A 56,997-nucleotide genomic window follows, 5' to 3' on the forward strand; every position below is an offset into this window, starting at 1 on the left:
GGTCGGTACCTGCGAGCGCTCTGGTTTAGCGCTTCGGCTTTGGCAGCACCATCCTGCCCTGCGAAGCAATGCCACCCCACTTGGCGGACCAGGCGACTTCCGAGGCTGAGGGTTGCTCGGTGTCTTGCGGACCTCGAGCACCCTGCAGCGCAAACAGTGCGCCTTGGGGATCGGCACATCGCGCGATCCAGCAACCATCCGGCAATTCGGTCGGACCCTGGAGGATCCGGCCTCCGCCATCATTGACGCGCCTGGCGGCCGTGCCGATGTCGTCGACATTGAAGTAATAGAGCCAACACGGCTGCGACACGCTCGGAAGCTTGGTGAGCATGCCACCGATTGTCTGCCCGGCCGCCGAAAACAACTGATAGAGGTCTGCCGCATCGGTTTCACCGTCGGCCTTCTGCCAGCCAAAAAGCTCGCCGTAAAAATCAAAGATCTTGTTCCGGTCTTCAGCCAGCAACTCGTGCCAGCCCACGCGTCCCAGCTCGTCCAGCCCGCTGGGTTGCCGTTGGCCGTACGTCAGTCCGCTGACCAGCGCAAAAGTAGCCTTCTGCGGGTCGGCGACCACTGAAACCCGGCCGATATTGCTCTCTGTTGGTGGCAGCAGGACAGCGCCTCCACGACGCCTGATCTGTGTGGCCGTCGCATCCATGTCATCGACTGCGACGTAGCCAACCCACCTCGGAGTTGCCCCCAATCGCCGCCCTTCTTCCGGTAGATCCATCAGTCCGCCTACCGGAACTTCGCTGGCAGTAAGCACCGTGTAGGCCAGTTCCGGAGTCGACGCATCTTTCCCGACCCAGCCGACGACCTTGCCATAAAAGGCGCTTGCTGCCGCGACATCCGTGGTCAGGAGCTCATACCAGGCGAAGCGTCCGAGTTGATTGACCAAGTCAATTTCTCCGTTCAAGCCTGGAGACAATTGCGCACTGCACCAAGTCGCACTCGTTGCAATCTGCACTGCGGGCGCGGACCGTCGTTGCAATGAACGAAAATGCGGCGACAGCCTTCATGAAGTTGAATGCAATCTGAACGAGCGTCATTACGTTTTCGTGTGCGCATGAATCTTGCCTGCCTTATTTGGTCGGCGTAGGATTGCGTCACGGATATCCTTCTTGCAACATTGGAGGATGCGACCATGCCGCGGGTGAAGCAAGCTTCGAAAAAGAAGCGAGTAACCAGAACCGCAATACCGGCGCTGGGAGCCGCCGGATTAACTTTTTCGCTAGCAGGAGGCGCATCGGCATCGGCCGTACCGACCGGTGACGTTCAGCAGGGGCGGAATTTCGCTCCTGGTATGATGATCACGCTCGGTGAAGAGGAAATTGCCGACGTCAGCCTTGCTACCTTCAATCTCTTCGACGACGAAGAAAATGTACTTAGCGGCGTGCTGCTAGCCCAGCGCGGATGCGGTGGCTGCCGCGGATGTGGTGGCGCCCGGGGCTGCGGTGGCTTCCGCGGATGCGGTGGTTGTCGCGGCTGCGGAGGCTGTGGATGCAGAGCCTGCCGATGCGGCGTCGGCTGTGGAGGCTGTGGTGGTTGCGGCGTTGGTTGGATAGGGCTGGGCGTGCCAGGCATAGGCATAGGCATAGGATGTGCAGGTTGCTGTGCATCTTGGGGCCGGTGCCGCTGGTGCTAGGCAACGACGCTTGCTGATTGTGTATCGACAAGCCACAATTTCATTGGCCGGACTCGCGATCGACCCGGCCAATTTCTTGTTTTCGTTGCACCGTTCGCCTGCCATCGGGGGCAGCTTGCCGATGACAAGCGAGTGTGTTCCAACTCAATCAAACAATTTCAGTCGACGTCGGTACATGAGTCCGATGGAACGACGGTTCGCGGTGCGCTGGCGATCTGAAATGACAGGCAAAAAAATCCGCGTGCTGCCCCGATGACAGCCAATCGCAAGAGCCGCGTTTCGAGGCAGACCAAGGACATCTTGCGATTCTCGCCGAACTTCACCGCCTATGTACTCCCTCCCGATGTGGTCTGCCTCTATTCCGAGAACCGAAAGTTCTTCCTGCACGGCGAGCTGTATTGTGCAGCTGCCAGGGCGATCGGAAAAAATGGAAAGTCTGCGCCAGAGATCGTTCGCCAGCTTTCGAAGAGCTTTCCGATCGACAATATCGAGGAAGCGATCAAGCGGCTGTTGGAGCGCCGATACGTCGTCGTTGCAGGAACATCGCATGCATTCGACGGCGCCGTCGCTGGATATTGGGCGAGCCTCGGCCTGCCTCCCGAGGTCGCGGAGCAGAATCTCCGCAATTGCCCCGTGCAGGTGGAATCGATCGATGTCAAAGGTGCCAAAGAACTTGCCGCGGCCTTGAGCAAACTCGGCGTTCAGATCGCCAAGCGTTCGCCCAAGCTCACGATCACGCTGGTGAACGACTATCTCGACCAGCGGCTGGCCGAGATGAACCTGCAACGCGTGGCCGCCAAGACGCCTTGGCTGCTGGTGCAGCCGTCCGGCGTGTTTCCGCTGGTGGGGCCTGTGTTCAAACCGGGCGAGAGCGCCTGCTGGAACTGTCTGTTCGATCGCATGATACGCAACCGGGAGATCAAGGGATTTCTCGACCGCGGACCCGCGCAGGCGGTCGCCGTATCGCCCCTGGTCAACGACAGCGTTGGACACACTGCATTTCACTTCGCTGCCGTCGAAATCACGAAAGCGATCGCCTCGGGCTTTCGCACCGATCTGCGCGATCACATTGCGAGCCTCGACCTGACTGGTGCGGTCATAGCCAAGCACTTTGTCGCGCGGCGCCCGCAATGTCAGACCTGCGGGAGCAAAAAACTGCAGAGTCCACGCCGGGCGGCGACGCCAATCGAAATCGCCGAAGGCAGCAAGCTCATCATGACCAGCGGTGGATATCGCACCGTAACCTCCCGGGCCACCGTAGCGCGCTTCCGCAAGCATGTAAGCCCGCTGACCGGCGTGGTTTCGCGGCTCGAGCGGATCGAGGTCGACCTGCCGATGAACACCAATTTTTTTGCCTACCACAATTTCTCTGCGCCGGCCCAAAGCGTCGATCAGCTCAGGTCCGGACTGAGCGGCGGCAGCTTCGGCAAGGGCTCCACGGCCGAGCAGGGCGAGGCCAGCGCGCTGATGGAGGCGATCGAGCGCTATTCGGGGATTTTCCAGGGTGACGAGATCAGGACGGCGCGCCGCTTCACCGATTTCGCTCCAGGCGACGCCCTTCACCCCAATGACATCCAACTTTTCAGCGAAACGCAGTTTCAAAACAGGCATGCCCAGCAGCCAGACGACTCACATCCGGTTCCTGAGCCGCTCGCCCCCTCGATGCGGACCGAGTGGTCGCCGGTCTGGTCGTTGCGCGACAAGTGTTTCAAATATCTTCCGACCGGTCTGCTCTACTTCTTTTATGGCGGCTTCCATACGGATTCCAACGGCTGCGCGGCCGGCAACACCCGCGAGGAAGCCATCGTTCAGGGCTTCCTCGAACTGATCGAGCGCGATGCCTACGCCATCTGGTGGTACAACCGGCTGCAGCGTGCCGAGCTCGACCTCAAGCAATTCGAGGATTCCTATGTCCGGGATCTGCAAGCCCAGTTTGCCGACGCCGGGCGCCGGCTGTGGGTGCTCGATGTCACCAGCGATCTCGGCGTTCCCACATATGTGGCGATCATGCACTGGATGCAGAACGGCCACGAGAATATCGAGTTCGGTTCCGGCGCGCATTTCGATCGCCGCATAGCCCTGCTGCGTTCGCTCACCGAGCTGACCCAGTTCATGTCGATTGGCATGATGGGCGGCGGCAGCGGCGAGAAGCCGACGCTTGACGGTGTCACGCCGCTGCGGCTGGAAGATTATCCGTTCCTGATCCCGGGCGACAAACCGATCGTACCGCCGGCTCCCGACTTAAAGGTTCACGACAATACGCGCGATCAGGTGAATGCATGTGTCGAGATCGCCACCCAGGCAGGTTACGATTTCCTCGTGCTCGACCAGACGCGGCCCGACGTTGAGGTCCCCGTCGTTCGCGTGCTTGTTCCGGGCCTGCGGCATTTCTATCGCCGCTTCGCACCGGGCCGGCTTTACGATGTTCCCGTGAGGCTTGGATTGTTGGATCGCCCGCGGCAGGAAAGCGAACTCACGCCGTTCCTGCCGCACACCTGAAAAGGGTCATCTGTGCGCGCTCCCCGGAAAAAGCCGACCAGGAAGATTGCGCCAGTCATCACCGCCCGATTGAACGGTCATTTCTCCCTGCAGATGCAGGCGGACGGAAGCATCGCCGCCTTCGTGGACGGCTATTCCGTCAATCTGGGACAATTGAGCACGGCCGCGATGGACCGCGCGCGGAGTCTGACTGACGGCCTGCCGCTCGCGTCTCTTGCCGGCAAGAGCGCCATCGCGAGGGAAGTTGATGTCCTGGTGCATCGGCTGGCGCGGCACGGGCTGCTCGAATATCGCCTGTCCTTTCCGCATGCCGGGCAGGATCTCGTGGTTATCGAGCCCCAGGTCCCCGAATACTGGCCGCAACGCGCAAAGCTAGGCGAGAGTGACACCGTCGTGCTGTCGCGCTTTGCTTATCTGCGCCGTCGCGGCAACGAGACGGTGCTGGAATCGCCGCGCGCCGGCGCGCTGTTTCGAATCGGCGATCCCGCCATTGCCGCCACCCTCGTTGCGCTGTCGCAGCCTCAGAAGATCAGCGGGCTTCGCCGCCACGTGGCGGCCTTCAACCTCGATCTGCTCGAACTGCTGCTGGATAGCCAGTTCCTGCTCAAGCTCAATGCGGAAAGCGGCGACGGCCTCCGGGTGAACGAAGGCGACGGCAATCTCGTTCTCTGGGATTTCCACGATCTCGTGTTTCACACGCGGAGTACCGAGGGCCGACAGGCCAATCCGGTTGGCAGCACCTTCGCCTATGCAAGCGTAGTTTCACCGCCGCCTGCGGTGCGTCCGCCTTGGCCCGGCAAGGAGATCGACCTGCGGAAATTGCCTACCTCGGATCCGATCTCGCCCTTCGCAAAGCTGTTGCGCGAACGCCATTCAGTCCGAGATTTCGATGACGAGAATCCGGTCACGCTCGCAGAACTCGCGCGCTTTCTCGACACCACAGCCCGCGTCCTGTCGGAATGGAAGAGCGACGCGAATTTCGAAGGCAGTCCTGAGATCACCTACAGCACAAGACCCTATCCGTCGGCCGGCAGTGCGTACGAACTGGAATTGTATCTGGCGGTCTCGAATTGCGAAGGGCTTGCACGCGGACTTTACCACTACGACGCGGGCGGCCACGCGCTGGTAGCGATCGGGGTCTCCGCACAGCAACTCCAGGCGCTTTCGGCGGCAGCCGAGTTTGCCATGGACGCACCTGGTCCGCCGCAGGTCCTGATCACGATCGCGGCGCGTTTTGGGCGGATCTCCTGGAAATACAGCTCAATCGCGTACTCGCTGATCCTTAAGGATGTCGGCAGCATGATCCAGACGTTCTACCTCGCGGCGACCGATATGGGCCTTGGTGGCTGCGCCATCGGCACCAGCAACATCGATCTGTTTGCAAAAATGACCGGGCTCGAATTCCATGTAGAGGGCCCGGTCGGTCAATTCGCGCTCGGACGCGGCAGGAAGCCGGAGGCCCCACGCTAGCGCATAAAAAACAGCGGGCCGGCTGGCCCGCTGCGCGTCATTTCGGATGATTTGTTACTGCTTGCTGGCCGGTGCGTTATCGGCCGGTGGCGTGGTCGACTTGTTCATGTCCGTGCTCGACTCAGGTGGAGCCGTCGGGCGGTTGGGCGCCGCGCCCGTGGTCGTGCCCGGCTGGTTGTTGCTGCGCGGTGTTACGTCACGCATGCCCGGAGGCGCCGTAGGGCTGGCCGGCTGCGTCTGCTGCGCTGTCTGGTTGGGCGGCGAGGTGCCTGCCTGGTTTACGGTCGTATTATTGAGACCATAGAACAGCGCTCCCAGCACGACTGCGATGGCAACGGCGAACATGGCGACCTTGGCGCCGCTCGGAGGGCCTTCGCCGAGTGCGGGATCGGCTTGCAAGTCATTATCGAGACTGTTGAGCCGGGCCTGATGGCGGATTTCTTCCTCGCTCAGGCCGGCGCGGTAGGGATCGTTCGGATTGGGTTGGTGTGCCATGAATGGGTTCCTCCGTTAGCATCCCAGAGTTAAGAATTGGCGCGATCAGATGTTCCGCGCCAAAGTTGCAACTCCGTAATGTTGGAACCGCTGATTCCCTCCGGTTCCGAATGAGAAACGCCGAAATTCGTCTTTACCCGCGATCGGCAAATTCACGCGCAATATACCAATCCTCATCTGAGGAGCCGCCAACGGGTCGCGCGAACGCGCGCCCGATGACGGGCTCCGCGGCGTCTCGAAGTATGCAGGTCAGTCTGTGGCCTCATGGTTCGCCCGGCGATGCGCAGCATCGTCCGGAGACGCGCGTTTCGCGCTCCTCGCCATGAGGGTTGCTACTTCGCTTGCCGCGCCTTCGCGACCTGCTCCGCCGTCACCAGCGGCGCCGCATTGCCCCAGGAATTGCGGATATAGTTCGTCACATCGGCAATCTGCTGGTCGGTCATCTTCGCGGCATAGCCCGGCATCGATCCCTTGTTGGGCGCGCGCGGCGTCGTCACGGTCTCGGCGCCGTCGAGAATGACGCGCAGCATGCTCAAGGCGTCAGCGGATTGCAGGTTGGCATTGCCAGGCAGTGGCGGATAGATCCGCGGCGCACCTGAGCCGTCGGCTTCGTGGCAGGCGATGCACGCGCCATTATAGAGCTTTTCGCCTTCCGCCATTTGCGCCGGCGAGGGTGGCGTGACCTTCGGCTCCGGCGCGCCCACAGGCAGGTCTTTCAGGTAAACCGCGATGGCGCGGACATCCGCATCGCTCATCTTCGAGGTCGAATTGACCACGACCTCCGACATCAGTTCGCCGGCATGGCTCCTGGCGTTGCGGCCGCTCTGCAGATACTCAGTGATGTCTTCCACGCTCCAGGATTTCAGGCCGCTGCGCTCGGCGCTGTCCAGCCGCGGCGCGAACATGCCCGCGACCCGCCCGCCGCCATAGGCCTGGCCGCGCTTGTCCGCGCCGAACATATTCTTCGGCGTATGGCAGGCGCCGCAATGGGCGACGCCCTCAACGAGATAACGGCCGCGATTCCACTCCGCGCTCTTCTGCTGGTCCGGCATCAGAATGCCGGGCTTGAAAAACAGCCAGTTCCAGCCGCGCATGACGACGCGATAGTTGAACGGCCAGCGCAGCTCGGGCGCACGCGCTGCATTGCTCACCGGCGCCAGCGTCGCCAGATAGGCGCGGATGGCGAGAATGTCCTGGCGCGTCAGCTTGGTGAAATTCGGATAGGGGAAGGCCGGGTAATAGCGCGATCCGTCGCGCGCCACCCCGAAGCGCAAGGCGCGGTAGAACTCGTCATCGCTCCAGGCGCCCAAGCCCGTCTCGCGGTCCGGCGTTAGATTGGGCGCATAGATACTGCCAAAGAGGGTGTCGATCCGCTTGCCCCCGGCGAACGGCTTGGCGGGATCGGCGGTGTGGCAGCTCGCGCAGTCGCCGGCGTCGGTCAGCGCCTTGCCGCGCGCGATATCCTCAGCGGTCGGCTCGGCCTCGGACTGGCCATGGGCTTCGCCGACTGCGAGCGCAGTGCACAAGAGCAAGCCGGCGAGAATCGTCCGCATCGTTCGACGTCGTCCCTGCACCAATTGGCCTCTTGGAACATTATAGCGCGAAAGCAAGCAGAGCGGGGGGGGCGTCATGCCATTTCGCGCCGGGGCTTGCCGACGACACAAACCGAAACGCTGCCCCGTTGCTGCCGGCACGAAGTTGCGATCTTTGGAAGCCCGGCTTTTGGGCCGAGATTTGTGGTGCGTCGGCTGGAAAATCCGACATAGACTGGTTCTAACAAGTTCAGGTGCCTACATAAAAAGCATCGCCGATCAATGCTCACGCCGGTGACAAAGAGGGCTTAAATGGGAATCAACCAGGGTCCGATCAGCCTCGATCAGAAATACACCCAAGGTACAGGCCACATTTTCCTGACCGGCATCCAGGCGCTGGTTCGCCTGCCGATGGCGCAGATCCGCCGCGACCGCGCCGCGGGGCTTAATACCGCAGGTTTCATCTCCGGCTATCGCGGCTCGCCGCTCGGCGGCTACGACCAGCAGCTTTTTGCCGCCCGCAAGCACCTCGAACAATACAACATCAAGTTCCAGCCCGGCGTGAACGAAGACCTCGCGGCCACCGCGATCTGGGGCTCGCAGCAGCTCAACCTTTCGCCCGGCGCCAAATATGATGGCGTGGTCGGCATCTGGTACGGCAAGGGGCCCGGCGTCGACCGCTGCGGCGACGTCTTCCGGCACGGCAATACGGCCGGTTCGGCGAAGAACGGCGGCGTGCTCGTGCTTGCCGGCGACGACCACGGCGCAAAATCCTCGACCGTCCCGCATCAGTCGGACCATGCCTTCATCTCCGCACTGATGCCGTATCTCTATCCCTCCAGCATCCATGAAATGATCGAGATGGGCCTGCTGGGTATCGCGATGTCGCGCTACTCCGGCTGCTGGGTCGGCATGAAAGTGATCACCGAGACGGTCGAGACAACCGCCGAGATCGATCTCACCGACGAGATGACGCCGTTCGCGATCCCGACAGATTTCGAGATGCCGCCGGGCGGCCTCAATCTGCGCTGGCCGGACGACCGCTACGCACAGGACCTGCGCCTGCAGGACTACAAGGGCTATGCCGCGATCGCCTTTGCCCGCGCCAACAAGATCAACCGCGTCACCATGGATTCGCCGAATGCCCGCTACGGCATCATGGCGTCAGGCAAGAGCTACGAGGACATCCGTCAGGCGCTGCGCGAGCTGGGGATTACCGAGGAAGTCGCCGCCAAGATTGGCCTCAGGCTTTACAAGATCGGCATGCCCTGGCCACTGGAGCCGGAAGGCGTGCGGCAGTTCGCCGTCGGCCTCGAGGAAATCTTCATCGTCGAGGAGCGCCGCGAGATCGTCGAGAACCAGGTCAAGCAGGAGCTGTTCAATTGGCGTGACGACGTCCGCCCGCGCATCGTCGGCAAGATGGACGATCATGACAAACGCTTCCTGACCTTTGCCGCGGAGCTTTCCGTCGCCTCGCTTGCGAGCTCGCTGACGGAACGATTGCTTCGACTTAATCTCAATCCCGAAATCGCCGCGATGCTTCGCGCCAAGGCCGACTGGTTCAACGGCCGGCAGGCGACCCAGATGCAGGCTGTCGCACCCGTCACCCGCACGCCGTATTTCTGCTCGGGCTGCCCGCACAACACCTCGACCAAGGTGCCGGAAGGCAGCCGCGCCTTTGCCGGCATCGGCTGTCATTTCATGGCGCTGTGGATGGACCGCAACACCGAAACCTACACCCACATGGGAGGCGAGGGCGTGCCGTGGGTCGGCGTCGCACCCTTCACCAAGGAAGAGCACGTGTTCGCCAATCTCGGCGACGGCACCTACTTCCACTCCGGCAGCCTGGCGATCCGGCAGGCGATCGCCTCCGGCGCCAACATCACCTACAAGATCCTCTACAACGATGCGACCGCGATGACCGGCGGCCAGCATGTCGACGGCGAATTGTCGCCGCAGCAGATCACCTTCCAGCTTCACGCCGAAGGCATCCGCAACATCTATCTCGTCTCGGAAAACCCCGACGCCTATCCGGCGTCCGAGATCGCGCCCGGCGTCAAGACCGCGCATCGCGACGAGCTGCAGGACGTCATGTTGACCTGCCGGACGCTCAAGGGCACCTCGGCGATCGTCTTCGTGCAGACCTGCGCGGCCGAAAAGCGCCGCCGCCGCAAGCGCGGCCTGATGGAGGACCCGGCGCGCCGCGTCATGATCAATCCGGCGGTGTGCGAAGGCTGCGGAGACTGCTCCGTGCAGTCGAACTGCATTTCGGTCGAGCCTTTGGAAACCGAGATGGGCCGCAAGCGCACCATCAACCAGTCGACATGCAACAAGGACTATTCGTGTCTGAAGGGCTTTTGCCCGTCCTTCGTCACTATCGACGGCGGCAAGCCGCGCCGCCGCGCGCCGGCAAGCCTTGATGGTACAGGTCTCGGCGACATCGGCGATCTGCCGGAACCGGCCTCGTTCCCGTCGCTGGAACGGCCCTACAACATCGCGGTCGGCGGCGTCGGCGGCACCGGTGTGCTGACGATCGGCGCGCTGCTCGGCATGGCCGCGCATATCGAGGGCAAGGCCAGCATGATCCTCGACATGTCCGGCCTCGCGCAAAAAGGTGGTGCGGTGCTCAGCCACGTCCGGCTCTCGGAGCATACCGCTGACGTCACCTGTTCGCGCATCGTCACCGGCACCGCCGATCTCGTGATGGCCGCCGACGAGGTGGTCGCCGCCGCCAAGGACACCATCACGCTCTGCGAAGCCAGCCGTACCGTCGGCGTCATCAACACCCACGTCATTCCGACCGCCGACTTCATCCTCAACCGCGACTTCAACTTCCAGAGCCGCAAGGTCAACCACGTGCTGGAGACCGAGCTGCGCAAGGATTCCTCGTTCTACGATTTCACCAAGCCGGCCGAAGCGCTGCTTGGCGATTCCATCGCCACCAACATCATGATGCTGGGCTACGCCTATCAGAAGGGCCTGCTGCCGCTTTCGGCAAAGGCAATTTTGCAGGCGATCGAGGTCAATGGCGTCTCGATCAAGATGAACACGCAAGCCTTCCAGCTCGGCCGTCTCGCCGCGGCCGATCCGGCGCGGCTTGAAGCCATGATGAAGGGGCAGGACGAGACCGTCGCGCCCAAGACGCTGGATGCGATGACGCTCGACGAGATCATCGCGCATCGCAGCGCATTCCTGACCGATTATCAAAATGCCGCGCTCGCCGAGCGCTATCGCAGCCTCGTGAAGCGGGTCCGCGACGCCGCCGCCGACGGCGGCTATGGCGACGCGCTGCCACGGGCTGTTGCGATCAATTACGCAAAACTGCTCGCTTACAAGGACGAGTACGAAGTCGCGCGGCTGTTCACCGACGGCAAATTCGAAAAACAGCTTCGCGACCAGTTCGAAGGCGACTTTAAATTCAACTTCAACCTGGCGCCGCCGATCCTCGGCGGCGGCCTCGATGCGCTCGGCCGCCCGAAGAAGCGCGCGTTCGGCGCGTGGATGATGCCGGTGTTCCGGACGCTGGCAAAACTGCGCGGCCTGCGCGGCACGCCGTTCGACATTTTTGGTTACAGCCCCGACCGCAAGCTCGAGCGCGACCTGATCGCAGGCTATGAGAAGGACGTCGCCACCGTGCTCGGCCTCTTGTCACCGATCACGCACGATACCGCGGTCGAAATTCTCTCGCTGCCCGATCGCATCCGCGGCTATGGCCCGGTCAAGGAGAAGGCGGTAGCGGACGCGAAAGCGCGCTACGCGCAACTCGCCTCCGACCTCGTCAACCCGCCACCCGCGCCACGCCAGATCGCAGCGGAGTAGGCGGCCGTAGGGTGGACAAAGACGCGAAGCGTCGTGCCCACCATCGCTCAACGATCGCGGTGCCAAATGGTGGGCACGCTTCGCTTTGCCCACCCTACGGGGTTGTCTCCAGAGCTTGGATGGAGTGTAGTCGTCATCAGCTTGTCACTGCGTTGACGCATTGCCTGCTTCACACCAGCAACGGGTTAGCGGATGGACCAGGCCCTCGCCGATATCGGCATCATCTCCGCCTATCGCTTCGCGGGCGACGGCTCCGCGACGAAGCTCGACGTCGCCAACCTCGATGCGGAACTCGCCGATCCGCACGGCTGGCTGTGGCTGCATTTCAATCTGTCCAATCGTCGCTGCCACGACTGGCTCGCCGGGAGTGCGCGGCTGTCCGATGTCGCGCGCGAGACCCTGATTGATGCCGATGAGCATATCCGGCTCGATATCTTCGACGAGGAGATCGCCGGCGTTTTGCCCGATCTGCATCAGGAGTTCATGCAGGAGGGCGACGATCTCCTGCGGGTGCACTTTGCGATTTCGTCGAAGCTGATGATCACCGCCCGGCGCAAGCCGCTGCGCGCGATCGAGCTGACACGGCGTGCGATCGATAGCGGCCGCAAGTTTCCTACCCCGGTGTCGCTGTTCGATGCGATCGTCGACCAGTTCGCCGATGTGATCGGACGCTATTCGGCGGGCCTCGGCGACGAGCTCGACATCGTCGAGGATCATGTCCTGCACGACGAGATCGACGAAGAGCGATTGCGGCTCGGCCGCGTGCGCCTGCAGGCGATCCGCACGCGGCGGCAGCTCTCGCAGATCCGGGCGCTGTTTCACCGCCTGGAGACGCGCGAGGACGTCGAATCCGAAACCCTGCTGTCGGCGATGCGCAAGCTTGCGCAGAAGTTCGACGCGCTCGACTACGAGTTCAGCGCGATCTATGAGCGCGCGCGGCTGCTGCAGGACGAGATCGCCGGCCGCATGACGGCGATCACCAACCGCCGCCTGTTCACGCTGTCGGTCCTGACCGCGTGCATGCTGCCCTCGACGCTGGTCACCGGCTTCTTCGGCATGAACACCAAGGACATGCCGTTCCAGGACGGCGACGGCGGCACCTGGTATGCGCTTCTGATGGTGATCGCCGCGGGAGCACTGACCTGGTGGCTGCTCAGGCGGACCAAGGCGTTGTAGCTGCGCAGGGTGGGCAAAGGCGCAAAGCGCCGTGCCCACCATTCATCAACATTGGCGGTGCTTGATGGTGGGCACGCGGAGCCTGTCATCGGGCGCGCATTCGCGCGACCCGATGGCTTGCTCACCATACGCGCTGGACCTGTATGCTCGTGTGCACACTTCCTTGTGCACATTGCACACGAGACCGCGGGTGCAGCGCGCACCCGGTCTTCCCTGCGCCCTCTCGTCATGGAGGGGGGTGATGATGAGCAGAACTCGGACAAAACATGTCGCGAGAATGAGAACGCGTAGCTGCTGAGCGAAAATGTCGAACCCTCACCCTGAGGAGGCCGCAACGCGGCCGTCTCGAAGGGCGAGGGCCACCAGCGGGGCCTTCATCCTTCGAGACGCGCGTTCCGCGCTCCTCCGTTTCGCATGGGAATCTCTCTTCCGCATAGCTGTCTCAGCCTATGGATGCGCCGGCGTTTGTCCGGCTTATTCCGAGCGCCAGAATGCGGTGCAAGAGGCGCGGGTAATCAAGTCCGTCATGCCGGGCCGCTGTAGCGAACTCCTGGCTCTTCGCGATTTCGGGATTGGGGTTCGCTTCAATGAAATACAGGGTACCGTCGGCAGAGAGGCGAAAGTCGATGCGCGCGTATCCATCGAGCCCCAGTGTTCGGTAGATGCGTTTCGCTGTTCGCTGAATGCGAGCGCGTACCTCCGGCGCAAGGTTCTTGGCCGGCCCATCTGCAATTCCCACGCGCTCCTGATAACCGGGATCGTGTTTGACCTTCTCGGTGGCTATGGCCTGGCCGCCCATGGTGCCGAATTTCAATTCCCAAACCGGCAACACTCGCAACCGATTGTTGCCGAGCACGCCGACATAGAGCTCACGTCCCTCGATATATTGCTCGGCGATCGCGGCGGTTCCGATCCGCTTGTGGACGAAGGCGACGCGCTCTGTGAGCTTCTCGTCCGTATCGACGACGGATGCCTGCGAGATACCCCGGGAGCTATCCTCGTTCAGGCTCTTGACGATCAACGGCAGCGCAAGACGCGCAGGGCGTTTGACCTTTCGGCGCATCGGGAATACGGCGAAGGCCGGCACCGCGATCCGGCGATGGTGCACCAATGTCTTGGACAGATCCTTGCCGCGCGCCAAGATCAGACCACGCGGGTTACACCCGGTATACGGGATCTGCATCAGTTCAAGATAGCTTGCGACGTGCTGGTCATACGTTGGCTCGTTGTGAAACTGCTCCAGCAACGTGAATACCACGTGCGGCTTGAAACTTTCGATCGCCTCGCGCACCGGCTTGATTTCTTCCTGCGCACCGAGCGGGCGAACATCATGGCCGGCCGCACGCAAGGTGCTCACGACGTCGTATTCTGTTTTCCATTCGTTGATTTGCCGCGCAGTGTATCCGCCGGTGGAATCCGGGGGCACGAAGTCCGGATGCATGAGCACCAGAACGCGCAGGCGTCTCATAGCGCGATCCATTTTCGCCGCGAAGGACCGAACAGCGCGTGCATGGTCTTGGCGGTCAACAGGACGGTGAAGTCAGTAACAAGCTTCCGATCGGAGCCGACAGCGCGCAGATTGAGCTCTCGGCAGCGGGAGATCATGTCGTCAAGTACAGCATCAAGCGTAAGCTGGTTCTCGCCCGTCCACCGCGCGACCAGCCGCCTGAAGTGGGCGCGGTGCCGCCTGATGAATGCAGAAGCCGGCTGCCCCCGGCGATGCCGCGGATCGGCGGAAAAGAGCCGGGAGAGGTCGCGGTCGTAAGTCTTCGGTGGCCTGAAGGCGTAGAACGCCTGCTTCTTTTTATAGTGGTCGCCGAGTGTCTGGCTGAGCTCATGCAGCGGATCGACACGCTCCCGCGTCGTGACCAGCGGCCGCTTCCCGGCGATTTCCTCCATCAGTTCGTCGACATATTCGAGCTTCTTCAGCGCTGGCCAGCCGGCATAGCGCGTCCGCCAGTTCGAACGCGGCCGCAGCCACACCGCGAAGGTTTCAGCGAAATCCTCGTCCGGATGGCTCTGCGCGTACCAAAGCCGCAGATGCTGGACATATTGCCGGCTGGCTGGATTGGGCCGGTAGTAGCGCGGGTAGTGTTTTGAGGACCGGCCGAACAGCTGCTGCCAACGCCGGCGGCGCTGCAGCTGATAGCCGTGCTGGATGGCATGGCCTGCCTCATGGCGGAGGATGGCCATGCATTCGGACCAGGTGCCGCCCTCGACGTCGAGCATCATTTTCTTCTCGAGCCTCATCAGGCGGGGATGGCTGAGATAGAATGGGATGGCAATGCCGGGCACATCTGCCGGACTAAACCATTCGCTCGACATCCATGTATGTGGCCGCAGCCGGATCCCCCGCTCTTCGAGCTCTCCATAAAGAGTGCTGATACAATCCTCGAGCCAAGTGCCTTCGACCGCAACCCTCAGACTACTGAGGCGTTGCTGGAGCAACTGCTCATCCGATAGCTTTTCCCAAGCATATTTCCGGCGGGGCATAGGCATCTAGAAGTCATAACAACTCGGTACTCAGATGGTGTCATAGGATGCTGCTGACAACAACCGCCGAGTCTCCGCGGCGCGCCGTTGTGCGACCCACGTCGGCTTTGCGCGTCGGTTTGACCGTACACCGACCACTTCCGCTCGACCCCCGCCGGCAAGTCTCAAAGGTGCACAAGAGCGTACACGTCCTGAATGGACGACTTTGTACGCCCCATGGATCATGTTACTAATTTTGAGTGGATATGAATTTTAGAATAAGACGAGCTTCTCAAGATGATGCCGGTGAGGTTGCCCGGATTCATATCGAAGCCACTTGCGCAGCCTACCGGGATATCTACACAGTTGAGTACCTCAACGGCCTTTCAGTTGAAGACCGTGCTTACCGGTGGATTGAAAAGGATAAGGGGCATCTGGCTATTGGTAGGCCGTTCGGTGTGTTCGCTGCATTTGACGACGACGTGATGATTGGTTTTGCGGATGTCAGACCAACTAGTGAGAATGGTGTCGCGGAACTTTACGCGATTTACCTAGATCCCGATTATATCGGGAAAGGCGCAGGCAGAGCTCTCTTGGAGGCGTGCATCGACTACGCCACTAGCAATGGTTTTAGAGCCATGAGAGCAACCGTATTAAGCAGAAATTCTGTAGCACGCGCATTTTATGAGCGCACAGGTGCGCGAGCGGTAACGGAGACCGAAAGATTGATAGAAACAGGCGGGACTAAGGAAAAGGTCATTTCTTATCTTTGGGCAAGTTTGAGCTAAGGGACAGGCCGGGTGCGCGACAGCGCGACCCGCTAATCCAAACCCATGAAACCCGCTGCGCGCAAAAACGAATTTCACCAGCCGATTCAACGCGATTTGGGCTGTCCAGATGGCGCGGCAAAAACATATCGCTTCTCATTTCCCCCAAATCAGCTCCATCTTTGCGCCATCCCGCCTCATCGAAGAGGGACGTACGCGTCGTCACGATACGTGGAGTGCGGGTTGCGGTGGACGCGATGGCGTTGCGCGCGCGAGGCGTTGCAGGGCGACCTCAAGCTTTGTCTTGTGGCTGTGAGCGATTGATCCGCGCAGGACGAGCGACGTTGTTGCGTACGGCAAAACCGTGTGGTCCTGGCACCCGTGGCTGGTGTCAAGCTGTCGGAGGCTTTTCGAATCCAACCGGGTTCGATGGGCCGTCAATCCGGCAGCGACGGAGGCAAGAGGAATTCGTCTCCGGGGAGAGCACGGCATAAGCCGTCAAACCATTGCACAGGGAAGGCCGGATGCTCTCCGCTGGACCTGTATGCTCGTGTGCGCACTTCCTTGTGCACATTGCACACGAGACCGCGGGTGCAGCGCGCACCCGGTCTTCCCTGCGCCCTCTCATCCCTGAGGGGGCAAGCGATCAGGCACAACTCGGGCGCGTCGCGTCGCGAGACGCACTGGCATATTCGGGCTTACGACCTGATACGATTTCCGCCGATAATCATCCCGACTTGAGTCCAGTCGCTACTGTCTCGCTCTGCGGAATATTTCGGCGCTTGCCAAGGGGGCGGCGACAGGCCAGAAAAAACCTGGAAGAAGAAACGCCAACGGAGAACGATTTGACCATCAAAGGCAAAGCCTACATTGCCGGGATCTACGAGCATCCCACCCGGCACGCACCCGACAAATCAACTGCGCAACTCCATGCCGAGGTCGCCAAGGGTGCGATCGAGGATGCCGGCCTCACCAAAGCCGATATCGACGGCTATTTCTGCGCCGGCGACGCCCCGGGCGGCCTTTGGCCGATGGTCGATTACCTCGGATTGAAGGTGCGCCACGTCGATTCCACCGAGACCGGCGGCTGTTCCTATTTGATCCATCTCGGCCACGCCGCAGAGGCGATCGCGGCGGGCAAATGCTCGATCGTGCTGGTGACGCTGGCCGGCAAGCCGCGCACCGGACCGATGCCGCCGCGCGCCGCCGGGCCGGAAGCCGATTTCGAGGTAGCCTATGGGGCGACCACCCACAATGCCTACGGCATGTGTGCCATGCGCCATATGCACGACTATGGCACCACCAGCGAACAGCTCGCCTGGATCAAGGTCGCGGCTTCCCATCACGCCCAACACAACCCGCACGCGATGCTGAGGGAAGTCGTCACGGTCGAGGACGTCATCAACTCGCCGATGATCTCGGACCCGCTGCACCGGATGGATTGCTGCGTCGTCACCGACGGCGGCGGCGCGATGATCGTGACCACGCCGGAGATCGCGAAAAGCCTGAAGAAGCCGCTGGTGCGGCTGATCGGTCATGGCGAGGCGATGAAGGGCCCGCGCGGCGGCAAGGATCTCGATCTCACATATTCCGCCGGCGTCTGGTCCGGCCCGCGCGCCTTCGAGGAGGCGGGCGTCACGCCAAAGGACATCAAGTACGCCTCGATCTATGACAGCTTCACCATCACCGTGCTGATGCAGCTCGAAGACCTCGGCTTCTGCAAGAAGGGCGAGGGCGGCAAGTTCGTATCCGACGGCAATTTGATTTCCGGCGTCGGCAAGCTGCCGTTCAACACCGATGGCGGCGGCCTCTGCAGCAATCACCCGGTCAACCGCGGCGGCATGACGAAAATTCTCGAGGCTGTCAGGCAATTGCGCGGTGAAGCGCATCCGAAGGTGCAGGTGCTGAATTGCGATCTCGCGATCGCCCACGGTACCGGCGGACTTCTCGGCGTGCGTCACGCCGCCTCAACCTGCATTCTGGAGCGCGTGTGATGGCTGAAACGAAAAAGTATCCGGCGCCGGTGACCAATCCGGAAACCGCAGAGTTCTGGGAAGCGGCCAAGGCCGGCAAGTTCCTGATCAAGCGCTGCACCGCTTGCGGCGAGGCGCACTACTTTCCGCGCTCGATCTGCCCGTTCTGTTTCTCCGACAAGACGGAGTGGGAAGAAAGCTCAGGTGAAGCCACGATCTACACCTACAGCCTGATGCGCAAATCGCCCACCGGTCCGTACGCGATCGCCTATGTCACGCTGAAGGAAGGCCCGTCGCTGCAGACCAACATCGTCGATTGCGATCTAACGAGCCTGAAGATCGGCCAGAAGGTGAAGGTGGTGTTCAAGCCAACCGACGGCGCGCCACTGCCGTTCTTCACGCTGGCGTAGCGTTATTGGCGGCGCTGCGCGCCAAACAACAGGTCGTCATCCCCGCGTAGGCGGGGATCCAGTAAACGCCGGTGATTACTGGATGCCCGCCTGCGCGGGCATGACAGATGAGAACGAATTCGGGAGAGGACGATCGCGATGCCGATCAACTACGAACAGCTCATGGCCCTGAAAAATCTCGGCCAGAAATACGCCTACACCGATCGGGAGGTGATGCTTTACGCCTACGGCATCGGCATGGGTGCCGATCCCATGGACGAGAAGGAATTGGCTTACGTCAACGAAGGCACGCTGACGCCGCGTCCGCTGAAGGTCGTGCCGACCTTCGCCTCGGTGGCGGCGTGGGGCGCAGGTCCCGGCGAAATGAACCTCAACCGCGTGATGGTGGTCGACGGCGAGCGCGACATCACCTTCCACAAGCCGCTGCCGAGTGCCGCGAAGATCACGGCCGACTCGACCGTGCTCGACGTCTTCGACAAGGGCAAGGACAAGGGCGCGGTCATCCGCCACCAGACCGTGCTGAAAGACGAAAATGGCGAGAAGCTGGCTACGCTGGTGGCTTCGCGCTTCGCCCGCGGCGATGGCGGGTTTGGCGGACCTTCGGAAGGCCAGCCCGAGCCGCACAAGGTGCCGGAGCGCGCGCCCGACCGGATCGTGGACATCACGACACGGCCGGACCAGGCGCTGGTCTATCGCCTCTGCGGCGATCGCAACCCGCTGCACTCTGATCCGGAGTTCGCCAAGAAGGCCGGCTTTCCGCGGCCGATCCTGCACGGCATGTGCACCTACGGCATCACCTGCCGCGGCGTGCTGCAGACCTACGCCGACTACGACCCGTCCGCCTTCAAGCAACACGTCGCGCGCTTCTCGTCGCCGGTCTATCCTGGGGAGACCGTAACGATGGAGCTGTGGAAGGATGGCAATATCGTCTCGTTCGAAGCCAAGGTGAAGGCGAGGGGCGTCGCTGTCATCAAGAATGGCAAGACGGTGCTGGGCTAACATTCCCGTCATTCCGGGATGGTCCGAAGGACCAGACCCGGAATCTCGAGATTCCGGGTTCGCTTCGCGCCCCGGAATGACGGAGGAACGTAAGGGAGATGAAACCATGGGACTGCTCGACGGCAAGGTTGCCATCATCACCGGTGCGGGCGGCGGGCTCGGTGAGGCCTACGCAAAACTGTTCGCGCGTGAGGGCGCGGCGGTTGTGGTCAACGACCTCGGCGGACCGCGCGACGGCTCCGGGGCCGACGTTTCGATGGCGCAGCTGGTGGTCAATGCGATCAAGGAGGAGGGCGGCTGCGCGGTCGCCAACGGCTCCGACATCTCGACCATGGCCGGCGGCCAATCGGTGTTCGACGACGCCATCAAGAATTTCGGCCGCGCCGACATCCTGGTGAACAATGCCGGCATCCTGCTCGACGAGACCTTTGCCAAGGCCAAGGAAGCCAACTGGGACAAGGTGATCAGGGTGCATCTCAAAGGCACTTTTTGCTGCACCCAGCCGGTGTTCAAATGGATGCGCGAGAACGGCGGCGGCGTCATCGTCAACACGTCCTCGACCTCGGGCCTGATCGGCAATTTCGGCCAGACCAATTACGGCGCCGCCAAGGGCGGTATCTGGGGACTGTCGAACGTGCTGGCGATCGAGGGCCGCAAATACAATATCCGGATCTGGACGCTGGCCCCAGGCGCGCTGACCCGCATGACCGCAGACCTGCCGCGCTATAAGGAAAACCCCGGCGCCGCCCTGGGGCCGGACGGCATCGCGCCGGCCGTGCTATACATGGTCAGCGATCTCTCGGGCGACCAGACCGGCAAGGTGCTCGGCGTCTCCGGCCCGCGCGGCGTGCGGGAGATGCGGATGATGGAAATGGAAGGCTGGAAACCCCCGTTCACGGGATGGAAGGCCGAGGATATCGTGACCCACGCCAAGGAGATCTTCTTTTCCGAAGAGCAGATCAAGATGGGCGCGCGAAGGTTTTGAGTAGCTGTATTCCGGGGCACGCGAAGCGTGAGCCCGGAATCCATGCTACCACGGACAAATGGATTCCGGGCCTGCGCCTGTCGGCGCATCCCGGAATGACGAGAGGATAGAGGCACTAAATGACAAAACTCACCGCCCAGGCCGCGGGCACCTTTGCGATCGCGCCGACGCCGTTCCACGATGACGGCCGCATCGACGAGAAATCTATCGACCGGCTGACCGATTTTTACGCCGAAGTCGGCTGCGACGGCGTCACCGTGCTCGGTATTTTGGGTGAGGCGCCCAAACTCGACGCCGCAGAGGCCGAGCAGGTCGCGGTTCGCTTCGTCAAGCGCGCCAAGAACATGCAGATTATCGTCGGCGTCTCGGCGCCGGGTTTTGCCTCGATGCGCTCGCTGGCGAGGGCGTCGATGGATGCGGGAGCTGCCGGCGTGATGATCGCGCCGCCGCCTCACTTACGCACCGACGATCAGATTACGGGCTATTTCAAGCAGGCGCAGGAAGCGATCGGCGATGACATTCCCTGGGTGCTGCAGGATTATCCGCTGACGCTCAACGTCATCTTCACGCCCGCGGTGATCCGCAAGATCGTGATGGACTCGCCGTCCTGCGTGATGCTCAAGCATGAGGACTGGCCGGGCCTGGAGAAGATCACAACGCTCCGCAATTTCCAAAAGGATGGCTCGTTGCGGCCGCTCTCTATTCTGGTCGGCAATGGCGGACTGTTCCTCGATTTCGAAATGGAGCGCGGCGCCGACGGTGCCATGACCGGCTATGCATTCCCCGAACTGCTGATCGACGTCGTCAAACTGTCGAAGGCCGGCAAGCGCGACGCTGCGCACGACCTGTTCGACGCCCATCTGCCACTGATCCGCTACGAGCAGCAGCCCGGCGCGGGCCTGTCGGTGCGCAAATACGTGCTGCAGAAGCGCGGCATCATCTCCTCCAGCGCGCAGCGCAAGCCCGGCGCCACCATCACGGCGACCGCAAAGGCTGAAGTCGATTATCTGTTGTCGCGGGTGGCGCGCGTCGATCGCCGTGCCAATCTGCAACCGCAATCTAGCGCGGCGGGCTGATTGTCCCTCATGGTGAGGAGCCGCGAAGCGGCGTCTCGAACCACGAGGCCCCGGTGCTTCCCAATCATCCTTCGAGACGCGGCCCGAAGGCCGCTCCTCAGGATGAGGATCTGAGGAGTAAAACTGTTATGGCCGAAGCCGTCGCCCCGCGTCCCGCGTCCACCATCCTGCTGCTCCGCGACAGCACTGACGCCAAGGAGATCGAGGTCTTCATGATGGTTCGCCATTATGAGATCGATTTCAATTCCGGCGCGCTGGTATTTCCTGGCGGCAGCGTCGACAAGGGCGACAAGGAGATCATCGCGAAATCAGAACTCTATTCGGGCGGCGAAGGGCTCGACGAGGCCACGCTGAGCTTCCGCATCGCCGCGATCCGCGAAACCTTTGAGGAGAGCGGCATCCTGCTGGCGCGTCCGAAAGGATCGCAGGCGCTGGTCGATGCCAAACGCGCCAGCGAGATCGAAGCCGCGCATCGCGCCGACCTTTGCGACGGCAAGATCAGCTTCCTCAAGGTGCTCTCCGATAACGGCATGGTGCTGGCGCTCGATGAGCTCGTGCCCTATGCGCACTGGATCACGCCGGAGGGCATGCCCAAGCGGTTCGACACCTGGTTCTTCCTCGCCGCCGCGCCGCCGGAACAGGTCGGCGCCCATGACGGCAAGGAATCGACCGACTCGATCTGGATCTCGCCGCGCGAGGCGCTGGAGGGCGGTGAGAGCGGGCGCTTCAAGCTGCCGTTCCCGACCACCCGCAACCTGATCAGGCTCGGCAAGCAGGCAAGCGTAAAGGCGGCGCTGGACGACTCCAGAGGCAAATCCGTCGTTACCGTCACGCCGGTCATGACCAGGAACAATGGCGGCCGCCAGCTCCGCATTCCCCTCGAAGCCGGCTATGACGGCGAGGTGTTCGAGGTCGGCTCGGTCGGGTGACGCTCGCAACCGCCTCACGGTCTGCGGGGGCGCCCTGGCAAGGTTAATGCGCCGCCGGGTGCGGCTGCGGCCGGGCCCGGAAGGCCGATTCTGGCCGATTTCGACATGTTCCCCACGGCCCGAAATACATCGTATATTGCGCCCTGTAGGAGCCCGGCCCCGACCAACATGACCGCTGAAACGCCGCCGAATTCGCTGCCGCCGCGATCGTTCTCGCTTTCGATCGGCCAACTGACATTCGGCAGTTTCATGCTGGTGCTGGCGGTGATCATCATCACCTCGACCGCCAGCGTCATCGCCATCCGCCACATCGACTCGACCTTTGCCGAGCTGCAGCGGCTGCAGAGCGTCGGCGATCTGGCCGAGGACATCGACCGCCGCATGAACGAATTGCGGCTCGCCGCGCGGGATTTCGTCACCGACCCCGGCAACCAGTCGGTCCAGGTCGGCGAGGCCGCAACCGCACTTGGCGAGGTCCTCAAGAAGACGCGGCTGGAGCTCGCTCCCGAGCAGCAGGACATGATCGACGGCGTCACCGAGCGCCTGGCGACCTACCGCAGCGGCATCGAGCGGATTTCCGCGCTGATCAACCGCCGCGCCGAAATGATCGTCGCGTTGCCGCCTTTGCGCGAAAAATTCGATGCCGCGATCGCCGAAGCGTCCGATCCCCAGATGGCGATGGCCCTGTTGCAGACCCAGAGCCGCATCGCCTCGGCGTTGCTGGCGCATAACCCTTCGGCTGCCGAACAGGCTGCGGAAAGCATGCGCTCGATGACGATCGCGGATCCGACGCTGCGCGCGGTCGTCGACGATTATGCGCTGGCGATCGTCAACATATCGATCCGGGAACGGCAGATCTCCGACATCGACAGGGAAGTGCTGGGCGCGGAGGGCCGCTTAATCCAGCGCGTGACGGAATTGCTGCGCGACGTCAGCGAGCGACGGGGGCGCGTTCTCTCCCGCGATTTTGCGCGGACGCTGACCGAAGCCAAGTGGCAGAGCATCGTTCTCGGCACCGCCGGTGTCCTGATCGGGCTCTTTGCCTCGCTGCTGGTGGTTCGCCGCACCGTGCGTCCGCTTGCCGCGATCGCAACCTCGATCCGTGCGGTGGCCGGCGGCGAGAAGAGCGCCTCGATCCCCGCGACCGACGTGGACAACGAGATCGGCGACATTGCCCGTGCCGCCGAAGTATTCCGGCAGACGCTGGTCGATGCCGACACCGCGCGCGAGGCGGCAGTGCGCGCGCTCGCCGAGCAGCGGCTTGCCGAGGAAAGTTACCGCAAGTTGTTCGAGTCCTCGGTCGACGGGATTTACGTCACGACGCCAGGCGGTGCGCTGCTCAACGCCAACCCGGCGCTGGCACGAATGATGGGCTATGCCACGCCGCATGATCTGATCAGCGGCATCGGCGACATCGCCGATACCATCTACGTCCATCCCGAGGCGCGGACGGAATACGAGCGGCTGATGCAGCGCGACGGCATGGTCCGTGAATACGAGTACCAGGTTCGCACGCGCAACGGCTCGGTGCTCTGGCTCTCGGACAGCGCGAGCGCCGTGCACAACGAGGCCGGCGTCATCATTCGCTACGAGGGCACGGTGCGCGACATCACCGACCAGAAACGCGCCGAGGATGCGATCGCCGAAGGCCGCCGTTTGCTGCAAATGGTGATCGACACCGTGCCTGCGGTCATCAACGTCAAGGACAGGCAGCTCCGCTACGTCCTGATGAACCGCTATATGGCCGGCATTTTCGGGGTCGAGCCGGGAGATGCGATCGGCCGCACCACCGCCGAGTTGATGTCGCGCTACGGCGCGGAAAAGACCGACGAACCCGACAAGCGGGTGCTGGCGGCCGGCAAGGAGCTCGGCTTCTACGAGGAGGAATACAGGGACGCCGGCGGCCATATGCGCCAATGGCTGGTCAACAAGCTGCCGATCCTCGATGCGGCCGGCGAGATCGAGAACATCGTCACGGTTGCGCTCGATATCGGCGAGCGCAAGCGCGTCGAATCCGAGATGCGCAAGGCCAAGGATGCGGCGGAGGGGGCGCTGCGGAACTTGCGTGAGACGCAGAATTCGCTGATCGAGGCGGAAAAACTCGCCGCATTGGGACGGCTGGTGGCCGGCGTGGCCCACGAGGTCAACAATCCCGTCGGCATCAGCCTGACGGTCGCCTCCGCGCTGGAGCGCAAGACGTCGAATTTTGCGGCGGAGGTCGCCCGCGGCGCGCTGCGGCGCTCGAGCCTGAACGATTTTCTCGAGACCAGCCGCGATGCATCCTCGCAGCTCGTAGCCAATCTCAACCGCGCCGCCGAACTGATCCAGTCGTTCAAGCAGGTCGCCGCCGACCGCAATTATTCGGACCAGCGCTCTTTCGATCTCGGCGACCTCACCGAGCAGGTGGTGATGAGCCTGCGGCCCGGCCTGCGCAAACACAATCTGACGCTCAATGTCGAGTGTCAGCCCAATCTGATCATGAACAGTTACCCCGGTCCCTACGGACAGGTGCTCACCAACCTGTTCCTCAATTCGGTGGCGCATGCCTTTCCGGACGGCAAACCCGGCACGGTCGATATCCAGGTGCGGGAGTCCGGCAAGGACAATGTCGAGATCATCTTCTCCGACAATGGATGCGGCATGAGCCTCGACGTCCGCCGCCGCGCCTTCGATCCGTTCTTCACCACGCGGCGCGATCAAGGCGGCACCGGGCTTGGCCTGCACATCGTCTACAGCATCGTGACGACACGCCTTGGCGGCAGGCTCGACCTCGATTCGGAGCCGGGCGGCGGTACGCGCATCCAGATCATCCTGCCGCGAACGGCGCCGCTGGAGCAGGCGGCGGAGTAGCCGAACGTTCGATCGAGCTAGTTGATATCTGCGAGCTTGTGCAACGTGGCGCCGAAGATCTGGCTTGCTTTGCCGACGAGCGCGGTTCCGTTCATGGTGCCACGCGTGTCGGTGAAGGTTCCGGACACGCCGATGCCGACCGGACTTGGCCCGCCGAACAGGGGATTGTCATTGTCGCGCGGTGTGGTGTGCCGCTGCACCAGCACCTCGCCCTTGAAGGTATCGCCCTTCACCGTATAGCTGCCGGTGTAATACAGATAGGCATCGCCGCCGAGGATCTGGCCGTCCCGGAACAGAATGACACCGCTGCCCTTGCCGATGCGCCCATCCAGCAGGGTGACGTGGATCGAATACAGCCCATTCTTCATGACGTCCCAGATGCCGGCCGTCGCGCCCACGCAAGGCCGGTGTCAAGGGTTATGCCAAAGCGTGGCCCGCACCGTCAACGCGTCAGGTTGCCTGCCAATTCCCGTGCAGGAGGCAAACCCGAAGCGTTCCACCCCGACGTGACACAAGGATGACAGGCGGCGTGGACCGAATCAAATTGGCCCGCGAAATGCATAGCTCGGTTTGGCACCGGCCGGCGGGTGCTGGAGCAAGAGAAACAGGTGACCAACTGGATGAATTCCGGCGGCCACGTGCCGCGCCCATATGCAGAGAATAGCAATCTTGAAACGACGGGTCGTCATCGCGCGGGCCGCTGGAAAAAGCCGCTGATCGTCGGCGGGGTGTTGCTGATGTTGCCGTTGGTCGCCGACCTCGGCGAGGCCCGCGATCCCGATGGCCGCTATGCCAACTCGCCGCTGAAGCAGTGGTTCGACAGTCTCAGAAGCGGGAAGGGACCATGCTGTTCCGACGCAGACGGCAGCGCCGTCAGCGACGTGGATTGGGAATCGAAAAGCGGGCACTACCGCGTTCGCATCGACGGCGAGTGGCATGACGTGCCTGAGGATGCCGTCATCACCGAGCCGAACCGGGTAGGGCGAACCATGGTCTGGCCGATCCGCGGCTATCAGGGATTGAGCATCCGCTGCTTCATGCCGGGATCGATGACGTGAGCAACTATCAATCCTCATCCTGAAGGAGCCGCGTGAGCGGCGTCTCGAAGGATGTAGGCCGCGCTGCGGCCTCATGGTTCGCCCGGCGATGCGCAGCATCGTCCGGAGACGCGCGTGCCGCGCTCCTCACCATGAGGATCAAGCGGTGCTCACGCGTACTTCTTGTCGCGCTCGAGCAACTCGATCGAAATGCCCTGCGGGCCGCGGATGAAGCAGATGCGCACGCCGGGCCGGATGGTAGTCGGTTCCTTCGTGAACTCGACGCCCTTGGCCTTGATCTCGGCGGCGACCGCGTCGATGTCCTTCACCGTCAGCCCGAAGTGGTCGAGCCCCTGATAGGGCGTCACTGGCGGTGTGTTGACGCCATCGCCGGCGGTGACGGGTGCGATGAATATGTTGGCGCCGCCGAGCTTGACGTCGATCCGCCCTGGGCCACGGACGATCTCGCCGCCCAGAACGTCTTCCAGCCAGGCCGCGGTCGCTTCGGGATCGGGGCTGCGCAAATGGACGTGGTCCCAGGTAACTGCCCAATTAACGGTCGGCATCTCGATCTCCCTATTGTTCTTGTTGCGCCTCTAAAGCCGGCGTGTGATGCGGCGCAGCCAATCTAGCTGCCAGGCATCCACAATTCCATCCCGTGAACCTTCCGCTGCCGCCGCAATATTGTCGAGGTGGCGTGAAACCATTTCTGCTTTGGATGATTGTTGACGCGCGGCGGGATCCGTACAGCGGCGGTCGTGACAAGAGCCGTACGGGAAAACGCCCGTAAGGCTTTTTTCATGCGCGGCGCGGCAATCGCCGGCGCTGCCGGGTGAGGACACGGCTATGAGAATCGCCGGGTGGTCGTTCGGAAGGTCCGAAGTACGGCTCGCCGTGCTGCCGGCCATCGCTATCGTCGGATGCGGCGTATGGTTGATGCTCCCGCAAGCGAGCGATGCCGAGGGCCATTCAACGGTGACGTCGCCCGAAGTCACCAGCGTCACGCAAGATACATCCCGCAACGATGATACGGCAGCGACCCAGGCGACCCTGTCACCGTCACCGCCAGCCGTTTCCCCCGATGCCGCCAACCCGGCGGCGGCCGCTGAGGCGCCTCTCGACATCGCGCCGCCGGAAACCGTGGCGCCCGCCAGGTCGCCGCTCGACGGCCTGAAAATTATCTCGCAGTCGTGGCGAAGGGGCGGGCTCGGATCGAAAGCGCTAGTGACCTTCACGCTGCGCAACGCCAATGACTACGCGGTGAGGGATATCGAGATCGCCTGCACCTTCACCCGCCGGGACGGCAGCCACCTGACCGACCGCCGGCGCGTCATTCCCGATACCGTGAACATGAAGAGCCGGAAGCGGTACGCCGGCGTGCTGGTCGGGTTCGTCAACGTCAACGCAAACAAGGCGAAATGTTCACTGGTGACCGCCAGCCGCATTTAATTTAACCCTGTGAGATCGAACTCACGTCTCGCCCCCGAAAATGTGATCGGCGCTTTTGAACCTTGGCGGCTGACCAGGAACTAATCGCTATATCGCTTGTTGGGCGATTGAACCGCGCGATGCTCGCGCGGGGGGAGCAACACCGATGCCCGTAGCGCGTTATTTCCTGTTTGTCGGCGGAGTGCTGCTCGCGCTGTTGTTGGCGATCGATGCGCTTGTTCCAGAACAGGCGGTCGTGGCCAGCCAGGCCGCTCCTCAAGCCGCTCCTTCGGTCGACAAGACCATCGTGCGCATTCGCTCCGACCAGAAGCTGCCGGAGCGGGTGGTTTATGACACCAGCCTTCCGACCATTGTTCCGCCGCCGGCCGTGACGGCCCAGGCGGTTGCGCCACCCGCGCCGGCCGAATCCGCCGCCCAGGCCCGTGTGCGGGAGACGTTTGCCCAGCTCGTGCCGGCGGAGGCGAAGAAGCCCGAGCCGCAGGTTCAACGCAAGCGCAAGATCGCCAAGGCCCGTCCGGCGCCGCCGATGCAGATGGCGCAGCCTCCGCAAACGCGACAAATGCGAATCGCGCAGCAGTCGCAGTTCGGCTTCTTCGGCGGTCCGAGCTGGAACACCTGGTAAGGTGCGCCGCCTGATCTAGCGCGGCAGCTTCGGAATTTTGTCCGCAAAACCGTTGTAGCAGGTCAACCGCTCGTCCTCCTCCTTGACGAAGCGGCAGTCATTGACGCCCTTCGCCGCCGGCGCCTTCGGCTTGGGCTGCGGCGCGTAAATGGCGTCGTAGCAATTCAGGCGTTCCTTGGTCGCATCGTCGATGTCCTGGCATGCCTGCAACTTTTGGGCGACCGACAAGGGTTTTTCCTTCTTGCCCGCCTCCGATTTCTTCGACCCGACCACAACCAGCGGTTTGCCGCCGATGGTCGGAGGATTGGCGGGCTCGGTCGCCTGAGCCAGCGCCGCCGCTGGATACAGGATCGCCAGCGTCAGGATTATCTTTCTCATGTCGAAATGTCCGAATTGCCGTAAGCCGAACGAGCGCACCTGGAGAGACCAGAACTCCCGACCCTCGGAATCGAAATCCCCTGCGCCCCTGCATTCTCTAGCACCATCCCCAAGCGTCTGTCTAACCTGTTGATTCAATAGCCATTCAGTTGAGCCTGCGACGGCCCAGGCGGATTTGCTTGACGTCTGGTTGCCCCGGGGTGCGGGCGGCCTACGCTGGCGGATCGGCGACCGCTACCGGATCGAGCGATTGCAGAAGGGCGATGTTGGCTACATCCCGCAAGGCTACGGCCACTCGACCGAGAACGTCGGCAGCGGACCGGAGCGCATCCTGATCGGATTCAATGCCGGAATCTACGAGACCATCTCTCGCAATGGATCGCGGCAAATCCGCAGGACGTGCTCGCCACCAATTTCCGTCAGCCGGCGGAGGTGTTCGCGAAATTCCGGGACCGGGACGTGTTCATCGCCGGCAAGGATGCGACTGGATAAAGAGGCTGCCGCCGAGCGTGCATCAAACGTCGACCGGTCTTGCGAAGCAATCGCGTCAGCGTGTTGCGAGGGCGAACCTAGCGCAGGCGATAGGCGTCAAATGCGTGGGCCAGGAATACGCCGATGCTGACGAAAATGAGGAATGCCGTCACGACCTCGGTCATAGCCTTCCTCCCTGTATTGCGATGCCTGAAAGGACACGCTTGAGAAACTCGCGGTAGATGAGGTTGAGGACCGATACCAACATGATCTAACCCCGTTGTTCGATTACCGGAATCGTAACGGCTCTTTGTTTCCGGAGCGCTTCGCAGCAGGGCAAAAATGGTTTCGTCCAGTTGACGGCGGGGCTGCCTGAAGGAATCTGGCCGGGATTTTGACGCTTTCAAAGACGAGTCTCAACGCTTCGACTTACTCAGATCGATAGTGGCGTCAGCGCGTAGCGCCAATCGAGCAGCCGTCACAATGTCACCGCGTCGTCACCCATAATCTCGCCAAATTGGCGGAACATTTTCTCATCGCTGGCACGACAGTGCCCGCTCTCGCCTTGAACTACTCAACGCTCGAACTGCTCAACATCCGCAACGCCGACCGATTGTCGGCGCGCGATGCTTTGCGAGTCGATTGGGGGAGACACGGGCGAAGCCGGGTGCCTGCTGGCGATCTAGATTATTCAGTTGTCACAGAGGAATGAAAATTATGCGTCAATCAACATCGAATGCCGTGGCCGGTTCGAGCGCGAACCGACGACAGATCTCATCACTCGCGGCGGGCTTCACAGCCGTTGCCATGCTCGCGAGCGTCACCGCGGCCCACGCACAGAGCACCGGTATCGCCGCCTGCGACGACTTCCTGACCAAATACGATGCCTGTGTGGTCTCCAAGGTGCCCGAAGCACAGCGCGCGACGTACAAGACGCAGATCGACCAGACGCGCAAGGCGTGGGTCGACATGGCCAAGAATCCGTCGGCGAAGGCGACCATGGAAGCGACCTGCAAGCAGACCATGGATGCGACGAAGGCATCGCTCACGGCTTTTGGCTGCTCGTTCTGATCGGCGCGACGCTGAAAAGGAGTGGCGCCATGCGGTCGCCATTCCTTGACGGCGGGCGGGGCGAGAAGGGAGGCGCGGCGGCCGATGATGACGGCGCGGCGCTGTTCCGGAATTTTGACCGAAACGACGTGTGTAACGCGACGATTTACGATCCGGCGCGCGTCTCAAGACGCGGTCTGCAAGCTTTCGATTAACCTCTTATTAACCATAACGCCCCAGGATTGCCGTATTAAAGAGTCGCCACGGACTCTAGTCCGAAGGCGCGATTGATCGTTCATCTTGGGGGCGAGCACGGCTCGCGGGGCTCCAAGGAGTAACGTCATGTCGTCATCTGGCGGACGACACCAAGCAGGTTTGCTTTCCGAATTCGTCCCGGCGATTTTCGGCGCACTTGGTTTGGGTGTCCCGATTGCGATTGCGATCATTTGGATTTGTTCCTGATCGGCAAGCCGCTTGCCTTCTAACGGCGTTCGTCCGTGCGGGGGCGTGGCGTGCCATGGCCGATGAAGGTGGGCACTATTGTTTGCTGTAGGTCTCCCGACCTCAGCTAATGGTCCTCATCCACGTCGAGAAAGCTTCGATGACAGGCGCCCGCGGACTCGTCGAGACGCTGCCCGAGAACTGGTCCCTCGGCCACGGCATCGCGCAGTACGCCACCGACGCGGCAGCGTGAGAGAGTGGTACGGGGGACCGTCATCTCGGTCCCGCGTTATTGCCTGCAATTTTGAGCTATGCTTGCAAAGGGGCTTCTGCTGGCTACATCAGGGGAGCGCAGCTTCATCGGTCCCGCCATGGCTGACACGGCAGATACCGCGAATGTTATTGTCCGGCCACCGATCGCGTGGGCGCTCGCGGTACTTGCCGGGCTCGCGCTGAATTGGCTCATGCCCTTGCCGTTCTTGCCGGCCGCGGTGTCTCCAGGCTGGCTAGGCGCGATGGTGTTCGTCCTTGCGCTGGCGCTTGTCGCGTGGGCGATCTCTACCATGACCCGGGCCGGCTCCAACGTGCCCACCAACCTGCCGACCACGACCATCGTGGAGGCCGGCCCCTACCGCCTCACGCGCAATCCCATCTATCTCGGCATGGTGCTGGGGCTTATCGGCCTGGCTGTTGCCTTCAACAGCCTTTGGCTGCTGATGACGCTGGCGCCCTTTGCGCTTATCATTCACTACGGCGTGATCGCCCGCGAGGAAGCCTATCTCGAGCGCAAGTTCGGGGACGTCTATCGCCGCTACCGCGCGCGGGTACGACGCTGGCTGTAGGGCTCGTCGATAAAAATACGGGGCCGCGGAACCCGTATCTTGCCGTTCCCGCTACGCAGAACGGCATGGGCACCGATCGCCGGAAGGCGTATGATTGTATTGTCCTTCGCGCATGATCAACATGACATGGAGGTAGCCATGAAATATGTGCTGCTTGGTAACCTGAGCCCGGAGTGGGCAAGCAAGCAATCGGAGCGAACCAGCAAGGCCAAGGCAAAACTCGACAAGCTGGGCATCAAGATCGAGTCGATCCACTACACGCAGGGCTATTACGATTTCGTCGACATCGTCGATGCCCCGAATGAGGGAGCGATGCTCGCGTTCTCCGTCTGGTATGCGACCCAGGGTCTGGGACGGATCCAGAGTATGCCGGCCTTCGACGCAAAGACCTTCGAAACCGCGATCAAGGACGCGGCGAGCTAGACGCCGGGTGGTAGCTCACAGCATTTGCTGTCAGCCACCTGTGCCAGTTCGCTTGCGCGAAGTGCGCCATTCTTCTCGGGCGCAGTAACTCGAGAGCGCGAGCGAAGGTAGTGGGAAGAATGAAGAAGCTGGAGAGGCTCCTCATATTGGCGATCTGCTGGGTGTGGGGCGGAGGCGCCGCATACGCATGTCAATGTGATCCCATCTCTCCTGAAGCCGGCTTCGACCGCGCCCAATACGTGTTCACCGGCAAGGTCCAAGCAGACCACCACGCTTGGCTCATTGAGGTCGAGCGCGTGTGGAAAGGCCATGAAAGGCTCACTCGCACCGTCAAGCTGATGGACGTCTACGCAACGCTCGACTGCGAGTTCTCTTTCCAACCCGGACAACGCTACCTCTTTTTCGCGATCCTGGCGAAGGGCGGCCGAGAAGCCTTCTATCACCCGCAAGCATGCAACTGGACGAGGCCGTTGCAGTCGACGCGCGTTCCCGCCGAGGGGAATGAGTCGCTATGGCTTGAGGACTTCATCACCCGGGAGTTCGGCCCGGGAGAACAACCCCGCGCCGAGCGCCCCTGAAAGTGCATGCTGTCGAAGAATGGCGCCTCGGCGTAGATGAAGCTGACAACTACGTTTCCGCTGGAGCGCTATGACATTTAGCTGTTCGACAGCGGAGGCCGCAGCAACCATCCTGGACTCGCCAAAGTTGCTACCACTGCGACCCTTCGGGAGGCTCCATATGGAGAATAGCGTAAAGAAGCTGTTTGAGCGCTACGAGAAGCTGTTCCGAATGGCGCTCACCGATGAAGTGGACATGGACAAGGTGGCGTCTTCATACGCCGCTGCGTTCGTCGCTGCGTCTCCGGCAGGCGTCAGTGTCGGCCAGAATGATGAGCACCTGAAGCAGGTGATGCAGCAGGGATTCGAAAACTATCGCCGCATCGGTACGAAGGACATGCGACTTCGTAATGTCCGCATCGCACCTATCGATGAGCACCACTGCCTGGCGCACGTCGCTTGGACCGCCATCTACGACCGAGGCAGCGAACCGGATATTTCCATTGATTTCGAGGTCCATTACTTGGTGCAGCAGCTTGAAGACGCGCCAAAGATATTTGGATGGGTATCGGGGGATGAGCAAGCCGTTCTGAAGCAACACGGGATCATCTGATTTCCGCTTGCTGCTTTGCAGGCCCGGGGCAATCGATCGCGGGAAATCGCAGTTTTCGGGCAGGCGTGCTGTGTGATTGCGGCGCAACATGCGGGGGAATTAGCAACCTCTGGATGATTGCGTGGCACCTGCCTCGATTGACATGCCGCGCGTTTTTTGGAGGTAAGTACGGAGTGCATTCGGAGCGATGCAGCGCGGCTCGCGACATGGATCGAGGGGTAAGCGTGAGAGGGAGACGGGTCAGTTGTCGATGCGGCCACGACCATACTCCCGGTTGCGCTACTTCTGGTTGTATTTGTCGGCCATCCTCGGCGGCGTTTGTCTCGTGCCAGCAACATCGGCGCGGCGGCAGGCAGTCCGGCGGCGGCCGCCGGCACGCTCGACGCGACAAGCGTCGCGTTCGGCGCTGGCATTGGCACGATCAACTTCAACCATAGGTCCGCCAACTACGTGTTCGGATCGACGATGACCGGCAACGGCAGCGTCAATGTGCTGTCCGGCACCACCATCCTGACGGCTGCCAATAGCTACACGGGTCCCACGACTGTCAACGGCGCCACGCTCATCGTGAACGGCTCGATCGCCTCGTCACCGCTGACGGTGGATGGCGGCGGTCTTGTCGGGGGCACCGGTTTTCTTGCCGCAACGACCATCGGTGCCGGTGCGCTCTCGCCCGGCAACTCGATCGGCACCATCACGGTGCAGGGCAATCTCGTGCTGTCGGCGGCCTCGACCTACCTGGTCGAGATCGCGCCGGCGAGTGCCGATCGCACCGATGTCACGGGCGCGGCGCAACTCGCCGGCGCCCTGCGTGTGGTCGCAGCGCCCGGGATCTACGCGCCGGGCACCACCTACACGATTCTCACGGCGACTGGCGGCATCGCCGGCACGTTCAACAGCGTGACTTCCAATCTCACGTCGTCCGCCTTCATAACGCCGACCTTGTCCTACAATGCCGACCACGTATTCTTCACCCTCGCACGAACGGCAAGCTTCGCGAGCGTCGGCTGGACGCGCAACCAGATTGCTACCGGCACCGGCGTCGATTCGCTGGGCTTCGGCAATCCCATCTTCAATACGGTGCTCTACAACACGGCCGCGCAGGCGCGGCAGGCGTTCGATGCACTCTCGGGCGAGTTGCATGCGAGTACGGTGGGCGTGCTCGTCGACGAATCGCGCGATCTGCGCGACGCGGTGCTCGGCCGCCTGCGCCAGGCGTCCTTCGACAACGCGGCAGGCGGGACGGCGTCGCGTGCCGCCAGCCCGGCGGCGCTTGCGGGGACCGTGCCGGAGACGAAGACGCACTCGTCGCGCCTGACCTTCTGGGCGCAGGGACTCGGCGCGCGCGGTCGCATCGACGGCGACGGCAATGCGGCAACGGTCGGTCGCCGCCATGCTGGCGCCGTCGCGGGGGTCGACGGCGCTGTTGATGACTGGCGCTTCGGCTTCGCGGCGGGCTATTCGGACTCCGCGGTCGGCGTGGACGCACGCGCGAGTTCGGCCTCGGTCGACAGCGGCCACGCGGCGCTCTACGGCGCGGGCAGTGCCGGCGCCTGGAGCGTGCGCACCGGCATGGCCTATTCGTACCACCAGATCGACACCACCCGCACCATCGCGTTTCCGGGCTTTGTCGATCGCGCGTCGGCCGCCTATCATGGAGATACCACCCAGGTGTTTGGCGAGATCGGCTACGGTTTCGGGCTCGGGCCGGTCGCGCTCGAGCCGTTTACAGGAGCTGCCTGGGTGCAGGCGAGGACAAGCGGTTTCACGGAGAAGGGCGGCGTCGCAGCGCTTACGGGTGCGCGTGACCGCGAAGAGGCGGGCTTCGCGACGCTTGGCGCGCGGCTCGCCACCAGCGTCGCGGTCGGGGGAATGACGCTGGCGCCACGCCTCTCCACCGCCTGGCAGCACGTGCTCGGCGACGTGACGCCGGTCACCAGCCTCTCCTTCGCGAGCGGAGGCACTGCCTTCGAGATCGCGGGCGCGCCGCTCGCGCGCGACAGCGTGCTGCTCGAAGCCGGCGCTGACCTGTATCTCAATGCGCAAACCACGCTCGGCATTCTCTACCAGGGCCAGGTCGCACGCAACGCCGAAGACCACGCCGTCCGAGGCCGCCTCGCCGTGAGATTTTGACACGTTCGGTCAACCGTCCGGGTCTTGCACGTCTGTTTGAGAGTGCACTGGCGCGCCACATCGGAGACCCTCGTGGCATGGAGGCTCTCCGATGAGCTCGAAACACTTCGAGAACAGAGTCCTGCGCGAATGATGGACGATTCACATCGTGGCGTGGCAACGGAGTTGACTGGCGCCGCCGCAATTGCTCGCGGCAATCGGCTCGACGATCGCCTCGCTTATCAGGGGAGAGCGTTCAAGCGGCCGCGCCAAATGTCGCCCCGCATTACGCAGCGCTGGCCTGCCGAAAAACCTCCCCAGACTAAACGGCAGTTTTGGTCCGGGGCCGTTTCCGCCCACTCTCAAAGTCTTTTGTCCGTGAAGAGCTCAAATGGCGCGCTCGGAGAGATTCGAACTCCCGACCCTCGGAATCGAAATCCGATGCTCTATCCAGCTGAGCTACGAGCGCCTGCGGTGGCTGGTATCAGACTTGGCCTGATAGAGCCAGTAGCGGAGGTCAGTAGCAGGGGTGCCGCTTGCGGTCCTGGCCGATATAGGCGGCCGCGCCCTGGCGGCACAGGACGGTCGAGGGACCGTCGTAATAGGCGAAGGTGCCGGGCTGAAGGCCAGGACCGTAATTGTGGAGGAAGCTGATCGGGTAGGGCAGGCCCCAATTGTGCAGGTGGTGCCGATTATGGCGGGCGTCTGCCAGGTTTGGGGCCAGGGCCGCGGTGGCGAGGAGGGCGGCGGCAACGAAAAACTTCGCTTTGGTCATTTCGATTCTCCGGAATTCCCACTGAAACTGTAGCGTTTCGAGCTGAGCGGACAGCCATTCGGGTAAAGAAAGCGCGTCAAAACAACAAGATAGAAGCTTAAGCTCTAATTCGATCGAAGGCGGTACTCCCTGGCATTTTGGCGAATCCTGATTTCCCATTCTAGGAGAAGCGGGCAGAAAAGCTGCGGAAAATCACGCTAACGCGCCCATTTTTGGCCTCAAGGGATGCTTAACGAATTCCCAACACAGTCCAGCCAGAGTTTTGCTGTCTGGTCCCCACTTTACGGGCCGACTTATCCCGCGTCTGACAAAGGCACCCGGTTCCCGATCGACCCATGCGCATCACGCCTCTCGCCTTGCTGTTTCTCTCGGCTCTGGTCGCAAGCCCGGCGCGCGCCGACCTGCACATCACGCGCGATCATGGCGGCTATGTCGAAGAGTACAAGGCCAAGTACAAACGCATCCGCGACCGCAGGGAGCGCGTGATCATCGACGGCATCTGCAACTCGGCCTGCACGCTGGTATTCGGCATCGTGCCGATGAACAAGATCTGCGTTACGCCGAAGGCGAGCATCGGTTTCCACCAAGCCTATTACGACAAGGCTTTCACCTTCGGCATGAAGGTCACGAGCTTGGAAGGGACGTCGGATTTGATGTCCTATTATCCGGATACCGTGAAGGACTGGATCCGCCGCAATGGCGGGCTCACTACCGAGATGAAGAAGATCAAGAACGGCGGCGAGCTCTGGAAGATCGTCGATCCCTGCCCGGAAGAGTGGTGAGGCGCGGCGAGTTCTGCTCTGGATTAATCTTTCCGGTTGGCTTCTCCGTCCGCGATCAGCAACACCGACACTTTCGATTTGCTGAGAATCGCTGCGGCTACGCCGCCGAAGTTCAGCGTTTCCCCCTGGATCCGATCGACCCCCAATACGACAAGATCGGCGCCGCTGCTCTCGATCTCATGCAGGATGCCTTCTTCAGGAGCCACGTCCGCACGCAGCGTGGTTCTGACGTCGACATCATAGAGGGCCGCTGCCGTCGCGGCGTCTTTCAAAATGCCTTCCTCGCTCGCGAGCGACATGCTGGCGCTGCGCCGGCGCGCGCCTTTGTCCCTGGTCGTGGACACATAAACCACCCTGAGTGGATGAGGGCTCGAGCGCGCCAGCGCGCCCGCGATCTCCGCACCGCGCCGCGATAAGGCGCTTCCGGAAACCGGAGCCAGTATCCTGAACTCCGCGCTCGCGGGTTGCTTGAGGTGGGCGCCCTTGGCCGCAACGAGGGCAACGGGACCCTTGAAGCCCGAGGCGACGTCTTCGATTTTCCTGTCGAAGCCGTCTTTGCCCAAGACATTCTCCATACCGACCACGAGAAGATCAAAGCCCTTTCGCGCCTCTTCCACCACGGCATCGGCGGCCCGTTGGACTGGGGCACGCGTCGTTACCTCGACATCGCCCACGCTCTCCCGGTCGGCCTCTGCGATCGCCGTGGCGGCCTCTCTTATGACAGCCTCGTGGCTCCCTTCATCCTGGCGCTTTGCCTCCTGTTGCTTGGCACGGACACCCACATGGAGAACCGTAATTGGGAGGCCGCGCGCTCCCGCGAGCAGGCCGGCGATACGAGAGGCAAATTTCGCGTTCGCGCTTTCGTCCACGGCGAGCAGCAGGCGCTCAAGATTGGCGACAAAATCATTTTGCTCGAACTCCTCGCGCTCAAGGCGCGCCTTTTCGTCTTTTCCGAGTGGAAGGCGGGAAAGCGCGCCGCGAAGCATCGGCGGCATCGCTATGGTGGTGAGGATCGCCATCGTCACGATCATCGAGAACAAGTTTTGGCTGAGTACACCCATGGAAAGACCGATGGTGGCGATAATGACTTCGGTCGAGCCGCGCGCGTTCATTCCGCTTGCCAGCGCGTAGGATTCCCTTGGCGTGAGGCCGCCAAGCGCGCCGCCCGCAAACGCGCCGCCGAATTTTCCGATGCTGGCGATCAGCACCAGCGCGACCGTCAGCAGGAGCAGGTCAGGATCCCTAAGCACGGTCAGGTCCATGCTCAAGCCCGCCATGCCGAAAAACACCGGCATGAACAGGCCGGTGATCAAGCCGCGCAAGCGTTCGTCGATCTGTCGCGTCAGGATCGGCGATTCGCCGACCAGGATGCCGGCGACGAATGCGCCGAGCACGGTGTGAACGCCGATCAGATGCGTGATCATTGCCATCGCGCTCATCAACAGCAGGATAACGGTGATCACCGCGGCTGAACTCACCAGATAATCGTTGGTCCAGCGGATCAGGCGGAACACCAGCCGTCGGCCGACCGTGAAGCTGATGGCCAGGAAGAGAAGGGTGCCAAGCACGGCCTGACCGACGGAAAAAACATCGAGTGTGCCCTGCGATGCCAGACTGAAGATCATCGCAATGATGACCCAGCCGATGGTGTCGTCGATGATGGCTGTGGCAACAATGATCTGGCCGACATTCCGCCGCATGAAGTTCATTTCGCGCACGACCACGGCGACGATTTTTACCGACGAGATCGAGAGCGCGGTACCGAGAAACAGTGAAGCCACGAGGCGGGATTCGGGATGCGGAAGCAGGCTCTGTGGCAGAAATTGGCCGAGCGAGAAGCCGCATATGAATGGGACCACGATGCCCGCAATCGATATCGAGGCGGCCGCACGGCCAACCTTGCGAACGAGCTTGAGGTCCGTTTCCATCCCCGTCAGCAGCAACAGCAGCAGGATGCCGAACTGCGCGATGCCCTCGATCAGCGCTTTCTGTTCGGGGGAGGGTGGAAAGATCGTGGCATGCGCGGCCGGCCAGAGCCATCCGAACAGTGAAGGACCCAGCAGCAGGCCGCCCAATAGTTCCCCGATTACGGATGGCTGACCGATCCGCTGCATGATTTCGCCGAGCCCGCGTCCCACCGCGACCAGGAGCGCGATCTGGGCGAGCAGCAGGAATTCGGACGGGCGGGCTGATTTTTCAGCGCCGGCGCTGGCGACTGGTATCATCAGCAGGAATGCAGCGAGCGTCCACAATGTTCGCGACAGGCACCATCTGATTGCCATCGCTTAATTCCCCAAAATCCACGATCCGGAAGTTTTTTGGATTCCGTGCCTTTCAGGGGTCAATCGCGTTCATGCTGATTGGTTTCAAGCGGCTAACGGGCCTTTGGCATGAGGGGGCAGCGCCGGGAAGCGCAGAGAGAGTAAGGTCCGAATCGAGGACAGCGCCGATCGCGCTCGCCAGCTAGGTGCGATCAGTTCTTGCCGCATCGCATGTGATCGGGCAACAGGGGCGGCAAATGACTGGCGACTTCGAAAAAATTGCCGCGCGCGCGGCGCCGGCGATCTTTGTCGTGCTCTGGAGCACAGGATTCATCGGCACCAAATATGTGCTGAACAGCGCCGAGCCGCTGACCTATCTCGCGATCCGAATGGCCTGTGTGGTGGGGCTGATGGCGATCATCGTGGCGATCGCGCGGCCCCGCTGGCCGGATCGCATCGGCATCGCGCACAGCGCCGTCGCCGGCATTCTGGTGCATGGAATCTATCTCGGCGGCACGGCAATCGCGATCGCGCATTCGATTCCGGCAGGGCTCTCGGCCTTGATCCCGGGGCTGCAACCGATCCTCACCTCAACGCTCGCAAGCCGCTGGCTCGGCGAACGCGTCACGCCGCTGCAATGGGGCGGATTGCTGCTCGGGCTCGCCGGCGTCGTGCTGATCCTGCACGACAGGCCGATGAGCGGGGAGGCGGGATGGGGATGGCTCGCTTCGGCCATATCGCTGGTCAGCATCACCTTGGGTACGCTCTACCAGCGCCGCTACTGCAGTGCGATCGACTGGCGTGCCGGCAATCTCGTGCAATACGTCGCGGTGACGATTTTCTTTGGCCTCGGCGCATGGCTGTTCGAGACGAATGTAGTGCACTGGACCGGCGAGTTCATCCTGGCGCTGGCCTGGCTTGCCGTGGTGCTGTCGATCGGATCGATCGGGCTATTGTACTGGCTGATCCGCCGCTCGGCCGCGACGTCGGTAGCAAGTCTGTTCTACCTGGTGCCGGCCGTGACCTCGTTGATGGCGTACGTGCTGTTCGGCGAGCGGCTCGACGCGGTCTCGATTATCGGCATGATTGCCTGCGCCGCAGCAGTGCTGGTGGTCAACCGCCGTTCAGTTTGAAGTAGAGCCCTCGGATCTCATGCACGTATAAATTTCATCAGGCTTATCAATATTTTCCCTGGGTTGTGCCCATTAAGGCGATCGTAAGCAAAACGGGTCAGATTGGGCGCGATCTGGGGGATTTCTCGTATGACCACGCAATCCATTGGAAAATTCATGCCGGCGCTCAAGCTGCGGCTCGGCACCAAGGCTGTCATCTCTGCCATCCTTCTGATTGCGGTCAATACCGCGCTGGTGGTGGGAGCGGCCCATTGGTCGCTGACATCCGAATTCGGTGACCGGGCGCTCCGCGACATCGAGGTGAACCTCCGTACGCTGGGCCTGGCGTTCGCCGAGACCTACAGCGACGCCAAGATCACCATTAAGGACGGGGCCGTCGCCCGCGCCGAAATTCCCAAGATGCCCGAATTCAAGGATCACGCGATCGTCGACCGGGCGGTGGGCTATGCCGGCGGCAACGCGACGCTGTTCGTCTATGACGACGCCAGCAACCAGTTCATTCGCCGCACCACCAACGTCAAGAAGGAGAACGGCGACCGCGCCGTCGGCACCCAGCTCGCCGCCGACCACCCCGGACAGTCGGTGGTGCGCCGCGGCGAGGCCTACCGAGGGCCCGCGACGCTGTTCGGCAAGACGTTCATGACGGCGTACTACCCGATCATGAATTCGGCCGGAAAGGTGATCGGGCTTCTCTATGTCGGCATTCCCATGGCGCACTACGAGAGCATGCTGTCGCACGCCATCCAGAACATGGCGATCGCAGCCGGCATCGCTGCGCTGCTCGTGATGATGCTGACCATGGTGCTGGTGCGCCGCGTGACCAAGCCGCTGACGTCGGTCACGGGATCGCTTACCGCCATCGCCAACGGCAACACCGAGGTTGAGGTCGACTACCACGACCGAATGGACGAGATCGGCGAGATTGCGCGGACCGTCGCGGTCTTCAAGAACAACTCGGTCGAGCGCCGAAGGATGCGCGACGAGCAGACCGCGGCTGCCGCTGCCGCCGCCGAGCAGCGCAAGGCTGAACTGCGCGGCTTCGTCGATGAGTTCCAGACCAGCGTCGGCGGCATCCTCGACAAGGTGCTGAACTCCTCCAGCGAATTCGAGCGTGTCGCGCGGCAGCTCACCGAGACCGCGCGGACCACCGCCGGGCTCTCCGGCAAATCGGCCGGCGCTTCCGAGACCGCCTCCGAGCATGTCCGCACCGCAGCGGCCGCCTCCGACGAGCTGTCCAGCTCGATCGCCGAAATCACCCGCCGGGTGCAGGAATCGAACGGGATCGCGGCCGATGCCGTCAAGCAGGCCGTCGCCACCGACCAGCGCATCAATGAATTGTCTGAAGCCGGCGCCCGGATCGGCGACGTGGTGAAGCTGATTACCTCGATCGCCGAACAGACCAATTTGCTGGCGCTCAACGCCACCATCGAGGCGGCGCGGGCAGGCGATGCCGGCCGCGGCTTTGCCGTGGTGGCGCAGGAGGTCAAGAGCCTCGCCGGCCAGACCGCGAAGGCAACGGAGGAGATCTCCAGCCAGATCGGCAACATGCAGCTTGCGACCGAAGAGTCGGTCAGCGCGATCAAGGCGATCGGCCAGACCATCGAACGCATCAGCGATATCGCGACCTCGATCTCGGCGGCGGTCGAGCAGCAGCGCGGCGCGACGCAGAACATCGCCCAGAGCGTTCGCGCAGCGGCAAGCGGCACGGCAGACGTTGCCGCCAACATCCGCAACGCCGCGCAGGGCGCCGACGAGACCGGCGAGACGTCGAGCCGAATGTTTGCCTCCGCGCAGAATCTCTCGAGCGAGAGCCTGCACCTGAAGGCCGAGGTCGAAAAATTCCTCGACCGCGTTCGCGCGGCCTGATCGGGACATCGCAGCGACGCATCGTGTCGCCGCTGAAACCTGAAGCCTCCGGATTCGTAGTTTGCTTATACTGCGAATGATTGCCCCTCGTTGGCGGGCTGGAGGCCTTCGTGAACCGATACGCCGTGCTCTATCTGGTGACGCTGTTCGTCATCGTCCCCGCCGATTTTCTGTTCCTCGGCGTCCTCGCCAAGGACTTCTTCACCTCAGAGGTCGGCAACATGGGCGAGATCAAGCTCGCACCGGCGATCCTGTTCTATCTGCTCTACGTCGCCGGCATCGTGATTTTTGTGAGCGGCGGGGCAGGGGCGACGTGGCAGTCGACGCTGCTCTATGGCGCGCTGTTCGGCTTTTTTTGTTATGCGACCTTCGACCTGACCTCGCTGGCGCTGCTCAAGCATTGGAGCTGGCAGGTCGCGATCGTCGACGTGGTCTGGGGGGCGTTGGTGACGGCGGTCTCATCGACCGCCGGATTGCTCGTGGCGAATTGGGTGGTGCCGAAAGCTTAGTTCGTCGTTCCGGGGCGATGCGTAAGCATCGAACTCTGGTGCGCAATTGCGCACCAGAGAACCTCGAGATCCCGGATATGGTCCTTCCGGACCATTCCGGGATGACGGTTTCGATTGCTTCGCAATCGCAACCGTCACTTCGGCTGCGGCACGATCCGTATGTAGGGCTTCGGCGCCTTCCAGCCGGCCGGATAGATCGTCTTCGCCTCGTCGTCGCTGACGGAGCCCGCGATGATGACGTCCTCGCCCTGCTTCCAGTCGGCCGGTGTCGCGACACGATGCTTTGCGGTCAGCTGCAGCGAGTCGATCGCGCGCAGGATCTCCTGGAAGTTGCGGCCGGTGGTCATCGGATAGACGATCGTCAGCTTGATCTTCTTGTCGGGGCCGATCACGATCGCGTTGCGGACGGTCTGGTTGTCCGCAGGGGTGCGGGTGAGGGGATCGCCCGAGGTCGAAGCTGGCAGCATCTCGTAAAGCTTGGAGACGTTGAAATCGATGTCGCCGATCATCGGGTAGTTCGGCGCCGCACCTTGCGTCTCCTTGATGTCCTCGGACCACTTCGCGTGCCTGTCGACGGGATCGACGCTGAGGCCCATCAGCTTGACGCCGCGCTTGTCGAACTCCGGCTTCAACTTCGCGAGCGCGCCGAGCTCGGTGGTGCAAACCGGCGTGAAATCCTTCGGGTGCGAGAACAAAAGCGCCCAGCTATTGCCGATCCAGTCGTGGAATTTGATCTTTCCTTCGGTGGTCTCTGCTTCGAAATCGGGGGCGGTTGCGCCTATCGGGAGTGCCATGGTTTTACCTCATGTTATTCAAGTTACAGGGAAATTTGTCTTAAGATTATACGAGTCTGAAGCGGTTAAGTGAACCGGTTGGCGCAAAAGGTGAGATCCTTCTCGCTAAGCCCGGAACTCCTAGCATCTTCTTTGGGTCCGCGCCTCTGCGACGAAAAGAACCTTTGCTCCGTATTTGATCGGTCGCAGTCATGTTTCCGAGCCATCTTTTGTTTGACCTCGATCTTTTCAAGGTTGTTCCACTTTTCTGCCGCCGCTGCCCCGATATTGCCTTTTATGGCCCGCATCAGGCCGGGCCGCTTTGCACCCCTGAGTGCTTTGGTGAACCGTGACCGACCTCACAGCGACCAATTGGCAACCATGTAAAAATCAGGGAATGCGGGCTTCGAATCGTTAACCGCTCGTTCATGCCCCGTATGGAAATGCTGGATCTGAGAAAAGAAACTGAGAAGTGCAACTATGCCCGCCCCTACTGCCAAAGCCACTGACACGTCCGCCGAAACGTCTGACGTCCCGCAACCGTCCTGCCGCCGGACCGCGGCGCACGCCTTGACCATTGTGCGCGATGGCGTGATCACCGGCGAGGGCCCCACCACCAGGGGCCGCATCCATTTTTCCCGCGCGCTCGATGCCGACGACGCCGCCTGGTGCGCGCGCATCCTGACCGTCAGCGCGGTCGACCATCAGCCGGTGAGCCGGGCCGAAGTCGAGGCGCTGTTTGAAATCAGCGATGCCGCCACCGAGCGCACCGACGATGGACGTTTCGATGATCTCCTGGCCAAGGCGGTCGCCCATCATGCCGCCTCCGAGTCCGGCCTGCCGGTGCCGCCGCGCACGGTTGCGCTGTCGCCCGACACCGACATCGAGAGCTGGGCGCCGACGCAGGCCGCCAAGATCGATACCGAGGTGCTGGAATGGCTTGCCAGCCAGATGCGCGGCAAGCGCCGCATCAACCACCGCCTCACGGCGCTGGTCGCAACCCTGATCGGCGCCGCCGCTCTGCCGCTCGCGCAGTTGCCGGGCATGCTGGACATGGGGATGCTGTAGGTTCATTCGGCGATCACTGAATTAGAGGCGGCGGGGTAGTGCCCGCCGTTTTTGTTTGGGTGATCCTGCGTTGTCCTCTGCCGTCATACCCCGCGAAAGCGGGGTATCCAGTACGCTGCGGCCTATCGGTTCAATCACTGCTGCCTCTGGCATACTGGGCGCCCGGTCAAGCCGGGCGATGACGACTGAATGTGTGTTCGCGATCTCGCCACGTCATCTGTGCGAGTTTTGCTGGAAAACTTCCCGCCCTCTTGTTCAGAGGGCGCAGGGAAGACCGGGTGCTTGCTGCACCCGCGGTCTCGCGTGCGATTTGCGCAAACAAAACTGCACACGAGCATACAGCGCGTACGTCTAGCGCGCCATCTGCGTCCATCGCATCTCACCCAAATCACGTTGAAATAGCTGGTGAAATTCGCGTTTCGCGCAGTGGCGCTTGCGTCAATAATGGACATTTCCGGTGGGGTTTAATTCCTGCCCTGGCGTCCCCATATAGATGTTTATGGCACAATGGAAATCGTCGACCACGCGGCAACCACCGATGACAAAGGACGAGTTGCGTCTGATGCTGGCCGAGGCGGTCCGCAACACGCAGCCAATCGCGGATGACAGGCCGAAACGCTCTCCAGAGGCCGAGGACGATCAGTCCTAACTGGCCGCCAGCGGCTCGCCGCTCATTCGCAAACTTAAGAAACGGACCAAGGCGCGGCGGTTGATGTCGATCCCGACAGCTTGGCCCAATCAGAAATCACAAAGGACCTAACGGATGCGGATTGCTGCCAAACCCAGCGAACAAGAGATCATCGAGGGGCCGCAGGCGGTATCGTTTCAGATCGCGAACGGGAACGTGCGGCAGTGCTGCATTCTCCAAACCGAGCTGCCAACGAAGGCGCTGGCCCAAAAATATCTTCTCGCAAACTGGCCTGTTATCGAAAAGATGGCACGCGACGCGCTCGCGGCGGGAAACCTTGAAGACGGCCAGATCAAACTCGTCATGGCGGCCTGAGCGGTTTATCATGAACGCCAATTTTGGATTGCAGGACCAGTCATGCTGAAAGATCGAGAATATCCTGAATGCGCTCCGCGAGAAGCCGCTCAAGGCCTACCAACTCATGCGGCGGGCTAATCTTCCGAATGAGGAAGCCTGCCAATCCCTGCTTCTGAAGATGCGCGACGAGGGTCTGGTGAAATTCGACATCCACAAGGGGCTATGGCTCATCGGATAGTCAGATAGTCGGATACATGCGGCGGGGTTGTTTCAAGGACGCGAAATGAGCAACGGCTGCACGTTTTCGCCGCCTGCCATTAGGGGATTCGACGGCTCGAAGCGCTCGCGCACTTCTCGCTTTCTGACGAGCGAGCGCGCAACAACAAAGGCGTCCTTCAGACTCTTGGCTTGCCGGAGTGCTATATTGAAAAAGGCGTTGCCGAAATAGGTCCATTTGGCTTTGTCCCGGCAGCCGAACGATGGATGGTCGGCATCGGCCGCGGTGATGACCAGCGTATCGGGGGTCGCGATACGAGGGATAAAGACCCCGGAATAGCAGGCCGAGATGACCACCACCTTGTATCGCATGCCAGTCCGCGCCAGCATGTAGGCGAGGTTAGACGGCGTGAGCGTTTGCGTAAGCCGCCCCGCTTTGACTGCAAGGCCGGTGCGGGAGCCGTGCGAGGTGAGAATCAAAAACAGAATGTCGTTGTCGGCGTCCATCCCGTTGGCCGCCGCTTGCAAGGACATGGCCAGGCCTTCGATCGTGGCACCTCCGCCTTTCTTCGAATTGTATTGCACGTTGATCGGGGCACCCCCGAAACGGTCCGCTACGACCCGTGCTGCGCCGGCCGCCTCGCTTCTAAACACGCCCTGATCGCCGAAAAGGCCGAAGGACACCACGCTCACCTTGCGAGTATCCTCAACGGCGTGCACCGTCGAAACCGAGGGCACAACGGTCAAAACAAAAGCGATGAGCGGCGCGCCGATCCGGCGGATCCAACGTAGATACACAGCTACACCAGGCATTTCTTTCAACAGGTCATGTGAAGAGTCCGATCCTCTTTGTGCGCGATGCAGCAGCGAGGCGCCTCGCCGTCGCCATCATCCTCATTCACGAGCATTCCAAGCTGCCGATCCGGATCGGGACGCGCCGCTGCCCCCAGTTGCCCGGGTGCGCCTCGAACAAGCCAGGGATTGCGGTGGAGCAAATACCGCATCGGCCGTTCCCTGAGAGCCGCCAAGTGGTGATGTCATACCAATCTCGGCCGATGATCCGCTCACCGCAGCCCGGGCAGTACGTACTTTGGCCGCGCTCATCATGGACATTGCCGGTGTAGACGAAATGCAGCCCGACCTTGCGCGCGATATCGCGAGCCGTCGTTAGCGTGAAGGCCGGCGTATCGGGCAGATCCAGCATCTTGTAGTCAGGGTGGAAGGCGGTGAAATGCAAGGGCACGTCAGGTCCTAGCTTTGTCATCACCCATTCGCTCAGCTTTTTCACCTCCTCCGGGCTGTCATTGTGACCCGGGATCAGCAGCGTTGTGATCTCGAACCAGACCTTCGTCTTGTTCTTCAGATACTCGAGCGTCTCGAGCACGGCACCGAGACGCCCCGTGCACAGCCGGTTGTAGAACGCCTCGGTGAACGCCTTAAGGTCGACATTGGCGGCGTCCATGAAGGTGTAAAGCTCCTCCCGCGCCGCCGCGTCAATGTAGCCCGCTGTGACCGCCACGTTCTTGATCCCGCGCCGGCGCGCCACCTTTGCAACGTCCACGGCATATTCGAGGAAGATGACGGGGTCATTGTAGGTGTAGGCGATGGAACGCGAGCCCGTGGCAATCGCAGCCTCGACAATGTCTTCCGGTGAGGCTGCGTCCTGGAGCCGGTCGAGTTCTCGCGCTTTGGAGATGTCCCAGTTCTGGCAGAATTTGCAGGTCAGGTTGCACCCGGCGGTACCGAACGACAACACGGGAGTTCCGGGCAGATAGTGGTTCAGTGGCTTCTTCTCGATTGGATCGACACAGAACCCCGAGGATCGGCCGTAGGTCGTGAGCACGATCCGGTCGTCCTGCCGGCCGCGCACGAAGCACAGGCCGCGCTGGCCTTCGTTAAGCCTGCAATAGCGCGGGCAGACATCGCACTGGATGCGCCCGTCTTCAAGCCGGTGCCAGTAGCGGCCAGGAACACCTTCCAAACGCTCGGATTCGGTCATGGAATTCGTCGTGTCGATCGCTGGGCAGACCTCAAGTTTGTTGCCAACGGGCGTGACGGAGAGTGGCCACAATATCGAGCCGGCCCGCCTAAGGGCACGAACGCCCGTGGACGTCGGCTCATCTTATTCCTGATGGGCGGAGATGGTAAGCCCGCCGACCACTTTGCGGGTCTATGGCGACAACCTTAGACGAATTAATGTCCGATCAGGTGCGCAAAGCGAACTCGTGCCATGAGCTAGGAACTGATGGGCCCATTCGCCAAGATCATTCGTGTTTGGGGGATGCGGCATCCCCGGCGATCGAAGTCGCAAACGTCCGACTTCGATCCGGAAGCGGGAGGCCGCACCACTAAGCGAAAATTTCAAGCCGAACGAATTCTAGCCTGCCTTTCGTAGCTTCAGGCTGTCGTAGAACGCCGTTTCGAAGTTCAAGTAGCCGACGAACGAAGCCGGATCGCCGAAGGGCAGAATTTGTGTGGCCCAGAATCCACCGAACCCGTTCGCCCGGTCGATCCAGTAGAAGAGATTGGCGAGGCCGGCCCAACCGAGAGCCCCGGCTGGACGTCCTGTCGGGGCCTGTTCGTCGTTGATCATGAACGTCAGCGCCCACGACTTCGACTGGCCCGGGAAGAACTCCGCGTCATTGGACAGCGAGGGAATGACTCCGGGAAGCGCGGTCACCTTCCTGTCGCCCAGGTGGTTTTGCGCCGCCATGCGCACGGTCTCGGGCTTCAGCACGCGGCCATTGTCGCCCGCACCATCGTTAAGCCACATGCGGATGAAGCGCATGTAATCGCCGACGGTGGCGTAAAGGCCATGGCCGCCCATGTGAACTTCGGGATTGGCGGGAAGCTCGAAGTCCATCGGCGTGAGCGAGCCATCGGAGCCTCTTGCATGAACCCCGGCGAGCTTGCTGCGCATCGCATCCGTGAGGTCGAAGCTCGTGTCATTCATCCCGAGGGGCTCGAAAATGCGCGTCTTGAACACCTCGCCGAGCCGTTTTCCGGTAATGGCCTCGACGATCTGGCCGCACCAGTCGAGATTGGTTCCGTATTCCCATTTGTCGCCCGGATCGAACAGAAGCGGCGTCATCAGCGATGCCTTGGAAGACGTGATGACGCTGGGCTGACCCTTCTCCTGCGCCAGTCGATTATAGGTATGACTGAAGAAATCGTAACCAAAGCCCGCGGTGTGTGTCATCAGCATGCGCGTGGTCACATCGCGCTTCGGGGGGCGTAATCTCGGTTCGCCCTTGGCGTCGAAGCCCTCGATCACCTGCAGCTTGCCGATGTCGGGCGCGTAGGTCCTGGCCGGCGCGTCGAGATCGAGCTTGCCCTGTTCCACGAGCTGCAGGATCGCGGTGCCGGTAATCGCTTTGGTCGTCGAGAAGATGGCGAACGCGCTGTCCGTCGTCATTTCTGCCGCCTGATCGAGACGACGCTTGCCGGCTGCGCCTTCGTAGATATTGCGATGACGGTCTGTGACCATCGCGACCACACCGGGGACGCGCGGGTTTGACGCAACGACCCCATCGAGAACGGCGTTTGCCGACGCATTGAAACCAGTACTCATTGTCTTCCTCCCTTTATGTAATGAATGCTCTCGATCGCTGCCCATCGCGCACGCGACCGCTGCGGTCGCGCGCGACAGGATCGTTGTCACGGGGCTTGTCACGAGGCCTTGGCGGCGCCACGCTCAATGCATGGCGAAGCCGCGGTAGCCGCCTGCTGCGACCTCGTCGCATTTCCCGTGATAGGTGCCTACACCGCCGGTGTAGGACAGCACCCGGCGCGGCTTGCCCTCGACATTCGAGCCGAGATACCAGGAGTTAGTTTTGGCGATGAGTGTCGCACTCGCGGTCTCGTCGTGATGCGCCACCCATTGGTCTTCGGCATCCTTTGTCGGCTCGATGACTTCCAGATTACGGCTGCGCATATACTTGATGCAGTTGTCGATCCACTCGACCTGCTTCTGGAGGCAGGTTGTCATGTTGCACAGGGCGGCCGACGGAGCGAGCGGCACGGCCGTCGTGAACAGGTTCGGATAGCCGTGAATTTGCAGGCCCATGGTGGTGCGGATATCCGTGCTCCAATCGTCCTTCAATGCCCTGCCATCGCGACCGCGGATGTCGATGCGCGTCAGCGCGCCTGTTCCGGCGTCGAACCCGGTTGCCAGAATGATGACATCGAGCTTGTGGATCGTCCCGTCCGCCGTCTGCAGCCCGTCAGGGGTCACGCGCTCGATCGGATTGCTCTTGACGCTGACGATTTCGACATTGGAACGATGGAAGGTTTCCAGAAAATTCTGTTCCAGCGGCACGCGGTGCGTTCCGAAGCCGTAGTCGGTCGCGGCTGGAATCAGCAGTTCGCACAGCTTCGAATCCTGCAGCCGCTCGCGCATCTTCTCGCGCACGAATTCAGATATTTGGCGGTTGACCTCCTCGTCGAAGAACATCTCGCCAAAGGAGGCGAGCCATAGCTTCAGAGAACCGTCGTTCCAGCAGTCTTCCAGCACCTCGCGGCGCCGATCGGGTGTGAGATCGGCCCAGGCATGTTCGAAATCATACTCAAAACCCGTGAACGTACTGGGTAGCTGCTTGGTGAAGAACTCGAACTTCGCCTTGTAGGCATCGACATCAGCGGCGGTGTATTTGGGATTTTTCATCGGGATGATGTATTGCGGCGTGCGGATGAAGACCTTCAGATGGCCGGCGTCGGCGGCGATCGTCTGGATGACCTGGATGCCGGTCGCCCCGTTACCCACCACGCCGATGCGCTTACCCGCAAAATTGACGCCTTCCTTAGGCCAGCGGGCCGTATGGAATAACTGACCCTTGAATGTCTCTTGCCCCGGAAACCTCGATGTCAGCGGTGCCGAAAGCATGCCGCAGCAGGTGATCAGGAACTGGGCGTGGATCGTATCGCCGTTGTCGGTCACCACCGTCCAGCGCTTCGCCATCTCGTCGAAATGCGCGCGCTCGACGGTGGTGTTGAACTGAATATCCTTGCGGAGGTCGAGCTGGTCGGCGACGTAATTCAGCCAACGCTCGATTTCGGGCTGACCGGGGAATTTCTCGCTCCAACTCCATCCCTTGTAGAGCTGTTCGGAGAACAGGTACTGATAAATATAGGCTTCTGAATCGAAACGCGCGCCAGGGTAGCGATTCCAGTACCACGTGCCGCCGACGCCGGAAGCGGCGTCGATCACTTGCACGTTTAATCCCTGCTCGCGCAGGCGATACAATTGATAAAGCCCGGCGACACCGGCTCCGACGACCACGGCATCGAAGCTCGCCGTCTTCTGCGCCCCGTTGCCTCTCCCTTTCTCTGTTGCTGCTTGGCTCATGCTTCCCTCCATTTGGCGTTTTTGCTGAAGACATGCGACTTCGTTCGCCCGTCGCGAGACGGACGGCGCACACGTCGCGGTATCGTTCACGGCAGTACAGGCGGCGGGACGCTCGATCCTTGCGTCTCTTCTGGCTTGCCGGTGCTGCTTGCCGTGTCGGATGAGGAAGCTAGTCGCAGCCCAGTGCTCCCGGCTTGGATGAATTGCGCATTCTTTTGAACGAAAATGCTGGCATCGCACGGCGTTTTCGCATTGGCCCTTGGCAAACTGCGAAACGGCCTTATGCTCGCCGCTGCCGTCTGGCCAGAGAATATAGAGCGGTCAACCGCCCCAAGACTTCCAGACGCGGGAGGTGCGCGATGGGCCGGTTGATCACGGTGGAGGAGCTCCCGCAATACGCCGGTGGCGAGCTCAAGCTGGACAGCATGGCGACGGGAATGCCGGAATTTCGAATGCGGGTGTTCCGCTACGCCCCATCCGAAATCTCGGTCCCTCCGTCGGAGAATTTCCTGATCGTCAATTACCGGGAAGGCGCGACATCCATGAACCGCCGCGTAACCGGTCCATGGAAGCAGGATCACGTCGGTCGAGGCGTGACGACGTTGCTAACGCGCGCGGAGCCTTCGAACTGGCTCTGGCGGCACGATATCGAAGTGTCTCATTTTTATATCTCGCCCGCGCTCATGATGAAGACGGCAAGCGAGGCTTTCGACCGCGACGCGGAGCGGGTTGAACTCCATGATTTGGTGCGCGCAGAGGATCCGGTATTGGCCTGGATCAGCGATCAGATGATTCAGGAGGTGGCCGCTGGAGGGCCGGGCGGGCGGCTCTGCTATGATGCGCTTGCACTTCAGGCCAGCGTGCATATCCTGCGAAAATACGCCTCCGTCCAGTTCAAGTTGCCGCGTTCGCAGGGACGTTTCAGGCCGGCCCATGCGCGGTTGATCGAGGACTACATCGAGCAAAACATCTTCCGGAACATCACGCTCGAGGAATTGGCCAACATATGCAGCTGCACGCCGGTTCAGTTTGCGCGCAAATTCCAATCGCATTACGCAACCCGGCCGCATGCCTATGTCTTGAAACGCAAGGTGGAACGTGCGTGCCAGCACCTGCGTAAAGACCGCCTGGCGCTCAAGGAAATCGCGCTTCTGAGCGGCTTTTCCGATCAGAGCCATCTCAACCGGGTCTTTCGCCGGTACATGAATGTCACGCCGGCCGAGTATCGCAGGCATAACTGCAGCAGCCGCGCGGGATAGCATCAAGAGGGGACGGTCGTGTGGAACCCGCCTCAAGGGCCGGCGATGGGTCGGCTAGCGCCCACAAGTTGGGGTCGGATGGAGGAAACATCGGGGCCCCGGCGCCGTTCTCATTGCCAGGAGGCTAGCCATGAGCAAGTTCCAACAGAAGGCCGAAGCCCAGACCAAACAGATCATCGGGCAAATGCTCGGCGATGAGCGGCTGGTGCAGGAAGCCAAGGAGCAGCAGCGCGAAGCGACGGAGCCGGGATCGACCGGTAAGCGCCATGACGATCGCTATGACCAAGGCATCGTCCGCGATGAACGCGGACAAGAGCAGCCTCGGGACAAGGAGCGCGCCCAGCGGGTGAGCAGAGTGGACCGAGGCGGCGATCCGCCGGGAAAGAAGCGAAAGAAGGGGGAGACCGCCCCCAAGCGCGCGGGGTCAGCTAGCTGACTGCAGACAGGGGATCCAGCTCCGCAGACAAGAAAAGAGGCGGCCGTGCCGCCTCTCTCAGGTCTCGCATACGTTCTCGTTACTGACAGATGTGACGTCGGCCGTCCTGGCCTATGAACGTCGTGCCAGGCTGACAGACGAAACCGCTGTTGTAGCCACCATAGTAGCGGCGGCCATAGTTATAGGCGTAGACGTCGTTTCGGAATGGAGCGGTGGCGATGGCGCCGGCCGTTCCGATCGCGCCGCCGACCACGCCCGCGGCTACTTCACCCGGCCAGAATCCGCTGTGTCTGTTATAGACGCGGTCCTGGGTTTGCGGCTGACGGATGGCATCTGACCGTCCGTGAGCATCCTGCGCCAATGCCGGCGCTGCGACCGCAGTGGAAAGAACAGCCGCTGCTGTCAGGAGCTTCCAGTTCATAAGTTGCCTCCGTTGTAGTGGCTTGCAGTGACTTTGGAGCCAACGAATAGCGATAGGCACCGTTCCGGTATTGTGATCCGGTCATTTCAAACGGATGTGAAGTTTAAGTTTCGGTTACATGTTCCGCTGCGAGGCGGCCCGTTCGGGGAACGATGTATATCGGTGCCGATTGACCGGGGAGTGCTGCGCGACCGGCCCAAGAAGGCCGGCGCAACCTGAGTTGCAGACGTATCGCGGCCTGAACGGCAATTGCGAGGTCAGCCATGAAGAGCAAGCGCGTCGGCGTTGACGAGCAGTCGCAGGTTCACGTCATCATTCTTGATGCGGGCGAGGAGGCGTTTGCAGCACTCACTCGCTTTGCCAATGAATCCGGAATTTCCGCGGCCTCGTTGACAGCGATCGGTGCCTTCGAACGTGCTACCGTCGGCTGGTTCGACATTGCTTCGAAGAGCTACCGGAAGATCGAGGTCAATGAACAATGCGAGGTTCTCAGTGCGATCGGGGATGTCGCCGTCGGCGATGACGGCAAGCCCAGCCTTCACGTCCACATTGTGCTGGGGCTCGCCGACGGCTCGACCCGCGGCGGCCATTTGCTGGCGGGCACGGTGAGGCCGACGCTCGAAGTTGTCTTGACCGAAGTCCCCGCAACGCTGCGACGAAAGAAGCGGGCGGAGCTCGGGATTGCCCTGATCGATCTTGGCGCCGAGCGCGGCTGAGGCGCCACGCGGCTTCCCTTGTCGCAGCCGGAATAAAAAGAGCCCCGCCAACCCCGTCCATCGGTTCCGCGGGGCTCGAGTTCGACGTTGCGGGGGAAGGAAACGCCGATATGGGCAAACCCGGAGCGGGCCCGATCGTTCCTGTAATCGCTTCGCTCCATGCGTTCCACTGACCGCACCGAAGCCGATATTGCGAGGAAACGCCGCGGCAGAACGCTCGTCAGGGTAGTAGTTTTACGAGGCCGAACAAATATTTGCGCGGCGAGCGCCAGCGTAAGCAAACGTTTAGCGGCTGCCCGTAAAATACCGGCATCAACTTCTGCATTAACCCCTGGTTAGTCATGCGCCTTCTGCCGATGAAAGAGCCGGACAGGTCCTGGCGGTCGATCAAGGGCCAGTGGAAGAAAGACGCCGAAAGCGTCGGCGAGGACTTTTCGACCTTTTCGACGGGAAGCTTCACGACCTATGACGGGCTGACCAAGGAAGGCGACCATCCCAGCCTGTACTGCCTTTCCGACGGTGAACGGATTCATGCGGCCTGCCAGGTCAGCCGCCTGATGATGAGCAAGTTTCCGTCGCCCATCCTGCGCGCGCGCTTCGTCGTCGTGTCGCCGGTTTACGAATTGGGGATCGCAGAGGCCAGCCAGTACGCCCAGATGATGGTGGCGCTATTCTCCGGCATCGTGTGGCTGTCGCGAGATACGATGTCGGCAAGCCATATCCGCTTCTTCCTGAAGAGCCCGGGAGATTCGCAATACTTCGCGGCGCTGCAGGCTTCGACGCCGGCCTCGCTGTTTTCGAAGTTCACGATCGACGGGGCGCTAATCGAGTGCAGCCTCAGGGAAGATGAGATGGCGGAAACCGCCTGATTCCGCTGATACCTTAACCTTGCGATAACTCACTTTGCTAACGTCCTTTTGGATTGTGTTCCCTACAACAAGCGCCTGTGGGGGCAGCGAAAATGCTGAACAATTCATCGCAAGACGTCATCGCGGAGAGCCGGCCTCGTTTTGGTGCCGGCCTGCCGTGGCGGATCCGGCTGGGCGCGATCCAGTGGCTGATCCTGAGCGCCGCAGGGCTCGTGCTCGCGATCACGCTCGGCACCGGCTATTTCGCCATGCAATACCGCGAGCGGGCGCTGGAAGTCGCCGAGCGCGAACTCAATAACAGCGCGCTGCTGCTGTCGCGGCATTTCGACCAGCAATTGCTGGACCTCCAGCATGTCCAGGAAGACGTCGTGACCGGCCTGCGGGCGGACGGGGTCCACACCGCCGACGACTTCGAAAGCAAGATGTCGACATTGAGCGCGCACGAGATGCTGCGCGCGAAGCTCTCGGTGTTGCCGCATGTCGGCGCCCTGAATCTCTGGAGCGCCAAGGGCTGGCTGATCAATTCGTCCGAGATGTGGCCGGTGGCGGACAAGACCATCACCGACCGGCGCTACTTCCAGGAGTTCATGTCGGGCAAGCCGACGCCCGGCGTGATCGTCGAGCCGGTCGTGAGCAAGGTGACCAAGGTCTGGACGACGGTCTTTGCGCGAAAGATCACCGGCCGCCAGGGCGAGATCATCGGCTTTGCCGTCCGCGGCGTTGAACCTTCCCACTTCGAAGACTTCGTTGCATCGCTGGCCCTGGACCGCGACACCGCGATTTCGATGATTCACCGCGACGGCACCATCATCGCCCGCTATCCCAAGGACGACGCGCTGATCGGCCACAACGTCGCCAATACGGCCGCATTTCAGCATGCGCTGGTGCTGGACGGCAATATTTCGGGACGCTTCACCAGCGCGAGATTGTCGCAAGACAAGGTCGGCGCGGTGAAGTCGCTGACGCACTTTCCGATCCTCATCGTCGCGACCACCAGGACGGAGACCGCACTCGCCGACTGGCGGGCGCAGACCAGGCTGCAATTTTTTGCAGCGGCGTTGGCGATCGTCGTCGTGATCGTCATGGTGTTCCTGATCGTGCGCCAGCTACGCCGCCAGCACGCCGCCGCGCAGCGCAAGCTTTCGGAGAAGAGCCAGCATCTCGACACCGCCATCAACAACATGACGCAGGGCCTCTTGCTGTTCGATGCCTCGGGCCATCTGGTGATCTGCAACCGGCGCTATATCGACATGTTCGGGCTCTCGCCCGAGGTGGTCAAACCCGGCTGTCATCTGCGCGACCTGATCCAGCACCGCCAGGAACGCGGCTCCTTTGTCGGCGACGTCGACGCCTATTGCGCCCGGTTTCTCGACCCCAGTGGCAGCCTCGTTCAGGATGCCATAACCTCGACACCCGATGGGCGCACGATCCGGCTGATCTTCAAGCGATCGGCGGACGGCGGCTGGGCCGCGACGCTGGAAGACGTCACCGAGGGGCGGCGCGACCAGGCCAGGATCGAACATCTCGCCCATTACGACGCGCTGACCAATCTGCCGAACCGGGCGCTGTTCCAGCGCCACGCGGAGGGATTGCTGCTGGAGACCGAGGGGCAGGAGTTCGCGATCCTCTATATCGACATCGACGAGTTCAAGCGCATCAACGACACACTGGGACATCTGATCGGCGACGAGTTCCTGAAGGGCGTAGCGGAGCGGCTCCGCCAGTCGGTTGGCCCTGAAGATTTCATCGCGCGGCTTGGCGGGGATGAATTCGCCATCCTGCAGAACGGCATCGCGAGCGCCGAGGATGTTCGCGCGCTGGTCGCGCGGATCTATCAGGCGCTGCGTACCCCGTTCAATTGCCATGACCATCAACTCTCCAGCGACGCCAGCATCGGCATCGCGATCGCCCCGCGCGACGGCTCGGACCTGTTCGATCTTCTGAAGAACGCCGATCTCGCCATGTATGCGGCGAAGGCGGCCGGCCGCAGGACCTATCGCTTCTTCGATCCCAGCATGGAGCAGCAGGCCAACCATCGCCGCGAGCTGGAGGCGGACTTGCGCGAGGCACTGGCGCAGGGCGGCTTCGAGCTGCACTATCAGCCGCAGGTCGATCTGCACAGCGATCGCGTCACCGGCTGCGAGGCGCTATTGCGCTGGCGGCATCCGGTGCGCGGCGTGGTCTCGCCCGCCGACTTCGTGCCGGTCGCCGAGGAAACCGGCCTGATCGAGGAGATCGGGCAGTGGGTGTTGCGTACCGCCTGTGCGGAAGCTGCGAGCTGGCCGGACCATGTCCGCATCGCCGTCAACGTCTCGCCGATCCAGTTCCGGTCGGAAACGCTGTCGCTGAAAGTGGCGGCAGCGCTCAACGAGGCCGGGCTCGACCCGCGCCGGCTGGAGCTGGAGATCACCGAAGCCGTCCTGATCGCGGACGACGATGCTGCGCTGGCGACGCTGAACCAGCTTCGCGCGCTTGGCATTCACATCGCGCTCGAC

The 56,997-nt window shown here is 61.9% G+C and carries 48 protein-coding genes and 1 tRNA gene (1 of these 49 cut by a window edge); 32 read left to right on the plus strand and 17 right to left on the minus strand.

Features of this window, described 5'->3' with window-relative positions; translation table 11 throughout:
- Positions 1 to 25: 25 nt before the first annotated feature.
- Complete coding sequence (locus GWE18_RS07145; protein WP_275185058.1) at positions 26 to 895, minus strand: VOC family protein; 870 nt, start codon at positions 893 to 895, stop codon at positions 26 to 28.
- Positions 896 to 1,894: 999 nt separating this feature from the next.
- Here GWE18_RS07145 and GWE18_RS07150 point away from each other — a divergent pair.
- Together GWE18_RS07150 and GWE18_RS07155 are read left to right on the plus strand one after the other, a co-directional pair.
- The gene (locus GWE18_RS07150) at positions 1,895 to 4,141 is read left to right on the plus strand and encodes a TOMM precursor leader peptide-binding protein (protein WP_275185059.1); all 2,247 of its coding nucleotides are present in this window, start codon (positions 1,895 to 1,897) and stop codon (positions 4,139 to 4,141) included.
- 93 nt (positions 4,142 to 4,234) lie between these two features.
- Complete coding sequence (locus tag GWE18_RS07155; protein ID WP_275185166.1) at positions 4,235 to 5,611, plus strand: SagB family peptide dehydrogenase; 1,377 nt, start codon at positions 4,235 to 4,237, stop codon at positions 5,609 to 5,611.
- A gap of 54 nt (positions 5,612 to 5,665) precedes the next feature.
- On the opposite strand, the gene GWE18_RS07160 is transcribed toward GWE18_RS07155, so the two are convergent.
- Together GWE18_RS07160 and GWE18_RS07165 are read right to left on the minus strand one after the other, a co-directional pair.
- Complete coding sequence (locus GWE18_RS07160; protein WP_275185060.1) at positions 5,666 to 6,106, minus strand: hypothetical protein; 441 nt, start codon at positions 6,104 to 6,106, stop codon at positions 5,666 to 5,668.
- Between the two features lie 332 nt (positions 6,107 to 6,438).
- Positions 6,439 to 7,659 (minus strand): c-type cytochrome, encoded by a 1,221-nt coding sequence (locus GWE18_RS07165; protein ID WP_275185061.1) that lies wholly within the window; start codon positions 7,657 to 7,659, stop codon positions 6,439 to 6,441.
- Positions 7,660 to 7,950: 291 nt separating this feature from the next.
- Here GWE18_RS07165 and GWE18_RS07170 point away from each other — a divergent pair, with 291 nt between their 5' ends.
- Both GWE18_RS07170 and GWE18_RS07175 read left to right on the plus strand, forming a co-directional pair.
- Positions 7,951 to 11,457: an indolepyruvate ferredoxin oxidoreductase family protein gene (locus GWE18_RS07170; protein ID WP_275185062.1), complete on the plus strand. Its 3,507-nt coding sequence runs from the start codon at positions 7,951 to 7,953 to the stop codon at positions 11,455 to 11,457.
- A gap of 192 nt (positions 11,458 to 11,649) precedes the next feature.
- Positions 11,650 to 12,633, plus strand: coding sequence for a transporter (locus GWE18_RS07175; protein ID WP_275185063.1), 984 nt, complete (start codon positions 11,650 to 11,652; stop codon positions 12,631 to 12,633).
- A gap of 442 nt (positions 12,634 to 13,075) precedes the next feature.
- Here GWE18_RS07175 and GWE18_RS07180 read toward each other — a convergent pair whose 3' ends face one another.
- The gene (locus GWE18_RS07180; protein ID WP_342804229.1) at positions 13,076 to 14,101 is read right to left on the minus strand and encodes an ATP-grasp domain-containing protein; all 1,026 of its coding nucleotides are present in this window, start codon (positions 14,099 to 14,101) and stop codon (positions 13,076 to 13,078) included.
- Complete coding sequence (locus GWE18_RS07185) at positions 14,098 to 14,958, minus strand: putative zinc-binding metallopeptidase (RefSeq protein ID WP_275185065.1); 861 nt, start codon at positions 14,956 to 14,958, stop codon at positions 14,098 to 14,100. Before GWE18_RS07185 ends, GWE18_RS07180 begins: the two co-directional genes overlap by 4 nt.
- A 413-nt stretch (positions 14,959 to 15,371) precedes the next feature.
- On the opposite strand from GWE18_RS07185, the gene GWE18_RS07190 reads away from it, so the two are divergent.
- The 8 genes from GWE18_RS07190 to GWE18_RS07225 all read left to right on the plus strand — a co-directional run bounded on the left by GWE18_RS07190 (position 15,372) and on the right by GWE18_RS07225 (position 25,094).
- The gene (locus tag GWE18_RS07190) at positions 15,372 to 15,893 is read left to right on the plus strand and encodes a GNAT family N-acetyltransferase (RefSeq protein WP_275185066.1); all 522 of its coding nucleotides are present in this window, start codon (positions 15,372 to 15,374) and stop codon (positions 15,891 to 15,893) included.
- Positions 15,894 to 16,717: 824 nt separating this feature from the next.
- Positions 16,718 to 17,866 (plus strand): thiolase domain-containing protein, encoded by a 1,149-nt coding sequence (locus GWE18_RS07195; RefSeq protein ID WP_275185067.1) that lies wholly within the window; start codon positions 16,718 to 16,720, stop codon positions 17,864 to 17,866.
- On the plus strand, positions 17,866 to 18,255 hold the full coding sequence (locus GWE18_RS07200; protein WP_275185068.1) for a Zn-ribbon domain-containing OB-fold protein: 390 nt from the start codon (positions 17,866 to 17,868) through the stop codon (positions 18,253 to 18,255). The genes GWE18_RS07195 and GWE18_RS07200 overlap by 1 nt, the downstream gene beginning before the upstream one ends.
- A 138-nt stretch (positions 18,256 to 18,393) precedes the next feature.
- The gene (locus GWE18_RS07205; protein WP_275185069.1) at positions 18,394 to 19,254 is read left to right on the plus strand and encodes a MaoC/PaaZ C-terminal domain-containing protein; all 861 of its coding nucleotides are present in this window, start codon (positions 18,394 to 18,396) and stop codon (positions 19,252 to 19,254) included.
- Positions 19,255 to 19,360: 106 nt separating this feature from the next.
- A complete protein-coding gene (locus GWE18_RS07210) occupies positions 19,361 to 20,239 on the plus strand; it encodes an SDR family oxidoreductase (RefSeq protein ID WP_275185070.1) in 879 nt (292 codons plus the stop codon).
- 119 nt (positions 20,240 to 20,358) lie between these two features.
- Positions 20,359 to 21,315 (plus strand): dihydrodipicolinate synthase family protein, encoded by a 957-nt coding sequence (locus GWE18_RS07215; protein ID WP_275185071.1) that lies wholly within the window; start codon positions 20,359 to 20,361, stop codon positions 21,313 to 21,315.
- Between the two features lie 128 nt (positions 21,316 to 21,443).
- Entirely contained in the window at positions 21,444 to 22,244 is an 801-nt protein-coding gene (locus GWE18_RS07220) for an NUDIX hydrolase (protein ID WP_275185072.1), read from the plus strand.
- Positions 22,245 to 22,412: 168 nt separating this feature from the next.
- Positions 22,413 to 25,094: a PAS domain S-box protein gene (locus GWE18_RS07225; RefSeq protein ID WP_275185073.1), complete on the plus strand. Its 2,682-nt coding sequence runs from the start codon at positions 22,413 to 22,415 to the stop codon at positions 25,092 to 25,094.
- A gap of 17 nt (positions 25,095 to 25,111) precedes the next feature.
- On the opposite strand, the gene GWE18_RS07230 is transcribed toward GWE18_RS07225, so the two are convergent.
- Positions 25,112 to 25,462 carry a GrlR family regulatory protein gene (locus tag GWE18_RS07230; protein WP_275185167.1) on the minus strand — a complete coding sequence of 117 codons (351 nt, stop codon included), beginning with the start codon at positions 25,460 to 25,462 and terminating at the stop codon, positions 25,112 to 25,114.
- Positions 25,463 to 25,702: 240 nt separating this feature from the next.
- On the opposite strand from GWE18_RS07230, the gene GWE18_RS07235 reads away from it, so the two are divergent.
- Positions 25,703 to 26,152 (plus strand): hypothetical protein, encoded by a 450-nt coding sequence (locus GWE18_RS07235; RefSeq protein WP_275185074.1) that lies wholly within the window; start codon positions 25,703 to 25,705, stop codon positions 26,150 to 26,152.
- A 149-nt stretch (positions 26,153 to 26,301) separates the two neighbouring features.
- On the opposite strand, the gene GWE18_RS07240 is transcribed toward GWE18_RS07235, so the two are convergent.
- Positions 26,302 to 26,697, minus strand: a complete 396-nt coding sequence (locus GWE18_RS07240) for a VOC family protein (protein ID WP_275185075.1) — start codon at positions 26,695 to 26,697, stop codon at positions 26,302 to 26,304.
- A 280-nt stretch (positions 26,698 to 26,977) separates the two neighbouring features.
- On the opposite strand from GWE18_RS07240, the gene GWE18_RS07245 reads away from it, so the two are divergent.
- Positions 26,978 to 27,580 carry a hypothetical protein gene (locus tag GWE18_RS07245; RefSeq protein WP_275185076.1) on the plus strand — a complete coding sequence of 201 codons (603 nt, stop codon included), beginning with the start codon at positions 26,978 to 26,980 and terminating at the stop codon, positions 27,578 to 27,580.
- Positions 27,581 to 27,725: 145 nt separating this feature from the next.
- Entirely contained in the window at positions 27,726 to 28,202 is a 477-nt protein-coding gene (locus GWE18_RS07250; RefSeq protein WP_275185077.1) for a hypothetical protein, read from the plus strand.
- A 15-nt stretch (positions 28,203 to 28,217) separates the two neighbouring features.
- Here GWE18_RS07250 and GWE18_RS07255 read toward each other — a convergent pair whose 3' ends face one another.
- Positions 28,218 to 28,580 carry a hypothetical protein gene (locus GWE18_RS07255; RefSeq protein WP_275185078.1) on the minus strand — a complete coding sequence of 121 codons (363 nt, stop codon included), beginning with the start codon at positions 28,578 to 28,580 and terminating at the stop codon, positions 28,218 to 28,220.
- 1,188 nt (positions 28,581 to 29,768) lie between these two features.
- Between GWE18_RS07255 and GWE18_RS07260 the strand changes: the two genes are divergently transcribed.
- The 6 genes from GWE18_RS07260 (at position 29,769) to GWE18_RS07285 (ending at position 35,110) form a co-directional block, all read left to right on the plus strand.
- A complete protein-coding gene (locus GWE18_RS07260; RefSeq protein WP_275185079.1) occupies positions 29,769 to 30,122 on the plus strand; it encodes a hypothetical protein in 354 nt (117 codons plus the stop codon).
- A gap of 791 nt (positions 30,123 to 30,913) precedes the next feature.
- Positions 30,914 to 31,384: an isoprenylcysteine carboxylmethyltransferase family protein gene (locus GWE18_RS07265; protein WP_275185080.1), complete on the plus strand. Its 471-nt coding sequence runs from the start codon at positions 30,914 to 30,916 to the stop codon at positions 31,382 to 31,384.
- 138 nt (positions 31,385 to 31,522) lie between these two features.
- Positions 31,523 to 31,807, plus strand: coding sequence for a GYD domain-containing protein (locus tag GWE18_RS07270; RefSeq protein WP_275185081.1), 285 nt, complete (start codon positions 31,523 to 31,525; stop codon positions 31,805 to 31,807).
- Positions 31,808 to 31,926: 119 nt separating this feature from the next.
- Positions 31,927 to 32,385 carry a hypothetical protein gene (locus GWE18_RS07275; protein ID WP_275185082.1) on the plus strand — a complete coding sequence of 153 codons (459 nt, stop codon included), beginning with the start codon at positions 31,927 to 31,929 and terminating at the stop codon, positions 32,383 to 32,385.
- A 160-nt stretch (positions 32,386 to 32,545) separates the two neighbouring features.
- A complete protein-coding gene (locus GWE18_RS07280; protein ID WP_275185083.1) occupies positions 32,546 to 32,977 on the plus strand; it encodes a nuclear transport factor 2 family protein in 432 nt (143 codons plus the stop codon).
- A 318-nt stretch (positions 32,978 to 33,295) separates the two neighbouring features.
- Positions 33,296 to 35,110, plus strand: a complete 1,815-nt coding sequence (locus tag GWE18_RS07285; protein WP_275185084.1) for an autotransporter domain-containing protein — start codon at positions 33,296 to 33,298, stop codon at positions 35,108 to 35,110.
- Positions 35,111 to 35,481: 371 nt separating this feature from the next.
- On the opposite strand, the gene GWE18_RS07290 is transcribed toward GWE18_RS07285, so the two are convergent.
- Both GWE18_RS07290 and GWE18_RS07295 read right to left on the minus strand, forming a co-directional pair.
- A tRNA-Arg gene (locus tag GWE18_RS07290) sits at positions 35,482 to 35,558 on the minus strand.
- A gap of 48 nt (positions 35,559 to 35,606) precedes the next feature.
- Complete coding sequence (locus GWE18_RS07295; protein WP_275185085.1) at positions 35,607 to 35,864, minus strand: hypothetical protein; 258 nt, start codon at positions 35,862 to 35,864, stop codon at positions 35,607 to 35,609.
- Positions 35,865 to 36,199: 335 nt separating this feature from the next.
- Between GWE18_RS07295 and GWE18_RS07300 the strand changes: the two genes are divergently transcribed.
- Positions 36,200 to 36,646, plus strand: coding sequence for a hypothetical protein (locus GWE18_RS07300; protein ID WP_275185086.1), 447 nt, complete (start codon positions 36,200 to 36,202; stop codon positions 36,644 to 36,646).
- Positions 36,647 to 36,669: 23 nt separating this feature from the next.
- Here the strand turns inward: GWE18_RS07300 and GWE18_RS07305 are convergent, their stop codons facing one another.
- A complete protein-coding gene (locus GWE18_RS07305) occupies positions 36,670 to 38,928 on the minus strand; it encodes a cation:proton antiporter (RefSeq protein ID WP_275185087.1) in 2,259 nt (752 codons plus the stop codon).
- A 236-nt stretch (positions 38,929 to 39,164) separates the two neighbouring features.
- Between GWE18_RS07305 and GWE18_RS07310 the strand changes: the two genes are divergently transcribed.
- The 3 genes from GWE18_RS07310 (at position 39,165) to GWE18_RS07320 (ending at position 42,415) form a co-directional block, all read left to right on the plus strand.
- Positions 39,165 to 40,040, plus strand: a complete 876-nt coding sequence (locus GWE18_RS07310; protein ID WP_275185088.1) for a DMT family transporter — start codon at positions 39,165 to 39,167, stop codon at positions 40,038 to 40,040.
- Positions 40,041 to 40,169: 129 nt separating this feature from the next.
- Entirely contained in the window at positions 40,170 to 41,906 is a 1,737-nt protein-coding gene (locus GWE18_RS07315) for a Cache 3/Cache 2 fusion domain-containing protein (RefSeq protein WP_275185089.1), read from the plus strand.
- 110 nt (positions 41,907 to 42,016) lie between these two features.
- On the plus strand, positions 42,017 to 42,415 hold the full coding sequence (locus tag GWE18_RS07320) for a DUF2177 family protein (RefSeq protein ID WP_275185090.1): 399 nt from the start codon (positions 42,017 to 42,019) through the stop codon (positions 42,413 to 42,415).
- A 134-nt stretch (positions 42,416 to 42,549) separates the two neighbouring features.
- On the opposite strand, the gene GWE18_RS07325 is transcribed toward GWE18_RS07320, so the two are convergent.
- Positions 42,550 to 43,209: a peroxiredoxin gene (locus GWE18_RS07325; protein WP_275185091.1), complete on the minus strand. Its 660-nt coding sequence runs from the start codon at positions 43,207 to 43,209 to the stop codon at positions 42,550 to 42,552.
- A gap of 459 nt (positions 43,210 to 43,668) precedes the next feature.
- On the opposite strand from GWE18_RS07325, the gene GWE18_RS07330 reads away from it, so the two are divergent.
- The gene (locus GWE18_RS07330) at positions 43,669 to 44,256 is read left to right on the plus strand and encodes a hypothetical protein (protein ID WP_275185092.1); all 588 of its coding nucleotides are present in this window, start codon (positions 43,669 to 43,671) and stop codon (positions 44,254 to 44,256) included.
- 763 nt (positions 44,257 to 45,019) lie between these two features.
- Positions 45,020 to 45,259 (plus strand): hypothetical protein, encoded by a 240-nt coding sequence (locus GWE18_RS07335; protein ID WP_275185093.1) that lies wholly within the window; start codon positions 45,020 to 45,022, stop codon positions 45,257 to 45,259.
- 252 nt (positions 45,260 to 45,511) lie between these two features.
- Here GWE18_RS07335 and GWE18_RS07340 read toward each other — a convergent pair whose 3' ends face one another.
- From GWE18_RS07340 to GWE18_RS07355, 4 genes are all read right to left on the minus strand, one after another.
- The gene (locus GWE18_RS07340; protein ID WP_275185168.1) at positions 45,512 to 46,270 is read right to left on the minus strand and encodes a C13 family peptidase; all 759 of its coding nucleotides are present in this window, start codon (positions 46,268 to 46,270) and stop codon (positions 45,512 to 45,514) included.
- An 85-nt stretch (positions 46,271 to 46,355) separates the two neighbouring features.
- Positions 46,356 to 47,456 carry an AmmeMemoRadiSam system radical SAM enzyme gene (gene amrS, locus GWE18_RS07345; RefSeq protein ID WP_275185094.1) on the minus strand — a complete coding sequence of 367 codons (1,101 nt, stop codon included), beginning with the start codon at positions 47,454 to 47,456 and terminating at the stop codon, positions 46,356 to 46,358.
- Positions 47,457 to 47,834: 378 nt separating this feature from the next.
- The gene (locus GWE18_RS07350) at positions 47,835 to 49,028 is read right to left on the minus strand and encodes a serine hydrolase domain-containing protein (protein WP_275185095.1); all 1,194 of its coding nucleotides are present in this window, start codon (positions 49,026 to 49,028) and stop codon (positions 47,835 to 47,837) included.
- 123 nt (positions 49,029 to 49,151) lie between these two features.
- Positions 49,152 to 50,801, minus strand: coding sequence for an NAD(P)/FAD-dependent oxidoreductase (locus tag GWE18_RS07355; RefSeq protein ID WP_275185096.1), 1,650 nt, complete (start codon positions 50,799 to 50,801; stop codon positions 49,152 to 49,154).
- Between the two features lie 359 nt (positions 50,802 to 51,160).
- Between GWE18_RS07355 and GWE18_RS07360 the strand changes: the two genes are divergently transcribed.
- Together GWE18_RS07360 and GWE18_RS07365 are read left to right on the plus strand one after the other, a co-directional pair.
- Positions 51,161 to 52,060, plus strand: a complete 900-nt coding sequence (locus tag GWE18_RS07360; protein WP_275185097.1) for an AraC family transcriptional regulator — start codon at positions 51,161 to 51,163, stop codon at positions 52,058 to 52,060.
- A gap of 130 nt (positions 52,061 to 52,190) precedes the next feature.
- Entirely contained in the window at positions 52,191 to 52,496 is a 306-nt protein-coding gene (locus GWE18_RS07365) for a hypothetical protein (RefSeq protein WP_275185098.1), read from the plus strand.
- Between the two features lie 79 nt (positions 52,497 to 52,575).
- Here GWE18_RS07365 and GWE18_RS07370 read toward each other — a convergent pair whose 3' ends face one another.
- Positions 52,576 to 52,917, minus strand: coding sequence for a hypothetical protein (locus GWE18_RS07370; RefSeq protein WP_275185099.1), 342 nt, complete (start codon positions 52,915 to 52,917; stop codon positions 52,576 to 52,578).
- Between the two features lie 263 nt (positions 52,918 to 53,180).
- Between GWE18_RS07370 and GWE18_RS07375 the strand changes: the two genes are divergently transcribed.
- The 3 genes from GWE18_RS07375 to GWE18_RS07385 form a co-directional block, all read left to right on the plus strand.
- Positions 53,181 to 53,633 (plus strand): PPC domain-containing DNA-binding protein, encoded by a 453-nt coding sequence (locus GWE18_RS07375; RefSeq protein WP_275185100.1) that lies wholly within the window; start codon positions 53,181 to 53,183, stop codon positions 53,631 to 53,633.
- Between the two features lie 341 nt (positions 53,634 to 53,974).
- Positions 53,975 to 54,502, plus strand: coding sequence for a hypothetical protein (locus tag GWE18_RS07380; protein ID WP_275185101.1), 528 nt, complete (start codon positions 53,975 to 53,977; stop codon positions 54,500 to 54,502).
- Between the two features lie 92 nt (positions 54,503 to 54,594).
- Positions 54,595 to 56,997: the 5' portion of an EAL domain-containing protein gene (locus GWE18_RS07385; RefSeq protein ID WP_275185102.1), read on the plus strand. 318 nt of this gene lie beyond the right edge of the window; only the first 2,403 of its 2,721 coding nucleotides appear in the window; its start codon is at positions 54,595 to 54,597; the stop codon falls past the right edge of the window.

It is taken from the genome of Bradyrhizobium sp. CSA112 (assembly GCF_029051645.1).
Lineage (GTDB): Bacteria > Pseudomonadota > Alphaproteobacteria > Rhizobiales > Xanthobacteraceae > Bradyrhizobium.

What these genes read in the sequence shown, in the direction of transcription:
- GWE18_RS07280 (WP_275185083.1), top strand. Translation starts at nt 32,546, where the DNA reads ATGGAGAATAGCGTAAAGAAGCTGTTTGAGCGCTACGAGAAGCTGTTC.
- GWE18_RS07375 (WP_275185100.1), top strand. Translation starts at nt 53,181, where the DNA reads ATGAAGAGCAAGCGCGTCGGCGTTGACGAGCAGTCGCAGGTTCACGTC.
- GWE18_RS07200 (WP_275185068.1), top strand. Translation starts at nt 17,866, where the DNA reads ATGGCTGAAACGAAAAAGTATCCGGCGCCGGTGACCAATCCGGAAACC.
- GWE18_RS07350 (WP_275185095.1), bottom strand. Translation starts at nt 49,028, where the DNA reads ATGAGTACTGGTTTCAATGCGTCGGCAAACGCCGTTCTCGATGGGGTC.
- GWE18_RS07225 (WP_275185073.1), top strand. Translation starts at nt 22,413, where the DNA reads ATGACCGCTGAAACGCCGCCGAATTCGCTGCCGCCGCGATCGTTCTCG.
- GWE18_RS07335 (WP_275185093.1), top strand. Translation starts at nt 45,020, where the DNA reads ATGCGGATTGCTGCCAAACCCAGCGAACAAGAGATCATCGAGGGGCCG.
- GWE18_RS07230 (WP_275185167.1), bottom strand. Translation starts at nt 25,462, where the DNA reads ATGAAGAATGGGCTGTATTCGATCCACGTCACCCTGCTGGATGGGCGC.
- GWE18_RS07150 (WP_275185059.1), top strand. Translation starts at nt 1,895, where the DNA reads ATGACAGCCAATCGCAAGAGCCGCGTTTCGAGGCAGACCAAGGACATC.
- GWE18_RS07165 (WP_275185061.1), bottom strand. Translation starts at nt 7,659, where the DNA reads ATGCGGACGATTCTCGCCGGCTTGCTCTTGTGCACTGCGCTCGCAGTC.
- GWE18_RS07190 (WP_275185066.1), top strand. Translation starts at nt 15,372, where the DNA reads ATGAATTTTAGAATAAGACGAGCTTCTCAAGATGATGCCGGTGAGGTT.
- GWE18_RS07250 (WP_275185077.1), top strand. Translation starts at nt 27,726, where the DNA reads ATGCCCGTAGCGCGTTATTTCCTGTTTGTCGGCGGAGTGCTGCTCGCG.
- GWE18_RS07370 (WP_275185099.1), bottom strand. Translation starts at nt 52,917, where the DNA reads ATGAACTGGAAGCTCCTGACAGCAGCGGCTGTTCTTTCCACTGCGGTC.
- GWE18_RS07180 (WP_342804229.1), bottom strand. Translation starts at nt 14,101, where the DNA reads ATGAGACGCCTGCGCGTTCTGGTGCTCATGCATCCGGACTTCGTGCCC.
- GWE18_RS07160 (WP_275185060.1), bottom strand. Translation starts at nt 6,106, where the DNA reads ATGGCACACCAACCCAATCCGAACGATCCCTACCGCGCCGGCCTGAGC.
- GWE18_RS07365 (WP_275185098.1), top strand. Translation starts at nt 52,191, where the DNA reads ATGAGCAAGTTCCAACAGAAGGCCGAAGCCCAGACCAAACAGATCATC.
- GWE18_RS07310 (WP_275185088.1), top strand. Translation starts at nt 39,165, where the DNA reads ATGACTGGCGACTTCGAAAAAATTGCCGCGCGCGCGGCGCCGGCGATC.
- GWE18_RS07155 (WP_275185166.1), top strand. Translation starts at nt 4,235, where the DNA reads ATGCAGGCGGACGGAAGCATCGCCGCCTTCGTGGACGGCTATTCCGTC.
- GWE18_RS07170 (WP_275185062.1), top strand. Translation starts at nt 7,951, where the DNA reads ATGGGAATCAACCAGGGTCCGATCAGCCTCGATCAGAAATACACCCAA.
- amrS (WP_275185094.1), bottom strand. Translation starts at nt 47,456, where the DNA reads ATGACCGAATCCGAGCGTTTGGAAGGTGTTCCTGGCCGCTACTGGCAC.
- GWE18_RS07295 (WP_275185085.1), bottom strand. Translation starts at nt 35,864, where the DNA reads ATGACCAAAGCGAAGTTTTTCGTTGCCGCCGCCCTCCTCGCCACCGCG.
- GWE18_RS07245 (WP_275185076.1), top strand. Translation starts at nt 26,978, where the DNA reads ATGAGAATCGCCGGGTGGTCGTTCGGAAGGTCCGAAGTACGGCTCGCC.
- GWE18_RS07265 (WP_275185080.1), top strand. Translation starts at nt 30,914, where the DNA reads ATGGCTGACACGGCAGATACCGCGAATGTTATTGTCCGGCCACCGATC.
- GWE18_RS07315 (WP_275185089.1), top strand. Translation starts at nt 40,170, where the DNA reads ATGACCACGCAATCCATTGGAAAATTCATGCCGGCGCTCAAGCTGCGG.
- GWE18_RS07300 (WP_275185086.1), top strand. Translation starts at nt 36,200, where the DNA reads ATGCGCATCACGCCTCTCGCCTTGCTGTTTCTCTCGGCTCTGGTCGCA.
- GWE18_RS07330 (WP_275185092.1), top strand. Translation starts at nt 43,669, where the DNA reads ATGCCCGCCCCTACTGCCAAAGCCACTGACACGTCCGCCGAAACGTCT.
- GWE18_RS07305 (WP_275185087.1), bottom strand. Translation starts at nt 38,928, where the DNA reads ATGGCAATCAGATGGTGCCTGTCGCGAACATTGTGGACGCTCGCTGCA.
- GWE18_RS07275 (WP_275185082.1), top strand. Translation starts at nt 31,927, where the DNA reads ATGAAGAAGCTGGAGAGGCTCCTCATATTGGCGATCTGCTGGGTGTGG.
- GWE18_RS07175 (WP_275185063.1), top strand. Translation starts at nt 11,650, where the DNA reads ATGGACCAGGCCCTCGCCGATATCGGCATCATCTCCGCCTATCGCTTC.
- GWE18_RS07260 (WP_275185079.1), top strand. Translation starts at nt 29,769, where the DNA reads ATGCGTCAATCAACATCGAATGCCGTGGCCGGTTCGAGCGCGAACCGA.
- GWE18_RS07185 (WP_275185065.1), bottom strand. Translation starts at nt 14,958, where the DNA reads ATGTCGAGCGAATGGTTTAGTCCGGCAGATGTGCCCGGCATTGCCATC.
- GWE18_RS07255 (WP_275185078.1), bottom strand. Translation starts at nt 28,580, where the DNA reads ATGAGAAAGATAATCCTGACGCTGGCGATCCTGTATCCAGCGGCGGCG.
- GWE18_RS07240 (WP_275185075.1), bottom strand. Translation starts at nt 26,697, where the DNA reads ATGCCGACCGTTAATTGGGCAGTTACCTGGGACCACGTCCATTTGCGC.
- GWE18_RS07380 (WP_275185101.1), top strand. Translation starts at nt 53,975, where the DNA reads ATGCGCCTTCTGCCGATGAAAGAGCCGGACAGGTCCTGGCGGTCGATC.
- GWE18_RS07355 (WP_275185096.1), bottom strand. Translation starts at nt 50,801, where the DNA reads ATGAGCCAAGCAGCAACAGAGAAAGGGAGAGGCAACGGGGCGCAGAAG.
- GWE18_RS07205 (WP_275185069.1), top strand. Translation starts at nt 18,394, where the DNA reads ATGCCGATCAACTACGAACAGCTCATGGCCCTGAAAAATCTCGGCCAG.
- GWE18_RS07220 (WP_275185072.1), top strand. Translation starts at nt 21,444, where the DNA reads ATGGCCGAAGCCGTCGCCCCGCGTCCCGCGTCCACCATCCTGCTGCTC.
- GWE18_RS07210 (WP_275185070.1), top strand. Translation starts at nt 19,361, where the DNA reads ATGGGACTGCTCGACGGCAAGGTTGCCATCATCACCGGTGCGGGCGGC.
- GWE18_RS07360 (WP_275185097.1), top strand. Translation starts at nt 51,161, where the DNA reads ATGGGCCGGTTGATCACGGTGGAGGAGCTCCCGCAATACGCCGGTGGC.
- GWE18_RS07340 (WP_275185168.1), bottom strand. Translation starts at nt 46,270, where the DNA reads ATGCCTGGTGTAGCTGTGTATCTACGTTGGATCCGCCGGATCGGCGCG.
- GWE18_RS07270 (WP_275185081.1), top strand. Translation starts at nt 31,523, where the DNA reads ATGAAATATGTGCTGCTTGGTAACCTGAGCCCGGAGTGGGCAAGCAAG.
- GWE18_RS07325 (WP_275185091.1), bottom strand. Translation starts at nt 43,209, where the DNA reads ATGGCACTCCCGATAGGCGCAACCGCCCCCGATTTCGAAGCAGAGACC.
- GWE18_RS07215 (WP_275185071.1), top strand. Translation starts at nt 20,359, where the DNA reads ATGACAAAACTCACCGCCCAGGCCGCGGGCACCTTTGCGATCGCGCCG.